The organism is Colwellia sp. KS18-150 (genome assembly GCF_057551365.1).
Map to the genome: position 1 here is coordinate 634,386 of NZ_BAAJMC010000001.1, position 57,671 is coordinate 692,056.

A 57,671-nucleotide genomic window follows, 5' to 3' on the forward strand; every position below is an offset into this window, starting at 1 on the left:
TAATGCTAAACATTGTTCTTCGGTATCAACCAATAAATGACGCGCTGCAGCTTGAGACATACTTACTTCCTATTAAATAATTGTGTTTTAAAATCTTGCTAACCATAGCTTATCTATTGAATTATTGAAAGTCAGATAGGCAAGATTATTGTCTATTTTGTTCGGGTTAATTGCCTTTTATAATCAATTTTAATAATCTTAAATTTAACTTTTAATTGAATAAAGCGATTGTTGAATATGGAAACTGTATTTAGTCATAAGCTCCCTAATCTTAAACATTTAAGTTATTTATTGGCCTTAGATAAATATCAACATTTTAACAAAGCTGCCCAAGCTTGTTTTGTTAGCCAGTCAACGATGAGTAGTGCAATTTTAAAATTGGAACAACAGCTTTCTTGCCAGTTATTGGAACGTGAGCATAAGAGTTTTATTTTTACTCAGCACGGCAAACAAATCGTGGCTTTAGCTCGCCAATTATTACTCAATGCAAATGAGTTGGTTGCGTATGCTCAGCAACAAAGTGGTAATAATGCTGGTAGTGTTCGTCTTGGTTGTATTCCAACGATTGCCCCTTTTCTACTAACTGATTTAGTCAGGGTAAGTCAAAACAGACTTCCTGAGCTTGAATTGTATTTGCGAGAGGACACGACAGAAAGGCTAATGCAGCAGCTTGCGCAAGGGGATATAGATTGTGCTATTTTGGCTTTACCTGTACCTAATCACGATTTTGCTAGTCGCTCATTAGGTAAGGATGCTTTTTATATTGCAGGTAATGAGCAGCTTGTAGATCAATACATGCTAAAAGATAGCTTTCAATCGCTGGCTGATAAAAGTGTCTTTTTACTCAATCATGAGCACTGCTTAACTGAGCATGCTATCTCAGCTTGTCAGTTAACTGATGGTAATAAAATCAACGATTTTTCAGCTTCAAGTATCGCCACTTTAGTGCAGATGACCGCATTTCATCAAGGGGTTACTTTTTTACCTGAAATGGCCGTTAATAAAGGCTTAGGAAAGTTAGAAGGTTTAAAGGTAATCGCTATTAAGGACAATGTCTATCGAGAAATAGGCATACTTTGGCGTAAAAACAGTATGCGAGCACCAACCTTCAATAGTATCGCTGGTATTGTCAGTGATTTACTTAAGAATGGATAACGTATTAGTAGAAATAAAATTATTAAAATAATTTCAAACTTTTTTATAACTCGCGACTACCTTATAAATAACATGTTAAAAAAATAGTAACAGAACATAGGAATATGTGTGTTTAAACGAAGTGATGATGCATTAATTGCACAGGCATTAGCAGGTAAAAAGTCTGCATGGATAGCGTTAGTTAAGCGTTATGAAAAAAGCATTTTTAATTATGCTTTACGTATGGTGAACAACCATGCTGACGCGATGGACTTGATGCAAGATATATTTATGGCGCTATTTAAGAGTTTGCATACTTTTAGAGCAGAAAGCCCATTTAAGGGATGGTTATTTAAAATAGCCCATTATCGTTGTATTGAGTTTTACCGTAAAAAAAGGCCGATGCAATCTTTAGATGATACTCCAGAGCAATTTGATGAACAGAGCAATGATTGCCCTGAACGAACATTGGTAGAAGAGCAGCAAAGCAGTACCCTTTTGCAGGCAATTCAGCGTTTACCTATCAAGCAAAAACTCGTTGTTGAATTGAAGTTTTTTCAGCAATGCACGTTTGAAGATATTGCTCAGCAATTGGAAATTTCGACTAATACAGCAAAATCGCAGCTTTATAGCGCACTAGATAAATTGAAATTGTATTTACCTGCGAGCTTTCTTGCAACACAAGATATACGAGCAGACGTTGAACAAAGTAGTGAGGTTAATCATGTCTAAAGATGAAATGACACAACAAAGAAAAGCAATGGCAGATATTATTGCTCAACAAGCAAGTACAGAGCAGGAAGTTGAGGTACCAAACTGGCACAGGGCAGAGGCATTTGAGCAAACCTTTGATAATAACTCATCACAGTCAACAGGCTTTTCTTGGTGGCAGCGCCTTGGTTTTGTTTCTGGGCAAGGGCTTGCTGTAACGTCTTTTGCTTGTTCACTAAGTATTATTGCCGTGGTAGGCATGTTTATAAACAGCAATGATAATGTCGACCAGCAAGCGATTGCTGCGTTAGTTAAAGCGCAAGTGGCAGAGCAATTAGATGCTGAAGTAAACAGAAAACTTCGAGAATTTGCTAGTGAACAACAGGTCATTCTTGCTAATTACAAGGCAGAGCTAAGTGCGAGACAAGAGAATGCCAATTTACAACTAGCAGGCTATGTGATTTCGTCGGCGCGTAATGAACGTAAAGAAGATTTTAGTGATTTTGTAAGTTATATCAATGAACAACGTAAAGATGAAAAATTAGCACAGAAACTTAAGTTCCAAGAATTAGAGCAGGCAATAAGTTATCGAAAAGCTAGTTTTGAGACACCAGTTCAAAAACCTTAAATTTGTAGACAGTTAGGAGTAACGAATGAAAAAGTTTATTAAGTGCCAAGGTGCAATACCGTTTAAGGCGACTAAGATATTATCAGCATTGGCAATATCAACAAGTTTGATAACACTCTCTGCAGGAGCTGCAACGAGTGAAAATAGCTATGAAGACTTGTCTAAGCAATTAGATATTATGAATAATATTTTTAAGTCGTCATTAAAGTCACAAGAAAATAAAAAATTGCGTGCTAGCAAAGTTGATAGTCTTTATTTATCTGGTCAAGGGGTTGTTTTCACGGTTACTTCATCCAACTCTTTTTCTTGGGGGCAGGGCTTTGAATTCGTGATGCACGAGCCTGTGGCGCCTGTTGCACCTGTGCCTCCTGCTGGCTCGGATATTGAATTTGAATACTTTAGTGATAATGAAGAAATAATTATTCATATGGAGCAAGCACAAGAACATCAAAGAGAGCAATACCGTGATCTTCGCGAAGAGCAAAGAGATCTAGCTTATGAGTTACGTGATTTAGCGCGCGAAAGTAAAGATTTAGCTTATCAATTGCGCAATGTTGATAAAGCAGAGCAAGCTAAGTTAGCAGTTAAACAAAAGTCACTTAAAGCGCAAAAAGCCGAGTTAGAAAAAGTTCAAGCTAAACTTGCGAAGAAAACTAAGCAAATAAAAGTACAGCAACAACAGCAGACTCAACAAAGACAAAAACAAAGGGCTGATTATAATGCGCTATTATCTACTACATTGATTGAAACATTATGCTCATACGGAAACAGTCTTAAAGCGTTACCTAAAAATGAACATGTAAGTTTAATTATAAAGTCTGCAGGAGATAAAACTGAGTTTAGCGGCTATAAAGATCAAATCTATGTATTTAATAAGAAAGATATTGCTGCTTGTGCAAGTGATGACATAACAACGGCGAAGTTATCTTCTATCGCTAGTAGTTATCAGTTTTAATGGTAGTTATATTAGTGGCTAATATCGAGAGTTAGCCACTTAGTCAATGAGATGTTTATGCGTTTAGTTAGCTTGAGAGCATTTTTTATTTGCAGCTTGAGTAGAAAAATCGTGGTTTCCTATTTCATCATCAGTGTTATCACTGTCATCACTTCGCGTAAAGAACGCAATAAATTGTTGAAGTTTATCATTGAAGATAATTGAAAATTCGAAGAAATAATTTCGCTCACTTACGACTTGTACATCAACAAAAGCAAAGGTATCCATATTGCTATCTAAGTTTAAGCTTATCGGTGCCAACGTTGGTAAAGCACTGCTATAAATTAGGCCAGCGCTGTCTTTGTTATAATCGTACATAACATTATTGTGACTAGTGAGTAACAATGCAGGTTTAATTAAAATAGCATCCGCACGGGCAAAGCTCATGCATAGAGTGAAGGTAAGCACTATGGTGCATACTAGCGCTGTGAACTGTTTCAAAATAACTCTCCTTTGTTTATGCTACTTAAAAAATTAGCTTACCAGATAAATTCTATCATCTTTGGTTACATTTTCACTATAGATGTTTACAAATGTAACTACTAGGTTATTGAGGCAAGTTGTTTGATATTTGCGATAAGGAGTTACTGTTCACTATATGAACGATAATTTAATCGGTTTGGTATAAAAAAGTATTTCAAGTATTCTAACATTTATGTTGAGCAAAGAAAATTTTGCAAAAAAAAACGTCATTTTCATAAAACTATGAAAATGACGTAATAGCAATTGGTCTAACTTAATGGCGGCTGTTATTTTGAAAGTTGCGCTTTTTTATCTAATCTAAATTGATGCAATAATGGCTCAGTATAACCACTTGGCTGTTCTACACCTTTAAACACTAATGCAGAAGCTGCTTTAAAAGCGATACTATCAGTAAAGTTATCACTCATTGCTTGATAGCTTGTATCGTTAGCATTTTGCTCATCAACAATTTTAGCCATTTTCTCTAGGCTTGCTTGTACTTGCTCTTGAGTACAAATGCCATGATGTAACCAATTAGCAATATGCTGACTAGAAATACGTAACGTAGCTCTATCTTCCATCAGGCCAACATCATTAATATCAGGAACTTTCGAACAGCCAATACCTTGATCAATCCATCGCACCACGTAACCTAAAATACCTTGAGCGTTGTTATCTAACTCTGCCGTTATTTCATCAGTAGACCAGTTAGTATTGCTAGCTAAAGGAATGGTTAAAATATCATCTAAACTAGCACTTTCACGTTGCGATAAGGTTTGTTGCAATGCAAACACATCAACACGGTGATAATGCAAGGCATGTAAAGTCGCGGCAGTTGGCGAAGGAACCCAAGCGGTATTTGCTCCAGCCTCTACATGATTAATTTTAGTCGCTATCATATTGGCCATTTGATCAGGAATAGGCCACATACCTTTACCAATTTGCGCTTTTTGACTAAAACCACACGCCAAACCAATATCGACATTATTATTTTCATATGCACCTATCCATGGTGTTAGCTTGATGTCAGCCTTTCGGGCCATTGGGCCAGCTGCCATCGAGGTATGAATTTCATCACCTGTTCTATCTAAAAAGCCTGTATTGATAAATACTACTCGCGCTTTTGCTGCATGAATACAGTTTTTAAGGTTAACACTAGTACGTCTTTCTTCATCCATAATTCCCATCTTGATGGTATTACGAGGTAATGACAATGCATCTTCTACGCGAGCAAATAAGTTATCGGCAAATTTTACTTCTTCAGGGCCATGCATCTTAGGTTTAACAATATAAATAGATGCTTCACTGCTATTACTTAACGCACTGTTGCCTTTAATATCATGTAAAGCAATTAGCGAGGTGATCATTGCATCCATGATCCCTTCTGGAACTTCTCTACCTTGTGAATCGATGATAGCGTTGTTCGTCATTAGGTGGCCGACATTACGAACAAACATCAGGCTTCGACCTTTCAATGTAGCTGTCTCGCCTGACAAAGTTTGGTAATCACGATCATCATTCATCTTACGAGTAAAACTTTGGCCATTTTTATTGATGCTTTGTGTTAGGTTACCTTTCATCAAGCCTAGCCAATTACTATAGGCTAATACTTTATCTTCACCATCAACGGCTGCCACTGAATCTTCGCAATCCATGATGGTGGTTAATGCAGACTCAAGCAACACATCACTGATACCGGCTGCATCTGATTGACCAATGTCACTATTTCTGTCGAATACTATCTCAAGGTGTAAACCATTATGCTTGAAAGCCAAACTACTAGGAGATGTTATGCTGCCATTAAAACCAATAAATGCTTCATTATCTTGTAAGCTAGTTTGCTCACCGTTAGCTAAGCTCACGATTAATTGTTGATCATTAAGGTGGTAAGCAACGACTTGCTGGTGACTAGCATTAGTTAGTGGAATAGCTTGGTCTAAAAAGTCTTTAGCAAAGGCGATAACTTTATTGCCACGAACCGGATTATAACTAGGGCTCTTTTCTGCTCCATCTTCAGTACTAATAACATCGGTACCGTATAAAGCGTCATATAAACTACCCCACCGAGCGTTTACGGCATTTAATGCAAAACGTGCATTCATTATAGGCACAACAAGTTGCGGCCCAGCTATCGTCGCTAATTCAGCATCAACATTTTCTGTACTAATCGTAAAATCATCAACCACGGGGGCTAAATAACCAATATCGGTTAAGAATTGTTTATAGTGATCAAAGTTAAATTTATCGCCAAAATTTTCTTGATGCCATGCATCTATTTGAGATTGTAAATCTTCACGCTTAGCAACTAATTGCGCATTATCACTAGCTAAATCATTAATGAGCTGAGCAAAGCTTTTCCAAAAGTCACTTGAGCTTATACCTGTATCAGGTAGTGCTTGCTGCTCAATGAAATCATATAGATTTTGGTTTATTTGTAAGCCTTCTAATTCAATAACGTTACTCATAATTGCCTCTTTAGCTTTATTTGGTTTATGTACTGGGCTTGTAACTATTCTGAAGGGGAGAATGAAAGTTTACTAAGCTTGTGAGATTTTTCTGTTGTTCATCCTAATAAGATAAACAAAATGTGGCAATATTTCCTTATATATAAGTATTATTCATGTTGTGAATGCTTGTGTTTTTTTTTTTTGTTTTATTTATGATTATTAGGTAAGTAAAGGGATTAGTAATGGGATCAACAAAGGTATTATAAATGCGGTTAATACAGCAGACAGAATTAATGCAACAGAGCTATATGCACCCATGCTTGGATCTTGCCTTGTTAACACTATACTCCCAATAACATGGCTTGCTGCGCCAATCGATAGGCCTGTAGCAATTTTAGAATGGACATTGATTAACTTTAACCAAGCTGGGCCCAGTAGCGCACCAGAAAAACCTGCAATCATAATGGCAAATGGAGTAATTGAGCTATCACCTGATAATTGCTCGGTCAGTGCTATACCAATGGGAGTAGTTACTGACTTTAATGATAAGGCAATCGCTATATCCGTTTGATTAATTAGCATCATAGTTAAAGAAAAGCTAATTATAATGCCAATAATTATGCCTAGGGTTAACAGTAAAATAAGTGGCTGCCAATGTCGCTTTATGCTTTGTAATTGTTGGTATAAAGGGAAACCCAAAGCAACAGTTGCCGGCTCTAATAGCGCATGAAATATGTGTGTTGATTTTCGAAATTCTTGGTAGTCTATCTGTTGATAAATAAGAAAAGGAACTAAAAATAAAAGAGAAATTAGTAATGGGTTAAGCCAAATAAATTGCCATTTTTGTTGTAACCAAGCGACACTTTGATAAATAAGCAATGTCAGTAATGATAAGCTTAATGTACTGATAATATTAGTATAGGTAAGTAATGGCAGATCAATCCCGTCGATAAACATAGCTAATTATTATCTTGTGTGGGTGAATTTAAATATCGATCTGCAAACACACCAACAAACGATAGTAATATAAAAGTTGCTAAGATGATTGAAAGTACGATGGCAAAGCCATGTTGCTTTATTAAATCAAAATGATTAATGACACCAACAGCGGATGGCACAAAACAAATACCCATGTGCTTAATTATCCAGTAATTGGCTTTACTAATTTTTTGGGCATTTAACCAACCTAATTGCAGTAATAAGCAATATAAGATCATACCGTATAAACTAGCTGGCAAACCTGATAAGTAAAAATTAACAAGTTTGCCTATCCCTAAACACAAGCCTATTGATATGAGGGTGTAAAGAAAGTTTTTCATAAGTTGGCAATTAGCACCTACTCATTGGACTTTACTTGTCTTGCCGCTTCTATAACTAGCTGTCTAAACCAAACATGACTGGCATCATGATGTAATAGAGGACTCCATATCATTTTCAATTCCATATCTGGGATCTCAAAAGGCGGTTTAACAATAATATAGTTAGGATCATTCTTGTGAAGTAGCGCAGCTTTTGTGGGTAAAGTGGCGATTAAATTATCTTCAAACGCTAATTGCATAGCCACATGATAGTTACGTGTAAAAACTTTAATGTCACGCTTTTTACCTAACCGGGCTAGAGACTCATCGACCCAACCAAGCTTTTGTATGTCACCTGGGTTCATTCCAATACCGACACCAAAACCTGTTTTTGACACCCATACATGCTTCGCAGCTAAATAAGAATTCAAGTTAAATTTACTAACCACTGGGTTCTCTGCACTTAGCAGGCAGGAAAAAGAGTCTCGCCAAATTGATTTTTGATGAAAAGATTGTGGTAACTCTTCGAAACGGTTGATGGCCATATCAATCTTGCCTGCTTCCACATCATGAAAGGTGACATCACTTGGCGTCATGATATCAATAGTGATGTTAGGTGCTACTCTATTTAATAGTTTTAGTAACTTTGGAAGTAGAGTGGAAGCCGCATAGTCACTGGCCATAATGCGAAAAACACGTGTGCTACTTTTCTCGTTAAATTCTTCTTCCCCTTGTAAAGCTTCTTCTAACTCAAGCAATATTTTTCTGATGCTTGGAGCTAATGTTCTTGCTCTTTCTGTAGGAACCATACCGTCAGAGGTGCGTACTAAAATAGGGTCGTTAAATAATGTTCTTAAACGTTTTAGACCATTACTCATTGCAGGCTGGGTAATGTTTAATTGACTAGCAGCTCTAGTAACATTCTTCTCTCTAAGTAGAACATCTAAATAAATAAGTAGGTTTAAGTCGATCTTTGAAATATTCATAATTTTAATGGCTCTTCAATAAAACATAATTTAAATATATATAAGCTAAATTTGTAGGATGTTCAATGGTTTTCCAATTAGCTTTTAGTATTAATTTATTTATTATTAGTCGTTAAATATCCTAACTCCTTGTTATAGATAGGGAAGTGTATTTCTGTATTAGAGTTTTAACTCAGGTATTTTCTATGTGAATACTGATAATGTTAATTATATATTTCATAAATGTTTATCTATTGGTTTATTCTTTTTGTTGTTCGGTGTGACAACTTACTAAGTTACTTACACCTATATTTAAAATACAGCAGCGAGATTAATGCTAAATAAGACCCATTGGAGAATGACATGTCTAATTATCAAAGTGCAATTGAAGCAGTAAAAGCAATTAAAGCAAAAGCAGGTAGTTCTTGGGATGCAATAAACCCTGAGTCAATCGCCCGTATGCGTGCTCAGAATAAATTTAAAACTGGTTTAGAAATTGCCCAGTACACTGCAGATATTATGAATGCAGATATGGCAGCATTCGATGCAGATAAAACTAAATACACACAGTCTCTAGGTTGTTGGCATGGTTTTGTTGGTCAACAAAAAATGATTTCAATTAAGAAACATTTTGATGGGCAAACCGATCGTCGTTACTTATATCTTTCGGGTTGGATGGTTGCCGCATTGCGCAGTGAATTCGGTCCTCTTCCAGATCAATCTATGCATGAAAAAACGTCTGTAGCTTCTTTGGTTGAAGAGCTTTATACATTCTTACGTCAAGCTGATGCACGTGAGTTAGGTGGTCTTTTTCGTGAACTAGATGCTGCCGATGAAGCCGATAAAGCTGCAATCCAAGATAAAATTGATAACCATGTAACACACGTTGTGCCAATTATTGCCGATATTGATGCAGGTTTCGGTAATGCTGAAGCGACATACCTAATGGCTAAGCAAATGATTGAAGCGGGTGCTTGTGCCCTTCAAATTGAAAACCAAGTTGCTGATGAAAAACAGTGTGGACATCAAGACGGTAAAGTAACTGTTCCTCATGCTGATTTCCATTCTAAGATCCGTGCATTACGTCATGCCTTCCTTGAACTAGGCATTGACAACGGACTTATTGTTGCACGTACTGATTCAGAAGGTGCAGGCCTTACTAAAGAAATAGCCGTTGTTAAAGAGCCAGGCGATTCTGGCGATATCTATAACTCATACTTAGACGTTGAAGAGATTGACGTAACTGACATGCAAGAAGGTGATGTTTGCTTTAACCGTGACGGAAAGCTAGTTCGTCCTAAGCGTTTACCATCAGGTTTATATCAATTCCGTGCAGGAACTGGTCATGAGCGTTGTGTATTTGACTGTATCGGCGCACTTAATGCTGGTGCTGATTTACTGTGGATAGAAACGGCAGTGCCAACCGTACACGAAATCAAAGGGATGATGGATGATGTTCGTAAAGTTCACCCAGATGCGAAGCTTGTATATAACAATTCACCTTCGTTCAACTGGACATTAAACTTCCGTCAGCAAACCTATGATGCAATGGTTGAAGCAGGCGAAGATGTATCTGCATATGTTCGTGCTGATTTAATGAATGCCGAGTATGATGAAACTGAATTGTCTGCTATTGCTGATGAGCGTACTCGTACTTTCCAAGCTGACACTGCCCGTGAAGCGAATGTTTTCCATCACTTGATTACGCTACCGACTTATCATACAACGGCCTTGTCTGTAGATAATCTTGCTAAAGAATACTTTGGTGATGCAGCTATGCTTGGTTATGTTAAAGGTGTACAACGTAAGGAAATCCGTCAAGGTATTGCCTGTGTTAAACATCAAAACATGTCAGGATCAGACATGGGTGATGATCATAAAGAATACTTTGCTGGCGAAAATGCCTTAAAAGCTGGTGGCGCTAAAAACACTTCTAACCAATTCAGTTAAGAGTGGCGTTAAAAGTAAACTCTACCTCTATAGTAGAGTTAGAGTTTGCTAACTAAATACAAAAAAGGCTGATACTTAAAATAGTATCAGCCTTTTTTTATCGAATCAGCGTTAATTAAAAAGTATAAATTAACGTCATTGAAGTTTCGGTATTGGTATTTTCATATTCTGGTTCAACTTCAGTATCGTAATCAACACGGATAGCAAACTTAAGTTGCAATGAATCGATTAAAGAAGCTGTTACTGACGTTTCTGATTTATATACACTGTTTTCGCCAGACTGTGTCGCTTGTTTAGCAACAAGGTATTGCTTAAATTCAACATGTTCATTTAACTGATGTTGATAAAGCATTTGCGCTTGTATAATAAAGTTAGTGCTACTTGATGAATCTTCTGTTTCAGAAGCACGCGTAACGTCATATTTTACACCAGGACCCACATCAGCAAATAATGAAGATGTTTCAGTTTCATACCAGTGACGACCCCAACCCGCAGAAAATGAACTTTGTGACTCAAAGCCACTGAATTTATCTTGCTCATAAGCTAGGTTACCGTAAAGATAGTTTTTACCCGCACCGCCAATACTGTAGTTAGTTTGTCCGATGATATCCCATTTGTTATCTTTGGTTACAAACTCGTCTTCGCCAGTCTCTGCATTTTCTTCTTCGAGTTTTTTAGCGAGAATGTTAAAGGCAACAACAGAACGCCATTTATCTTTTTCATGCTTAATATTGAAGCCAGCTTTTAAATCACCACTCTTGGTGTTACCAGTTTTAAATAAAAATCCAAGTTCGGCTGATGCAGTAAATGCTGATTTTTCAGCTTCTTCGCTCGGTGCTTCTTCAGCAACTGTGGCGAATGAAGCTAGCGGTAGCAAGCATAAAGATGCTAACGTTAGTTTACGGTCCATGATTTTCCCTTGTTATGATAGAGGTATAATATTATTAAAAACTAAGGGATTATAACAAGTGTAAAATTAATGTTAAATATGAAAAGCATCTAATGTGAGATTAGAAGCTATATACTAACGTTACAGCTGTTTGTGTATCCATGTTTTTTTGTTCTTCTTCTACTTCGGTATTGTAATCCACCGTGAAGGTGAACTTAAGTTGTAAAGTCGAAATTAATTTAGTGGTAATACTAGTTTCGGCTTTATAAATACTATTATCAGCGCTTTTAACTGAGTGCTTAGCGCTTACAAATTGTTTGAATTCTACATGCTCACCAAGCTTTCTAATATAAAGTGCTTGTGCTTGCACAATCCATGAGTCTTCAGTTTTTCCAATTTCAGTGTCTGTTGATTTAAATAAATCACGTTTATAACCTGGGCCAATATCGGCCCAAAGTGAAGCTTCTTCACTCTTAAACCAATTTCTACCCCAGCCAGTAGAGATTGAGCTTTGATTGACAAAACTATTAAATTCGCTGTCTTCATACCAGATATTACCGTAAACATAGTTCTTTTCACCGGTACCTAGGCTGTAGTTAGTTTGCGAAGTCACTGTCCATTTTTGATCGGTAGTTTCAAAATGGCTGTCGCCATTTTCATCTTCAACATCCGCCCTTTTAATTAATAAATCAAGGTTCAGTAAACTTGTCCATAAGCCATGTTGAAAGCGTAAATCAATGCCACCTTTTAAATCGCCACTGTTGGTATTACCTGTTTTATAAAGTAAGCCAAGTTCGGCAGAGCCTGCTAGCATTGGCGCTAAAATATCATCTTCAGATTCTTCTGCTTGTTTTAAGCTTGATAGCACGTCAGCGGCAGATGCTTCACTGCTATAATGTTTTTCATTTGTCTGAGTATGATTTTTCTCGTCTTGAGAGTTACTTCCCTGTGCATAAGCGTTAACAGACAAAAGAAAAAATGAAGTAAAAGTTAAATGGCGGATCATTTTTTTCTCTTATTATGGCACAAAATAATTTATATAAGGCTGAATTCCTTAAGGAATTCCTTATGTTGTCAGATTATTATTTGGATTTAAAAGCAAGTGTACAAGCGAGGTGTAACAGGGCTATTGGTAAATCACAATATTATAAAAGGGACATTATAATGAAGTTGTGCATATTTAAAAGAGCTAGAAGGGAGGATCGGCAAAAATATTTGCCGTTTATACACTGTCATTTTATCTCCATTAATTCTGTGATGAAGTAATGTCAGTGTATAAACTTAGCAGTTTTAGTTATTTGATTAATGCGGTTAATTTACCGGCTTGATAATGATCAAACATGGTATCTAGACTTATAGGTTTGATTTTACTCGCATTACCGACTGTATTAAAAGCTTCGTAACGGGCTTTACAAATGTCATACATGGCCGTGGTAGAAACTTTCAAAAACTTACGAGGATCAAATTCGCTAGGGTTTTGAGCTAAAAATCGGCGTATTGCGCCAGTCGCTGCAAGTCGCAAGTCAGTATCTATATTGACTTTTCTAACACCGTTTTTAATACCTTCTTGAATTTGCTCAACAGGAACTCCGTAGGTTTCAGGAATGTTTCCACCAAACTCATTAATCACTTTAAGCCACTCTTGAGGTACAGATGAAGAGCCGTGCATGACTAAATGTGTATTGGGGATTCGACTATGAATCGCTTTAATTCGATCAATCGCTAAGATATCCCCCGTAGGAGGACGAGTAAATTTATAAGCACCATGAGAAGTTCCACAAGCTATGGCTAATGCATCTACTTGAGTTTTGTTAACAAAATCAGCTGCCTCCTCAGGATCCGTTAGCATTTGCTCTTTAGTTAATATACCTTCAGCACCAATGCCATCCTCTTCGCCGGCCATCCCTGTTTCTAATGAGCCTAAACAACCTAATTCCCCTTCAACAGATACGCCACATGCATGAGCCATTTCAACTGTGCGCTTACTTACGTCAACGTTATATTCATAACTGCTAGGCGTTTTACCATCTTCTCCCAATGAACCATCCATCATGACCGATGAAAAGCCTAATTGAATTGAGCGTTGGCATACGCTAGGTGAAGTACCATGATCTTGATGCATTACCACGGGGATATGAGGAAATTCTTCAATAGCGGCTAAAATTAGATGACGTAAAAAAGGAGCGCCAGCATAACTTCTTGCACCTGCTGAAGCTTGCATTATTACAGGGCTGTCAGTGTCATTTGCTGCGAGCATGATAGCGCGCACTTGCTCTAAGTTATTTACATTAAATGCAGGTATGCCGTATTCAAACTCAGCTGCATGATCAAGCATTTGACGCATTGATATTAAAGCCATTGATTACTCCTAAAATTAGCCGATTAATATTTGTGGGTAAGTATGTAAACTTACGAGGTGTATAACGGGTATTGTAGCAGTTATTTATCCGTTCAGGCACTTAAAGTTGTTCTTTTAACAGTCTTAGGAAGAAAATATGTTTTTTGTACGAAACTTACAAAAAAACCTCGATAAAACGGGCTGTTTTATCGAGGTTTTTGTAATTATGACTGAAAGTTAACCACACGAATTAACATGGTGTTACTTCTATAAAAAGCATTAACCGGTATTAGGTTTTTGAAGCGTTATATATGCTCTCAATAGCTGTGTCTAATGTGGTGGTAAAGTCATTGTCAGATTGTTTATCACTAAGACCTTCTGTTAATGCTCTTGAGAAACTGGCTATCATGCCATGGTTGGCTTCAATCTTTTTATTTGCTAGTTCTCTATTGTAACCACCTGAAAGAGCAACAACTTTTAGAATGTTTTTATGATTAATACATTCAGAATAAAAATTATCTGTTTCAGGTAAAGTTAATTTTAGCATGACTTGTTGATCGCTTGGCAGTTGCGATAAAGCATTGAGTAATGCTGTTTTAAGTAACGCTTCTGCTGCTGACTTTTCCACACTATTTATATCAATTTCAGGCTCAATAATAGGGACTAAACCTTTGGCTAAGATTTGCTTAGCGACTTCAAATTGCTGACTAACAATATCATTTATACCTTGTTGGTTAGCTAATTTGATTACAGAGCGCATTTTGGTACCAAACACACCTTGAGAAACAGCTTTATCTAAAAGGGAATCTAAATTAGGAATGTCCTTCATTAACTGTACACCGTTGACTTCATCATTAAGGCCTTTATCGACTTTAAGAAATGGTACAACTTGCTTTTCTTGCCATAAATATTGTGCAGCAGATTTACCGACAAACTCTCTGTCTAAGGTATTCTCAAATAAGATAGCACCTAATATGCGTTCACCTGTAAATGCGGAATTGGTGACGATACGGGTTCTCATTTGATGAACTAAATCATACATTTGCTCATCAGTTTTAAATTCGTTTTGGCTAATTCCATATAATCCAAGGGCTTTTGGTGTACTACCACCACTTTGATCAAGGGCTGCAATAAATCCGTTTTGTGTAGCTACTTTGTTTAACATGGAGGCTATAGCTGCAGAGTTTGTAGACATGTTCATCTCCTTTAGGTTGAACCTTTGAAAGTTCATGAGTTTGGGTACGTTAAGTTACTCATAATTATGAGTATAATATTATTTTTATGTATTATTATAAGCCTAGCAAAATATAACTATATTGTTATTTTATTTACTAGGCCGTGTTCTGTAGCTACTGTGGTTAGCTATTTGCTCTTTGTTCTAAAATTTCAACAGCAGGTAACTTTTTACCTTCTAAAAACTCAAGGAAAGCACCACCACCAGTTGAGATATAAGATACTTTATCTTTTATGTCGTATTTATCAACAGCAGCCAATGTGTCACCACCACCAGCAATCGAAAATGCATTACTTTCGGCAATGGCATGAGAGATTACCTCGGTACCTTTTGCAAAAGCATCTATCTCAAAAACGCCAACCGGTCCATTCCATAAAATAGTACCGGCAGTTTTGATTATTTCAGCAACTTTAGCAGCTGTTTGAGGGCCGTAATCAATGATATCGTCTTGTGCATCTACATCTGAAGCTGCTTTGATATTTGTCGCAGAATCATGCTTCCAATCACTGAACCCATCACGAGTAACCGTTACATCGTCAGCAAAAATGACTTGTGTTTCTTTGCGAAGTCGTTGAGCTTCAGGAATTAAATCTTTTTCGTATAAAGAGTTACCTACTTCATTGCCTGCTGAAGCAACAAAAGTATTTGAAATACCACCACCAACAACAAGTGTGTCAGCAATTTTAGATAATGAATCTAACACGGTTAATTTTGTTGAGACTTTTGAACCACCGACAATAGCGACTAAAGGTCTAGCTGGGTTGTCTAGTGCTTTTGCTAACGCGTTAAGCTCACTAATTAATAATGGTCCTGCACAAGCGGTAGGTGCATATTTCGCAACGCCATGGGTGCTTGCTTGAGCGCGATGAGCAGTGCCAAAAGCATCCATAACAAAAACATCACAAAGATTGGCAAGTTGTTTCGCTAGTCCGTCATCATTGCTCTTTTCACCATTATTAAATCGTACATTTTCAAGAACGATTAGTTCGCCAGAAGCGACTTCAACACCCGAAAGATAATCTGAAACCAAACGAACAGGGTAATTTATAGCTGCGGCTAAGTAATCTGCAACAGGCTGAAGAGAGTACTTCTCGTTGTATTCACCTTCTGTTGGGCGACCAAGGTGAGACATTACCATTACTTTTGCACCAGCTTCTAGTGCTTGTTTAATGGTAGGTAAAGCTGCTTGTAATCGAGCATCTGAGGTTATTTTTCCATCTTGAACAGGTACGTTTAAATCTTCACGTATTAAAACGCGTTTATTAGCTAAATCGACATTAGCCATATTGATAATTGTCATGTTTGACTCCACATAAATTTACGATTTGATATTGATTAATCTTTTTCTAAACAGTCGGTGGTTTTTAATGAAAACTCTGCCAGTAAGTCATGAATAAAGCGGTTCAATTCCCCTGCCATTAACGCGAAATCAGCATCTAGTTTAGCTACAACATCATCGCTATCAATATCTTCATTTTGATCTTGTATGACATCGAAGAATTTGATGCGTTTAACCGATAGGTCATCACATAACATGAAAGAAAGTGACTCGTCCCATTCGAGGGCAACTTTCACCATATATTTATCAGCATCCAAATGTGATTTGATCTCTTCGCTTTCTAAATCTTGATTTTTAACTCTGATAACTGCGCCATCATCACCTAAAGCATTAAATTCTGCTTCCATACCAAGCTGAAATTTACCACCTAAATCTTTCTTAACTAACCAGTCAGTCATAGTTTCATCAGCTTGTACATCTGGCTCTAAACTTGTTACCGGTAAGGTGCCTAATACTTTACGAAGCAAGGCTAATAAATCTTCTGCTTTACCGCGAGCACTGGCGTTAATAACAATAATATTATCTTTTGGGCTAATGTAAGCGTGGGTATCTGAAATACGTGAAAAAGCACGAGGTAATAATTCAAAAATAATGTCTTCTTTGAACTGTTCTTTTTCTTTTTTAGTGGCGCCACGGCCTTGCTCTTGCTCAAGTAAATTAACTTTTTCTTCAACCATGTCTTTAATAACAGGAGCAGGTAAAATTTTCTCTTCTTTTCGTGCACAGATTAAAAAACTACCGTTAGCACTATGAATACATGATTGACCATGCTTACCTAAAGCGTTTACCCAACCAAAGTGAGCAAGCTCTGTAGAGCCACAAGGAGTGAATAGATGCTCTGATAAGTGTTTTTCTAAATCTTGCTCTGTGTGTTCAAATGGGCGAGTAAAAGCGAAAAAATACAGGTTCTTAAACCACATAAATTGGATCCTAGGCTAGAGGTATTATGAAGGTTGGCATAATACTCATTTTTAAAAGCAGCCATATTACCTGAAAACAATTGTTGAAAATAGTACTGAAAAAAAACAAACCAACAAAGAAATTTAACTACGCATATCTGGAATGATAATATGGTAGCTTAATCCTTGCTCTTCAATGCTTTTTGCCTCAATGGTGCCATTGAGAGTATCGACAACTAAATTACTAACAATGTGAGTGCCTAGCCCAGTACCACCAATATCTGCCTTAGTGGTGTAAAAGGGGTCAAATAACTTTTCTAAGCCTTCCTTTGAAAGTCCATGGCCATTATCTTGAAATTCTAAGTGAAGTTTATGTTGAGAAAAACTGACTCTGATATCAATTTCACCGCGGTTGATATGTTCAAAACCATGAATGATTGAATTAATCACTAAGTTGATAATAATTTGCGCGATGGCTCCTGGATGAGAATATATTTCAATGTTTTCGTCACAATGTACTTTAATACAATGATTGGTTTGTTTTAATTTAGGGTGCAATGACTGGATTATCTCATCGATATATTTAGCAATGTTAATCAATCGTATTTTATCACTGGTTTGATCTACAGCTACATGCTTAAAACTGGTGATTAATTCAGAGGCTCTTTGCAAATTGGTCGTTAATAGCTCAGTACTTTGGTAGGCGTTATTAATAAACTTTTCTATTGTTTGTCTGGAGATTTTTTTCTGATTAATACTTTGCTGTATTTGCTCAATGGTATCTAAAAGATAGCTAGCAGAGGTTATGCTAATGCCGATGGGCGTATTAATTTCATGAGAAACCTCTGCCGATAACATACCCAAAGAAGCCATTTTCTCTGCTTCTAGTAGACGCTCTTTCGCTTTATTTAATTCAGTTATAGAACTTTTTAATTCTTTATTCGTGGTTAATAGTGTTTGTTCAGTTTTACTACGGCGAATATTTTCATCTTTGAGGGTTTGCTGTTGACTCAATAATTTTTGTTGCTGTACTTCCATTTTCAACATGGTATTACTGAGTGAAGAGGTCTTTTTGGCAACCTCCTGTTCTAACTGGATATTTTGTTCATCTAACTGTTCATTAGCAAGATTTGTTTCCTGTTGAGAAAGAGCAAGCTTATCTTTAAAGTCAATCAATTCATCGATGAGGTTGTTATAAGCATCTTCTAGGATATTGAGTTCATTTTTCTCGTAATTCATCGAATGAAGCTTTGAAGCTTCAGGATCGTCTAAATCTACCTGATTAATTTGTTCTGTTAATTCTTGTAGAGGTGAAGTAAGTAATGTATTGAAAGCTATAGTGAATAAGAAAACTAAAAAGGCTGTTTTAACAATTGCATTGCCAATAAGAAAATAAATACCAACTTTAATACGACTAAAAATAACAGCGTTGCTAGATAGTAAGGTTACTCTACCGACGGATGTGGTTCTCCCTGAGAATTCGAATATTAATGGAAATGAATGCCCGAATAAACCTTCGGTTATTGAGCTTATGCCTTGTGCGCCATCATCTATATGATCTTCATTGTCAATTTTCAACTTCTCTGGAGAGATCACCTCGCCGAGTTGGGTAATGATATTGTTTGCTTCATCGGTAACTGTAATGCCTTTGATCATGGGAATAGCAACTAAACCCTCTGAAATATCAATGGCCTGTTGAGTATTTAATTCCCATACTGCGCGAGTTAAGCTACCACTAATAGTTTTTTCTAAGGTCAATAATTCGCTATTAATATGGTTTTTTGTATTAAAATACTCGGCAACAATTTGAATACCAGTAACACTCACCGTCAATATAAAATAAAAGGAGAGTACTCTAGTTAACAGTTTTCGAGAAATGCTAGTAATTTTCATAGAACAACTTTAATAGGCTTAAGTTCTGTTTATCAAGCTTGGTATCGTTAATATAGATTTTAGCTACTTTTCCAGAAGGTATAAACTATTTTGCTCAATTAATTATTTTTAACAAACTCAGCCGAGTTTATTACTTATAATCATGAGGTAAGTAATTACACTTAGTCACAATTATGTAATGCTTTTGTCATATAAGTGTAATTTTTTGTATAGTGTCATATTTATGTAATATACCGGTAATATTATAGCCGCCATCAATTAGCTTGCTTGATTTTAATCTAGTGAGTTATACAAATTTTTAAAATATAACTTAACGAGAATTAAGGTACAGATATGAAACTAGTAAAGTCTTCAATAGCATTAGCGACTTGTTCAGCGTTATCTTTGTCAGCAATGGCTGCTGATAAAAACAGTAGCGTTTTAGATGATGCAGTAAATTTTTATGGTAAATTAAACCTCAATATCCAATCAACGAAAGAAGATGGCGAGACATCAAACGAGCTAAAAAGTAATGCATCACGCGTAGGTGTTAAAGGTAAATACGAGCTAGATACTAGCTATGATTTGACTGCCATTTATCAACTTGAGTGGCAAGTTAATGTGAATGACTCAGATAAAGAAAATTTAACAGCACGTAACCAGTGGGTTGGTCTACAAGGTGGTTTTGGTGAAGTGACCATTGGTCGAGCTGATACCACATTGAAAGTATCGCAAGGAAAATTCGATTTATTCAACGATTATGAAGGCGATATTAAGCATTTATTTATTGGTGAAAATCGTGTTACTGATTCATTAACTTATAAATCACCAAGCTTTAACAACTTTAAATTTTTAGCCAGTTATATTCTTTCTGGAGATGATGATTATAGTGACCCGTTTTCAGTTGGCGTACAATTTGGTGATGGTAGCTTAAAGAAAACTGATTTTTTTGTATCACTATCTCATGATCAAAATATGCAAGGGGATAATGACAATGGAACTTATGAAACAACTCGCTTAGTCGGTATGTATCAGTTTGGTGATTTACGTTTAGGCGCAATTTTAACTGAAAGTGAAATTAATGAAGTTTCTGACCCTTCAAACAGTGATTTAGTGGGTAAAAGTGAAAATGGTTATGCGGTAAATGCTTCTTATAAAATAGGTAAAGCATTAGCTAAAGTACAATATCAAGAGTTTGCTGGTGCTGGCGCTATCAACGTAGGTGTTGACTATAAGTTAGGTAAAAATACTAAAGTATTTGCTTGGTATACTGACCGAGAAGGCTTGGACTTTGAAGGACAAACAATAAAAGAAGCAGATGAAGGACGTTACTTTGCTATCGGTATGGAACAAAAATTCTAACCTTATGTAATAGCATATAAAGTTATTATTAAAACCGATATTAGCTTTGCTTTTATCGGTTTTTTTTTAAACATTTTTTTAGTCTTGTCACAAAAATGTCATGATTGTTGTGCACAATACACTACTATTAATTACATGACGTAATTTTATAAATTTTACAGGTGTTTGGATGAGTGGATACATTTTAGTTGTTGAAGATGAAACCCCAATCAGGGAAATGATCACTTTTGTGTTAGAGCAAAATGGCTTTAACTCGGTTGAGGCTTGCGATATTAAACAAGCAAAAGATAACATTGTTGAGCCATACCCTGACTTGATCTTACTTGATTGGATGTTACCCGGCGGAACAGGTGTAAAGCTTGCTCAGTCCTTAAAACAAAATGAATTTACCCGTAATATCCCAATCATTATGTTAACTGCTCGCGCAGATGAAGATGACAAGGTAAAAGGTTTGGATGCAGGCGTTGATGATTATGTGACTAAACCTTTTTCTCCCAAAGAGTTGATAGCTCGAATTAAAGCGGTAATACGTCGAGTATCACCGACATTATTGGCAGAGAAGGTGGAATTTCATGGCTTGAAATTAGATCCGGTTTCTCATCATGTCACCATTAACAATCAAGCACTAGATCTTGGCCCAACTGAATTCAGGTTATTGCACTTTTTTATGACTCATACAGAGCGCGTATATTCAAGAGAGCAGCTACTTGATAATGTTTGGGGCACAAATGTTTATGTTGAAGATAGAACGGTAGATGTTCACATCAGACGCTTACGTAAAGCGATATCAGGTGAGGGGCACGAAGAGTTTATTCAAACTGTACGTGGTGCAGGTTATCGCTTCTCAGGTAAAGTTAAAGCACATAACTAACTACTCCTTTTAGTTTTAATCCTTAAACATTGAAATCAATAATGTGAATACCGATATGCTAATTCATGAAAACTCAGACCAAGGCATAACTTTGGCTCAAACACCAGTCAGCAGCAATCAGGATAAGCAGGACTTTCGCTTTCATTCAGGCATTGAATCTTTGCCTGATGCGGCGTTGGTTTTATCACCAGAGCTAACAATTTTAGCAGGTAATAAAAAAGCGCAGCGTTTACTTGGTGTCAGGTTTCCTGAAAATGTCGGTCAGCACATTACTGAGGTATTAACAGCATCAGAGTTTTCTGATTACCTTCAACAAGATAATTTTGATACGCCTCTATCAGTGGTTTCACCATTAAATGATGAGTTGCAATTAGAAATCTCAGTGATGGCATTTGGCAGTGAGCGCGTAATATTAATGGCTCGGGCTATTGCGAAATATCACAGATTAAAGCGTATGCGTAGAGAATTTGTAGCGAATGTTTCCCATGAATTGAAAACGCCACTCACCGTAGTACGTGGCTATGTGGAAATGATTCAAGAGACTGAACATGCATTAGATCCCCATTGGCAAAAAGTATTTGGCACGATTGAAGGTCAAGTCAGTAGAATGGAGCGCTTAATTGAGCAATTGTTAAGTTTATCTAAAGTTGAAAATAATCGTGATGATATCGACATGGATCAAGTTGATATGCCATTCTTGGTTAAAAATTTAGTTGAAGATGCAAAGTGGCTTAATCAAGAAAAAAATCATGAAATTCGAGCGAATATTTCCTCTGATTTTGGTGTTTACGGTATTGAAACCGAGCTTAAAAGTGCCTGTGCTAATTTAATTTCAAATGCTATTGCTTACACTCCGGCCAATGGTCTTATTGAAGTTAGCTGGCAACGGAATGGCGATAAAATGGTCTTCAGTGTTAAAGACAATGGCGGTGGTATTAAAGCTGAACATGTTAATCGTTTAACTGAGCGTTTTTACCGCATAGACAAGTCACGCTCTCGTGATACTGGTGGCTCAGGTTTAGGCTTAGCTATCGTAAAACATGTGTTACTACATCATAAAGCTGAGTTGGTAATTACCAGTGAGTGGGGTAGTGGCTGTGAATTCTCAATCTATTTTGATGAGGAAATTGCTTTATAATTTCCTCCATCAGAAAACTTGTGTTATCGAGTAATATCAACCATTAAATCATCTGCGATATGTTCAAGTGCAGAAACCAGCTCATCTAAGTCAGATTCATTCATGGCAATCTGTACTTTGGCATTAAACATTAATTGTCCGGTATGTGGAGCACTTGCTTGAGAGCTAACGAGTTTAATTAAATTACCTCCCTGTTGGTGGATCACCGATGAAATTTCTTGGATGATTCCTGATCTATCGTTTGCGGTTAATTCTAAGACTAAGCTAGTATTTATACTTGAGGTATCTTGCTCTGCTACTTCAACTTGGCAATTAAGACCTGAGATTGTTTTTAAATCGCTAATTAACGCTTGGCAATGACTTTCATCAACAGCAACTTCAATAACACCGGCAAAAAAACCAGATAAATGGTGCAAGCTACTGACTTGCCAGTTTCCGTGATGGCTACTGATTATTTTAGATAATGAGTCAACAAGGCCTGTTTTATCTGGGCCAATACAAGAGATAACAAGGTGGTTCATAATACTTCCTATACGTGTGTGGAGAGGGGGCGAAAATCAAGCAAGTCTGGAAAGTTGACTAAGCTCTTTATTTAGTTGATCGCTATCACCTAGGTTTAATTCAACTAAGCGGCGAAGGTGGGTAACACTATCAATATCAATGGCGTTACATTGTAGGCCTGTTTCATCTTCATGCTCATGTACTACAGCAATATGCATGCTTACTTCTGATTCACCATCAGATAAGAAAAAACTTAACGTGCCAAACTTACCTTTTAAAGCATGTTCACTTTCTACGGCAGTAATTAATGCTCCATTGAGCGATATGTCATGGATAGATACCGGATAAGTATCTTCTTCAACAGTTAGCTCTGCCTTTATTGAAAATAAAATACGGGTAAATTGTCGTCTGTTTTCTATCAAAATATGCCCATCGAAGTTAATCATTGATAAAACATATTCTTAGCATAGACGGGTTTTTAACTAATTGGTACCCAAAAGGCTGTTAAAAATAGTAATAATTAACAGCCTGTAATGCTTGGTTAGTTAGCCTATTTTTTTGTATTTTATGCGGTGTGGCTCAATAGCGGCCGCACCTAAGGTTTTCTTCATCCACGCTTCATATTCAGTGAAGTTACCTTCGAAGAAATTAACTTTCCCTTCATCACGATAATCTATTATGTGAGTAGCGATGCGATCTAAAAACCAACGGTCATGAGAAATAACCATGGCACAGCCTGGGAACTCAAGAATAGCTTCTTCAAGAGCACGTAATGTTTCAATATCTAAATCATTGGTAGGCTCATCGAGTAAAAGTACATTGCCACCGGTTTTCACTAACTTAGCTAAGTGTACGCGGTTGCGCTCACCACCAGATAATTGACCAATAACTTTTTGCTGGTCATTACCCTTAAAGTTAAAACGGCTTACGTATGCACGCGCCGGAATTTCATAAGTACCAATTTGAATGATCTCACTACCTTCTGAAATTTCTTGATAAACCGTTTTTGAATCATCCATGTCGTCACGGAACTGATCAACACTAGCAAGTTGTACTGTATCGCCAACTGATACTGAGCCTGAATCTGCGGTTTCTGCGCCGGTAAGCATTTTAAACAAGGTTGATTTACCAGCACCGTTAGCGCCAATAATACCAACAATCGCTCCTTTAGGTATGCTGAAGCTCAAATCATCGATCAATACACGATCGCCATAAGATTTAGTTAAATTCTCAACATCAATAACTTTGTCACCTAAGCGTGGCCCTGGCGGAATGTATAATTCGTTAGTTTCATTACGCTTTTGATTTTCATTACTTGATAACTCTTCAAAACGAGCCATACGTGCTTTACTTTTCGCTTGACGGCCTTTCGGGTTTGAACGTACCCAATCAAGCTCATGCTTAATCGTTTTTGCGAGTGCATTTTCGGTACGTTTTTCTTGCTCAAGTCGTGCATCTTTTTGCTCAAGCCAGTTAGTATAGTTTCCTTCATAAGGAATACCATGGCCACGGTCTAACTCTAATATCCAGCCAGCAACATTATCTAAGAAGTATCTATCATGGGTAATGGCCACAACAGTACCTGAATAGTCATGTAAGAAGCGCTCTAACCAAGCAACAGACTCTGCGTCTAAATGGTTAGTCGGTTCATCAAGTAATAACATGTCAGGTTTTTCAAGTAATAAACGACATAATGCGACTCGGCGACGTTCACCACCAGATAGTACGGCAATTTTTTGATCCCACTCAGGTAAACGTAAAGCATCTGCGGCGCGATTTAGCACGTTATCAATGTTATGGCCGTCTTGTGAGTTGATAATGTCTTCAAGTTGACCTTGCTCTTTAGCCAGCGCGTCAAAATCAGCACCTTCTTCTGCGTATTCGTTATACACTTGGTCAAGACGTGCCATAGCGTTTTTAACTTCAGCGACACCTTCTTCTACTGCTTCACGAACAGTTTGGTTTTCATCTAGCTGCGGCTCTTGTGGCAAATAGCCAATTTTAGTACCAGCTAATGCGGTAGCTTCACCTTCAAATTCTGTATCAACACCCGCCATAATGCGAAGTAGCGTCGATTTACCTGAGCCATTTAAACCTAAAACACCGATTTTGGCGCCAGGGAAGAATGAAAGGGAAATGTCTTTTAAAATGGTGCGTTTCGGAGGAACTATCTTCGAAACTCGGTTCATCGACATGATGAATTTATCTGGTAACGGCTGAGCCATGTAGATACCTTTTATTTGAGAGGAAATTATAATTGTGGTTATTTTAGGTTAAAGGAGGAGGGCAAGCAAATGTACCGTTAATAACTGGTAATTGTTTTAATCTATTCAAGTCTATCTTGCAATATTAGGGTTTATACAACTTACCAAGTTAGGCCTGATAATTTCGCCAACTAACATGTTTGATGTTCATATTACTAACGACTGCATGGTAAGAAAATAGACGTTTTTGGCTGTTTATGTTAAGTTGATTTTACATTTTAAGTGAAATATCAGCGGTATTATTATTTTGCTAAGTACATTCAAAAAGTTATGCGTTTTTTTTGTTTTTGTGTTCTCGCCTTTTGGTATTGCCACACACAAAACCAATGTTGATGTTTATGTTTATCACCTTAAACCACCATTTATTGTTAGCAATACTAATAAACTAGGTTTGTATTTTGACTTCTCTGACTACCTAAATACTAAAAGTGAAAAATATCATTTCAATACCGTTTTCGTTCCCAAAAAGCGGATTGATAATATGCTAACTTCTGGAAAGCTTGATGGTCTTTTACTGGGGGTTAACCCTACCTGGTTTAAAGATAAAGCTGAGACAAAGTATCTATGGACCGGAAATGTATATCAAGACCAAGACGAGGTAGTCTCCTTGTCTCAAACTGCCTTTGAGTATCATGAACCATCGTCTCTTGCTGGCAAGGTTTTAGGTGGTGTGCGTGGTTTTTACTATTTTGGGATTAATGACTTAGTTAGCTCAGGCGAAATAAATCGTTATGACACTATAGGTGAGCATGAGCTGCTACAAATGCTATTACTTAAACGAGTAGACGTAGGTATTGTTAGCCGCTCAACTTTTAATTATTTATCGTCAGCTAAAAACTGGCAAGATGAATTTTATCTATCAAAGAAGCCCCATGACACTTATCAGCGGCGAGTGCTGATTCCACATCATAACCAAGCTATTTATGATGAAGTATCTCCTATTGTTGCCAACCTTGAAAATGATACTGATTGGCAAAAAATATTGGAAAAGTATTAATCCGATTGGGTATTATTTCCAAGTAACGCCTTTAATGAATAACATGCTGTTACAGACTTGTTTTTACTTCACTCATAGAATACGCACCAAATAATTCGAGAATAACTTCGACAAGATATGGTGATAACTAAATGAAAATAAGTACAAAATTAATTCTAGCAACCAGTGTTATAGCGATTGTAACGCTACAGTGGCCAATCGGGTTTGCTGTTGGACAAACCGTTAAAGAGCGAGAATTATGCGAGCAAGTGGCAGGTAATACCACTAAATTTAAGTATGCCGCCGGTGGAATAATGCGTGGTGAAAAGTCTGATGGCACGCTAAGAAGTGATTACTATGTCGATGGTTTTAAAAAAGGCATGCTGTGGTCTTTGAAAAATTGTTTTGAAATGAAAGAGGGGTAAGCTCTTTCACTTCACTTACTTTACGTTGGGTGTTATTGCTTTTGATAAACGCTTAACCCAATCATCGATGACGAGTTTTACACTATCTATGTTTGACTCGTCATCACTAACATTCATTTCATCCGTTTTGTTATTAACAATAACAGCAACTAGGCCTCGATTAGAGTTGGTATCGACGAATTCTACTTCTAAACTTGCGGCACCTATCACTGCTTTTTGAGCCGTTGCCAGCAAATACACTTTCTCTCCGGCTTTCATAACCGCTCGAAAGGGGATGACATCTAAAGGAGAAAGCTCAGGCTCAAGCTCTTCTATATTGGTTAACGCCATTCTGATTAATAATGAATCTTTGGTACCAGGCTCAACAAACTCATAGCGATCTCCAACGGTTTCTTTAATTCTTTGCTCAAAATAGTCGGTTAGCTTGGCTTGTTTTTCTTTATCAACAATATTCGCTGCTTCATTGGGATCTAGCCAAATTTCTATCGGGTTTAAAGCTATTTTTTTATATTGCTTTAACTTAGTTATTCGAAAGCCTGGTTTGGTGCGGATCCAAGAGTTATCAGTGTTAGGGTTAGCTTTGAAAAAGCGGTAATCGCTGAGGAAACCTGATTTAAATTCAGGTTGATTTAGTCGGCTGCTACAAGCCGATAGTAATAAGACGACTGATAGGATAAAAAGAATTTTTTTCACGTTTTATACATAGCTATATAAGGATAATTATAAAGCTAAGTATAAAACGTTTAATACCATTGGATTGTAATTTTTTGTTTTACAATTTTAGGTTTTATTATTATCAGTTACTTTTGAGTAATCTCATGAGCGAGGGCAGTTAAAAGGTTAACGACTTCGACACTAGCACTTTCCATCACGGATAAATCTTTAACAGCTTGTTCCATGTTATCATTTTTCATCGCTTTTAAGGCTTTTAGGCCATAATTATGCACTTGTGAGTGAGGCTCATCTAATCGTTTATAAGCATTATAGTGTGAGTATTTTTCTGCCCCTTCACCTTGAAAGTACCATTGACCAAAACGGCAGTTTTTATGATCTGCAAACTCATCAATGTTCTTATTAGAGACACCTAACATGACTTGATAAACCGCCATTTTCCATGCGATATGGTCCATTTTAGCGGTTTGTAAAATAGAGTCAGCGGTTGAATTGGTAATCACTGAATACATATTTTGTGATACAGAAACTATGTTATTGGCTGTGGCTTCAATGGTAGCGGTGCTTTCATTAATTTCGCCACTTTTTTCACCTACATGACCAATACCAGCGATCACTTGCTCCATTTGTTGATTAACTTGTTCAATCAAATTAGATATCTCATTAGAGGCTTCTGCAGAGCGTTGTGCTAAGGTTCGAACTTCATCAGCTACAACGGCAAAACCACGTCCTTGCTCTCCAGCACGAGCGGCTTCAATAGCGGCATTTAGCGCTAATAAATTGGTTTGATCTGAAATTCCTTTGATAATGTTTACAAAGTCATTAATGCCTGCGGTCGCCGATTTTAAGTTATCTACCGAAGTTGAGGCGCTTTGACTGTCAGTACTTATTTTAGACGTCGCGGTAATTGTTGAAGCAAGCATTGACAAAATATCATCAAAAAGTGCTTGAGAAGATTGAAACTCATCTCTATGGCTAACTAAGCTGTTAGAAGAAGCAGCTAACTCCTCACCGATGTTATTAACTAGCTCTGAAGAGCCAAGCCATAGGTTTTTGATATCTTCTAGATGACGATAACGGTGGGTGTTATTTGACATGTCTTGAGCTAACTGTTGACTTTCATCGTTAGCAGTAGTGACTTCATTTTCAAGTGCCAAAAGTTGTTGTTTAAGTTGCTGGTTTTCTTTTTCTAATGTGGAGAGCTGTTCTTTTTTGACAAAACCAAACATAAATAGAATCCCTTAAATGATTACCGTTTGAATAAATAATTTATTTTATTATAACTAAAGGTACTACTTTATCAACCAGTTAGCTTAACTATCAATATTTATAATGTGATGACTTCATCACCTGCATTGAGTCCAGATATAACGACTACCATATTATTAGCTGATTTTTTGCCTAGCCTTATCAGTCGTCGCTGTTTTTCACCATTCACATTTAGCCAAACAAACGAAAGCTGGCCTACATGAGATATTTTATTTTCAGGGAGCATTAAAGTGGTATTCTCGCCTGCCGGAATTAACATCCGAGCGTACATACCCGGCAATAAGCCTTCGTTAAGTTCAATTCTTACCTTGACTAAAAAACTGCGTGCTCCAGTATTCGCAGCCGGTACTATTTCTTCAATTTCACCGCGAATCTGGCTATTTATTGTAGGTAACTCTATATTGATATATTGACCATGAATCAGTGTTAAGGCGAGTTTTTCTCTTACCTGTCCTTCTACGCGTAAAGATGAAGGATTATACAAGGAAAGTAGTTTACTACCTGGTTGTGCTGTATCTCCTGGCTCAGCAAAGCGGTCTACAATTCGGCCATCAATCGGTGCAATTAGAGTGGCATAACTTAGCGTGGATTTTGCTTGTGATAAAGCTTGTTTGGCGGCAGTTAGCTCGGCAGTAATACTTTGAAAGTCAGCTTTATTTTTATCTAATTCAAATTCAGAAATAAGATTAGTTTTGATCAGCTCGACTGCTCGCTGGTAGTTTTGTTCTGCTTCTTTATGGCGTGCTTTTATGGCGCTGATGTTTTGCTTAGCTTGTAACATTTGCGCGTTTAGTGCATTTTGTTCAAGCGTTATTAATACATCACCTTTATTTACTCTATCACCTGATCTGACGCGAATATCCTCAATGCGCGCAAGTATACGTGAAGATAATATTGTCGCTTGTTTTGCTTCAATACTGGCAGCAACTGGCTCATAAATAGTGTTGCTTTTAGCCATGACAGTGTAAGTATTATTAAATACAGTTTGCTCTTGCTGTCTGTTTTCATTCGAGTTTGGAGCTACTTTGTTATCAAAAATACCTGCTAGCCATGCCACCATCAACAGCAATATGGCTATCGCTAGCATAGGAGTAAGTATTTGTTTTTGTGTATTCTTGTTATCAACAATGGGTTGTGGGTCATTATGGGTCATGATTTCGCCTTAGCTGATGTGAGATGGGGATTTTTTACTTCAGTTTGATGTTTATCAAACACTAGAGAGTAAACAATGGGAACCACCAATAACGTAAATATTGTCGATGAAATGATACCGAAAATAATCGCGATGGCGAGGCCACTAAAAACGGGATCCAAGGTGATAATTAAATTACCAAGTAAAGTCGTACCTGCGGTTAATAGTACCGGACGCATACGTACAGTACCTGCAGTAATTAACGCTTCTTGAATACTGGCTCCTTGATTACGGGCTTGGCTGATAAATTCAATCAAAATAAGAGAATTTCTTACCACAATTCCCGCTAATGCAATCATGCCTATCATGGCTGTAGCGGTAAATAAAACAGGCTCTGGAGCGCCCGCTATTTCTCTTTCACCAAATTGATTCAGTATTAAAAAACCCGGCATGATGCCAATTACGGTAAGTGGAATCGCTGACATAATGATGCCAGATAAAGCTGCTGACCCCGTCTGAATTCGAAGAACAAAGTAGATAGCGGTAAGAGCAAAAGCAAAGGCTAAGCCCATATCTCGAAAGACTCTAATGGTAATCCGCCACTCTCCTTCACCGCTCCAAGAAAGTGAAATGTTCTCGGGTAGATACCAAGGCTGACCGCCACCACTATTTAAGAAAGTGCGGTTTTGCCAATTATTGCTATTCAATGTTTCTTCATTATCAAGCATAGTTTCTTGACTCAATACCCTGAGGTCACTTGCAACATCCGCAATAACTTCTGCTGGCGTTCTGCCAGAAATATCGGCGGTTACATATACCACAGGCTTTAAGTCTTTGTGTAATATAGCCTTATCACTTAGTTGTGGTTCAAATTCGCCAAGCTCACCTAAAGCGACCAAAGGTTGGGGCGCAATATCAATACCTTGCGCTGTGGTTGTTTGAACGACACCTGCTTGTCCTCTTACGCTTAAACGATAAAAGTCAGCTAAGGTTTCACGCTCTTCAATGGGCAGTTTGATATTAATAGCCAGCGGTGTTGCTTCATCTTGAATATGTAAGAAACCTGCCACTTCTCCGCTATTAGCGACTTGCAATACTTGATTGATGTTGGTGGTTGAAACACCTGACAGTGCGGCTTTAGTTTTATCTGTGATAAAACGTAGTTTAGCTTGCTCTTCGCCGACAGAAGAATCAACTTCTACGACAAATGGCTCTTGTTGCAACCGTTTTTCAACTAGCTTTGCAGCCTGTTGTAAATCACTATATTTGGTAAATTCATCCCCATAAAGTTCAGCGACAAGCGTACTGAGTACAGGCGGGCCAGGCGGAACTTCCACGACTTTAATATTCACGCCGTTTTCATTTAAGTCTTTTAATAGCTCTCTAAGCCTTAACACAATGGCATGAGATTGGTGCTCTCGTTGATTTTTATCTAATAAGATCACTCGTAAGTCTGCCATATGTGGCGATTGGCGCTGGTAGTATTGTCGTACCATACCATTGAAATCGATGGGTGAAGGGACCCCTACATAACTGGCAATAGCTGTAATTTCAGGAAGTTGTTGTACCTTGCTAGAGACTCTTTTAGCCATCGCAGCCGTTTGCTCCAAGGTTGCACTTTCAGGCATATCAATAATGATTTGCACTTCGTTTTTATTATCAAAAGGTAAGAGTTTTAAAGGAACTAAACGAAGTACCGGTAGCAGTGCTGAAGCGATGAATAATAGCAATACCAGCCACAGCGCGAGTTTCCCTTTTGCTTTATTTTCTAATAATGGCGTTAATACGCGTCGATATATTTTACTAAAACTTTGATCTTCTATTTTCTTTTCTGTTAACTCTACATTCGGTTTAGCTTTAATAAATTTTGATGCTAGCCAAGGGGTGACTAAAAAAGCGACCGCGGTCGAGGTAATGACACTTAACGGAACATTAAATGCCATCGGCGCCATGTAAGGTCCCATCATGCCGGTAATATAAGCTAGTGGTAAAAAGGCGAGTACAATCGTTAATGTGGACATTAACAAGGGCACACGAATTTCACTAATTGCCGCGACAATTTTTTCGTTGATTGAGCCTTTTTTCTTTTGCAAGTAACGCTCAATATTGTCAACTCCGGTGATCGGATCATCAACTAATAACCCTAAAGAAAGGATGAGAGCAAAGAGGGTCACGCGATTAATGGTGTAACCAAAGAGTAAATCAAGCGACAAGGTGATGCCGTAACAAATAGGGACTGCTAACCCCACAACTAGGGCAGAGCGCCACCCTAAGAAAACGACAATAAATACCACAACAGTAAAGATAGCAAAGGCTAAACTAGTGGTAAGGTTATTAACCTTTTCATTGGCTGTTTCACCGTAATCTCGTAGTACTTCTACGTGGACATTTTCTGGAAAAATGGTGCTTTGTAGTTCAGTTATTTTTTCATGTACCGCTTGCGCGACGGTAACCGCATTACTACCTTTTTGTTTTGCGACACTAATTGTTACTAACGGGTAATCTTGGTTTTGTGTTTGATTGGCATAATCTTGCTTGCGATGATCATTCGCAAAATCTATCCAAGTATAATGACTTTGCTCAGCAGGACCATCAACAATACTGGCAATATCTTTTAATAACACAACACTACCATCAACTACGATAACAGGAGCTTGTGATAAAGCGGTAATATCCCTAAATACATCGCCGCTTTCTAAGCGAAAAGACTGGTTTTCAATGGCAATATTACCATGGGCTTGTAAGGTGTTTGAGGCTTGAATAGCGTGAAATACATCGTTAACAGTCACTTGCCTAGCCGTCATTTGTTCAGGATTTAAATTGACTTGAATTTCTCTTAAACGCCCACCAACGATGTTGACTTCACTTGTGTGTTCGATAGCTTGTATAAAAGTGGATAGCTCCTGGGCCAGACGAAGTAAATTAAAATCATCAACTACTTTTTCATCATTACTCCATAAACCAAGCATGATGATCGGAACATCGTCCACTTCAACCGGTTGTACTCGCCAATTACTGACAATACTAGGTACTTTGTCAGTATTAGAGTGCAGTTTATTATAGGTGTTCAGTAAAGCGTCTTCTCTATTTTCACCGACATGAAAACGTAAAGTAACCACGAGCTGAGAGCTGTTTGTGACTGAATAAACATGCTCTACACCACTGACTTGTGCTAGTAATTTCTCTAATGGCGTGGTGACTTGTCGTTCAATTTGCCTAGCACTTGTGCCGGGAACATCAACCACAATATCAATCATGGGCACGACAATTTGAGGCTCTTCTTCTCGAGGAGTAAAGTTAAGTGCCAATAACCCCGCTAAAATTGATAACATCAAAATAGCTATTGGCAATTTGCTGGTTAAAACACGCTGTAAAAGCGTGGCAGTAAAACTGGTTGATCTTGACATGGAGATTCGGATCCTCGACGAATTTCAGCAATTGAACTTGCTATTAGTTTAGCTGCGCTGACAAAACTCTTGCTGTAATACACCAAGCAGGCGCTTAATTTTTTCATCTGCTATACGGTAGTATATGGTTTGTGATTCGCGTCTAGTGTTAACTATTTTACTTTCTCTAAGTTTAGCTAAATGCTGAGAAAGGGCAGATTGTGATAAATCTACTTGTTCATTTAAATCACTTACTGTCATCTCTGCGTCGGTAATACAACACAAAATCATTAACCGGTATGGATTAGCAAGTTGTTTTAATATAGTGGCAACTTGTTGGGCGTTTTCTGCCAATTGTTGTTGTTCGGTAATCATGAGACTAACCTGAAATTAACATTAATGATTTAAAGTTTACTATTGAATTGTATATTAGTAAAGGCTAATATAGTTAAGGTTAAATTAGGTTTTTCTAATGTAGGTTTGAGGAGTGAAAATGTTAAAGACTATCCCCGAAATAATTGCTCAGGCGAAAGAGTCATTAAATCTTATTACAGCAGCAGATGCCGCTGCGAAGTGTAAAATTGATAATGGTTTGATCATTGATGTGCGTGAGCCTGCAGAATTCGCAGAACAATCAGCAAGTGGTGCAATTAATATTCCTCGTGGTTTGTTGGAAATGAAAATGCTGCAATTACATCCAGATGAAAACTTATCGATTTTTATTCATTGCGCAACAGGTGCAAGGGCGGCTTTTTCAGCTGAGCAGCTAAAGCGTGTCGGATATAAAAATGTCTGGGTGATCACTAGCTCGTTAGAGGATATTTGTTGTACTTTATCGGTAAGCTAGGTGAGGTTATAAAGGCGAGTACCGAAAATATTTCGAGACTCGCTTGATTACATTAATAGCTATTATTTACACCCAATTTGGAATTGAATCAGCATTAATGACCTCTTCGTAAGTTGGTCGCTGTCGAATAACCGCAAAATCATTATCTTTTACCATGACTTCTGGTGCTAGCATACGGGTATTATATGTAGAAGACATCACGGCACCATATGCACCACAGCTCATAATGGCAACTAAATCTCCTGATTCAGCTTCACTCACTTGTCTTGCTTTGGCAAAGGTGTCACCCGTTTCACATACTGGGCCAACGACATCATAGGTTTTTAAAGCTTTATTATTTTTATTCACCGCTAAAATATCATGGTGTGCGTCGTACATGCTTGGGCGAATGAGATCATTCATACCCGCATCGAGTATTAAAAATTGTCGCTCTTCACCTGTTTTTACAAAAACAACGCTTGAAACAAGCACGCCAGCATTGCCAAGCAAAGATCTACCAGGCTCTATCACTATTTTACAGTTTAAATGTCCTAATTGATTTTGTGCTACTTGGGCGTATTCTTGTTTACTTGGTAAAGACTCATCACTGTAGGTAATACCTAGACCGCCACCAATATCTATGACATCAATTGTATGGCCATCGGCTCTTAATTCTTCAACTAGTAAGGCTATTCGCTTATAAGCTTCTTCAAAGGGAGCTAGCTGAGTTAATTGTGAGCCAATATGAACATCGACCCCTTGCACTTTTATACCGGGTAAACTGGCTGCTTGTTTATAGGCGAGTCTGGCTTTACTGATGGGTACGCCAAATTTATTCTCAGCTTTACCGGTGGAGATTTTTGCGTGGGTATTGGCACATACATCAGGGTTAATTCGAAACGCGATAGCTGCAACTTTATTTAACTTACTGGCTACTTTGCTGATCAGCTCAAGCTCTGGCTCAGATTCAACATTGAATTGGAAGATACCTTCAGTGAGTGCATAGTGAATTTCAGATTCAATTTTAGCAACGCCAGAATAAACTATTTTATTAGCAGGGATACCGGCAGCAAGTGCGCGACGAATCTCTCCCATGGAAACTACATCAGCCCCTGAGCCAAGTTTCGCTAAAGTAGCGAGAACTGCTTGATTGCCGTTTGCTTTAACAGCGTAACAAATCAAAGCATCTTGACTAGCAAATGCTTGCTGATAATCTTGATAACTCTCTTTAATCGCAGTATTTGAATAACAATAAAACGGTGTTGCAACTTGTTTTGCAATGTCACTAATGGCAACATTTTCAGCAAACAATTGCGCTTTGATATAGGGAAAATATTTTTGCGTAGTCATCTTTTTTCGCTTTTAAATAATCTATTGAGCTTCACTCAATAAGCAGCTTAGCAGGAGGATTAATCTATGCTAAGCCGCTTTTATCTTCAAGCAAAATTATCACTTAAATTATATCTTTCGAGTATAGTGCTAAGCGAATATGTCTTAACTAGCACTGCCTTTAATTCAATAACATTTAACCTAACTTGTTAATAAAGCTAAAGCGCTTTGTAACTTATCTTTTAACTCAGGGTTGGTTAATTGCTGCTTTTCTACATCAAAATTATCATAAAAGCTTGGGATAGATAAACTGGCTTTAACATCGCCAGCAAAATATGGCGCTGAGCCAGTGGCAGCGGTTAGCACCGTAGCAGCACCACCAGGGCCTGGTGAGGTGGCTAGTAATAACATTGGCTTTTGCTGAAATAGCTTTTGGTCAATGCGAGAAGTCCAATCAAATAAATTTTTATATGCGGCGGTATAAGAGCCGTTGTGCTCTGCAAATGAAATGATAATGGCATCAGCTGAGCTTAATTTAGCAAAAAAGTCTTTTGCTAGTTGAGGTTGTCCTAAGACGGCTTCTTTATCTTCAGAGAATAATGGCATTTCATAGTCATTGATATCAAGAATCTCTACTTCGATAGCTTCGCTGTGTTTAACTTGTAAAGCGGCATAGCTGGCAAGCTGTTTGTTAATTGATTTTGAGCTGCTAGTTGCAGCAAAGGCTAATATTTTCATAATGAACTTCCTTTGACAAGTTGATGATGAGTACTATACATTCAATGTTAAATGTAATTAATCCCTTGAAAGTAATAATACTGTTTCCATATGACTCCTAATGATGCAAAAACCAATCTATTTGATGGGGTAGTAACTTTTACCCAAGTTGTTAATTGTGGCAGTTTCTCTGCGGCAGCTGAGCTAACCGGTCATTCAACTTCTTATATTAGCAAGGTAGTGAATAAACTAGAAACACGGCTTTCGGTACGTTTATTAAACCGTACTACCCGCTCGTTGAGTTTAACACCTGAAGGTAAAATATATTTTGAGCAATGCCAGCAAATGGTTTTTGATGCTCAAGATGCCACGAGTTTGTTAAGCCAAGGAATTATTGAGCCTAAAGGAGTATTCAAAATTAGTTGTCCTGTGGACTTTGCTCATGGATATTTACAAGGTGTGCTTTCAGAATATATGCAGTTATACCCAGATATTCAGTTGGAGCTCGATTTAAATGATCGACATGTTGATCTTGTTCAGGGTGGATATGACATGGTGATTAGAGCGACAGCGCAACTTGAAGAGTCGAGCTTAATTTGTCGTAAAATATATGCAAGTAAAATAATCACTATAGCTTCAAAAGCGTATTTAAAACGTTATGGTACACCAACAACACCACAACAACTGACAGAACATCAATGTATATGCTATAGCAACGCCAAACAACCAAGTCGTTGGCAGTATCAAGAAAAAGACGGCAAAAACATTGTGGTTGATGTCCATAGCAAGTTGCTATGTAACAGCTCGCAAATGGAGCTGGCTATGGTGCTAGCGGATCAAGGTGTTTGTCGCTTGCCTGTTTTTACTATGCGACAAGCCTTAACAAATAAAAACTTAGCCATTCTATTTGAAGACTTCCCTGAGCAAGAAGTCAATGTTTACGCTGTGTACCCCAGTAGAAAACACCTGTCAGCTAAAGTGCGCTGCTTTATTGATTTGCTCGTGGCAAAAATGCCCGTGGAGTAAACTAACCTGAAATTGGTCTAGCGATATTGTCGTAAGAAATTATTGATAACTTTGTTCAAAAAAGCTTTCAATGATGAGCCTCGCTGACTCTGAATCTATATTATCTTTCTTTAGGTTTTTGTAGCCGCCTCGAGCAAAAAGCTGCTCTTTGGCATCGGCGGTGGTTAATCGCTCGTCTTGAAACTCAACTTTTACGCCAAATCGCCCTGCAACTCGATTGCCAAACTTTTTAGCATCTTTGGTGAGCTGTTGTTCACTACCGTCCATATTCAATGGTAACCCCACAACGATAAGGTCAGGCTGCCATTCTTTTAAATAGCCCTCGAGTGAATCCCAATGCGGTATGCCATCTGCTGCCTTTATAGAGCCAAGGGGAGAGGCGCTGCCCGTTATCTCTTGACCAACAGCAACACCAATATATTTTTTGCCAAAGTCGAAACCAATGATAGTTCGCTTTCCGACAGCCGTAGCGCTTTTTGCCATTTCTATTTCCTTAACTGTAGCTTAAGCGTGGCCGATATCAGATGATAAATGGGCTAAATCGATACCAAGCATCTCAGTGGCTTTTTGCCATCGTTGTTCGATAGGCGTTTTGAAAATAATATCACTATTGGCTTCTATGGTGAGCCAAGAATTTTCTTGTAATTCTTTTTCAAGTTGCCCAGGGCCCCAGCCAGCATAACCTAGTGTTACCATGTACTTTTCGGGTGCTTTTTCGGTACCTAATGCTAATAAAATGTCTTTTGAGGTGGTGATCATAACTTCATTACTTAGCGCTAAAGAGCTTTTCCAGCCGGCTTGTGTGCTATGTAAAACAAAGCCTCTGTTTTGAGAAATAGGGCCGCCTGAAAGTACTGGCTGCTCAAGAGCATCTAATAAGCTTGAGTCAGCGAGGGGAGCCGCTGTCGTGATATTTTCGCTTTCGCTTTCACTTATTTCGCTAGTGTCGGTGTCAGCTTCATCATCAATTTGCTTTAGTAAATCGTTTAAGCTCAGACTTACCGGCAAATTAATAATGAGCCCCATGGCTCCTTCATCATTATGCTCACAAATATAAGTCACCGTTTTATTGAAGTATGGGTCGCCCATGGCAGGCATAGCAATTAAAAATTGATTCTCTAAACTTTGCATTTTTTAACCTTATAAATAGTCGGTGAGGCAACAACTTTACTTTTTGTAAGTATAATCACTCACCTACTTATTAATAGTTTTAATCTGTTTGGTTTAACTAGGTATTGAGGTTCTCTTCAATCGCATCCATTAATTTACCACTGATATTAATTGGGTAAGCGGCTTCAATTTCACGAATGCAGGTAGGGCTAGTCACATTTATCTCAGTGACTTTATCACCAATAATGTCTAAACCTACAAAGTATAAACCACGCTTTTTCAATTCTGGTGCTATCGTTTCAGCAATCAGTTTATCACTTGGGCTTAATGGTTGAGCAACACCTCGACCACCAGCAGCTAAGTTTCCTCGGGTTTCCCCTTGTGCAGGGATCCGCGCTAAGCAATATGGCATTGGCTCACCATTGACTATGAGTATGCGTTTATCACCATCAACAATTTCCGGCATATACTCTTGCACCATGGCATATTGCTGGCCGTGATTTGTTAAGGTTTCAATGATCACACCTACGTTGGCATCATTTTCTTTGATGCGAAAAATAGATGAGCCGCCCATACCATCAAGTGGTTTGATAATGATATCTTTCAACTCATTATGAAGGGCACGAATTTGCTTATCGTTTCTGGTCACTAAAGTACGAGGAGTCAAATCTGCGAACCAAGCGGTGAATAACTTCTCGTTACAATCACGCAAACTTTGTGGCTTATTAACGATTAATGTCCCTTCCACTTCTGCTCGCTCTAACATGTATGTAGCGTAAATGTATTCAGTATCAAAAGGCGGATCTTTACGCATTAAAATAGCATCTAGCTCGCTGAGCGGAATATCTTGAGGATCTGATAATTCATACCAGTGCTCAGCATCGTCGAATACTTTGACTTTTTGGGTGGTCGCTCGAGCCTGACCACGGTCAAGATACAAGTCTTGCATTTCCATGTAGTAGATTTCGTAACCACGTTTTTGAGCTTCAAACATCATAGCCATGGAAGAGTCTTTAGCAACTTTTACTTCGCTAATAGGGTCCATTACTACGCCTAGTTTGATGGGGGCTGATGTTGTCATTTGTTGTCCTATTAATAAATTTTTTTAACGTAAATCACCAAAACGACACTGTAATGCCGTAATGGCAGTTAATGCTGCTGTTTCTGTTCTTAATACTCTTGGGCCAAGCAGTATATCGTGAAAATTCTCTTGGCTTACCTGAGTAATTTCTTCGTCAGTTAAACCACCTTCTGGGCCTATTAACAACCGTACTTTACTCTTGTTTTGAGTTAACTTCATGGGTAAGGTCATTATTGAATGTTGTGCTTTTGGGTGTAAATTTAATTTTATTGCCTGTGTTTCTTGTGCCATCCATGCTTGTAATGAAATTGGCTCGGCTACTTCTGGCACAAAACATCGGCCACTTTGCTCGCAAGCACTAATCACAATTTTTTGCCATTGCTCTTGTTTTTTCGCTAAACGCTCTTTTGATAACTTGACTCCGCAACGTTCAGTAAACAGTGGCGTAATTTTACTAACACCGAGCTCTACGGATTTCTGTAGAGTAAAATCCATTCGATCACCTCTGGAGATCCCTTGACCTAAATGAATGTGAAGTTGTGATTCATTTATGACCGTCTCTTGGTTGATAATTTTTACACTAGCGGTTTTCTTTTTTACTTCAACTAATTCTGCCGTATATTGGCTTGCTTCTTTGCCATTAAACAACGTGATGACATCACCAAGAGTTAATCGTAAAACTCTGACAATATGACCAAAGGCATCATCAGATAATTTCACTGTTTCATTTAAATTAAAATCGCTATCTTGAAAAATTCTTGGATTTCGCATAGTTGCCATAGTCCATAATATTACTTAGTTAGTAAAGTATGGGCGAAATGAGTAAATTACAATCGAAAACTGTATAAAGTTGTGATCAAATAGCAAATCTATTTGACTACCTACGACTTTACTTGTAGTTTTTGTTTATCAAAAATAATTAAGGATAGATAATGAATTCAAGTGTTTTGAAAAAACTCGCAGCTAGTGCTCTTTTTTTAGGTTTAATAGGGCAAACGGCTCTTGCTGATAATAATGTTATTTCGGTTGATAAAAACTTTGCTAGTCCAATAGTGTCACTAAGTGGATATAACAAAGTTCATATCCAAGATCTTGATTTATCAGAAGCTAAAATTATCTCACCTTCATGGATCGAGAAAGATAGTTTTCATTGGAAAGCAAAACCAAGCAATGTTGCTTTTTTAAAGAAAAGCTTTCTTGAAGGCGTGTCTCAAGGATTAACTGAGAACGGTGGTCGTTATTCAATTGTAGAGCAAGCAGGAAAAGGTGTTTTAGAAGTTGATGTTGAAATTATTAGCTTTATGCCTTACACAGAAAAAGAAAATACTGAAGCGATGACTAAAGGGGCGGGTGAGTTTCACTTGTCAGTACAATTAAGAGATGGTGAATCACATGCATTAATCCATATCTTTGAAGGTACAGTTGCCATTGGTACAGATTATCAACCAAATACTGAAATGGCACGTTTAGACAGTGCTGATAAATTATTTCATGATTGGGGTAAGAGATTACGTAAAAAGCTTGATGAAGCAAACTAATCTCGTTTAACCAATGTTAAAAGACAATAAAAAACCAGCTACTAAGCTGGTTTTTTATTTATGACAAATAGTTTAATACGAATGGTTTAATTCGCGAAGCTATTAATTACAATCCTGCTGATTTACGTAGGTCATCTGCTTTGTCAGTTTTTTCCCAACTAAAAGCAGTAAAAGTATCATCGCCTACTGTCATTTCAAAAGGCTCACGTCCAAAGTGTCCATAAGCTGCTGTTTGCTGATACATAGGATGCAATAAGTCGAGCATTTTAGTAATGCCGTATGGGCGTAAATCAAAATGTTCACGAACTAATTCAACTAAACGCTCTTCACTGACTTTACCAGTACCAAAAGTATCAACAGAAATTGACGTTGGCTCAGCAACACCTATGGCATAAGATACCTGAATTTCACATCTATCTGCTAGGCCAGCAGCCACTATGTTTTTAGCCACATAACGACCTGCATAGGCTGCACTTCTGTCTACTTTTGATGGATCTTTACCTGAGAATGCACCACCGCCATGGCGAGCCATACCGCCGTAAGTATCAACAATAATTTTACGACCAGTTAAACCACAATCACCTACTGGACCGCCAATAACAAAGCGACCCGTTGGGTTAATGTGGTATTTAGTGTCTTTCGTTAATAGCTCTTGTGGAAGTACATGTTTAATAATGTTTTCCATTACCGCATCAATTAAATCTGCTTGTTTAATTTCTGGGTTATGCTGAGTCGATAATACTACCGTATCAATAGCAACAGGTTTGTTATCTTCATAAACAAAGGTCACTTGTGATTTAGCATCAGGACGTAACCAAGGTAGAACACCTGAGCGGCGTGCTTCAGCTTGACGCTCAACTAAACGATGAGAATAATATAACGGGGCAGGCATTAAAGTTTCAGTTTCATTAGTGGCATAACCAAACATTAAGCCTTGATCACCGGCACCTTGATCTTCTGGTTTAGAACGATCAACACCTTGGGCAATTTCAGGAGATTGTTGGCCAATTAAATTCATAATGCCACATGTTTCGCCATCAAAGCCTACATCTGATGAGGTGTAACCAATGTTACTGATCACGTTACGGGTGATAGTTTCTAAATCAACCCAAGCATCTGTACTTACTTCACCTGAAATAATAGCAACACCGGTTTTAACCATAGTTTCACACGCTACGCGGGCATACTTATCTTTAGCAATAATCGCGTCTAAAACAGCATCTGAAATTTGATCGGCAATTTTGTCTGGGTGTCCTTCAGAAACAGACTCTGAAGTAAAGAAATGTCTAGACATAAATCCTCAGCATTTAAAGTTTACAATAAAATAATGGGGCGATATTACATGCTTTAATGACATTTTTCTAGCTTTTTTACGCCTAGACGTCTAAATGGCTTGAAGTCTTTGAGGATTTTTTATTCTACAGGAGTGCTGTGGTGATCATACCAAGGCTGTAATTGCACAGGTTTACTCCATAATTGAGCAAAATTATGAGATTGTTGATGATCAATTGCAGAGCTTAAAAACGTTAGCTGACCTGCTTCGGTGTTAGGGTTTTGTAAACCACTTTCAGCTAACTTTCTACTGAGTTGCAAGGCAACAGGTTTAGCGGTTTCTAATAATTGTATTTTGATGGGAGATTGTGTTGTTATCGATAATATTTGTGTTTGTAAAAAAGGGTAGTGAGTACAACCTAGCACTAATGTGTCTACGCTATTATCAATCAATGGTTTTATATACATCTCTAGTAATTCTTGGCATTGAGGGCTGTCTTGTAATCCTTGCTCAATCAATTCTACTAAGCCGGGGCAGGGTTGAACAATAACTTGTGACTCTCCTTGATATTGGCGTACTAATTGATGAAAGTGATAATTTTCACTGGTCGCTTTTGTCACCAATATGGCTATTGTTTTATTTTTACTGACCCTTACCGCGGGTTTTATTGCTGGCTCAACTCCAATAATAGGGATAGTGATTTTTTCACGTAAAAGTTTGATAGCATTTACAGTGGCAGTATTACAGGCAATCACCAAAGCTTTACATTTTTTTTCTACTAACTGTTGAGCAATTGTATCAACTCGTTTAACAATAAATGTTGTTGATTTATCGCCGTAAGGAGCATGTAAACTGTCCGCCAGATATATCAGGTTTTCTTGAGGCAGAAGAACATTTATCGCTTTGGCAATAGAAAGGCCACCCAAACCAGAGTCGAAAACGCCGATGGCTTGAGTATTTAATGGGTTGAGTGTTTCCATATCGAGAGAGTAACATGAATCACAAATACGTCTAACTTTAAATCGACTACAGAGTATGTGAATTATTAGCCTACACAACTGTTAGCGCTAACATTTTGTGTGGTATAATCAATTTAACTTTTACTTGGTTATATCTCCATGATCTTTGAACAACTCCGCTTAAATATTTATCGAGCTTTTAAACAGAATTTAGCACCCGCGCTTATATTACAGGGCTTTGCCATTAGTATCGTTGCTATATACTATTACTGGCAGGACTCTCATCAAGTTTTTAATGTTATTTCTCAGATGAAATCATCACTGGGCTGGAAGTTTTCTTTAGTATCCACTGCTTTATTTGGTGGTGTTATTCCATATCTTTATTTAACTTGGTCGAAATTGCTTGCTCGTAACTCGTGGAAAATTTTTGCTTTTTACCTGATCTTTTGGGCGTATAAAGGTGTAGAAGTTGATTTATTCTATACATTCCAAGCTGAGCTGTTTGGTATTCAAAATGATTTTATAACTATTGTTTTAAAGACATCTGTAGATCAATTTATTTACAGTGCATTTTGGGCTGTTCCAAGCTTAATGGTTATTTTCCTTTGGATGGAGTCAAATTTCAATTTAGCGGACACTAAAGCAAAGCTAAATAAGAGCTTTTTTGTGATCAAAATACCAACCGTGATTATTTCTAATTGGCTAGTTTGGATCCCCGCTGTATCAATTATTTATTCCATGCCATCAGCCCTACAACTCCCCTTGTTCAACTTGGTGTTATGTTTTTTTGTTATTCTGTTAGCGGCATTAACCACCACTGAAAAACGATCATAAGTCCAAAGCGCATTATCGCCGTAGCTCGCCATAGTCCTGAACACCTTGTGTATCTCTAGGGTGCGCGCGCGAAAAAATCGTGATTTTATCGAATTGAAAAGAAGAGGTGACTTCCAAAGTGCCGTAGCTCGCCATAGTCCTGAACACCGTGTGTTCAGGGCGGAAAAATCATGCTAACCGTAGGCTTCCCGATACGTGCCGGGCTTGCACAATAGCTAATAGTCAAATTCCAAAGGTAAAACTTATCGGCTCAGGGACGTAGTTCGCAAACAAACACTCCAGAAGACAGTCTGTATTATAGCTAAAAAAACCGTTCAATTAAGTGTTTTTTTACTACTAAGAGCTAAGTGTTTTGTATTTAAACGTTTTTTGTTGTTAAGTTAAGCAGTTATCAATATCTGACTTATTATTGGCAAGGTTGGTAATCAGGGTTTTCAAGTTTTAAGCTAATTTCTTTAGATAAAATTGGCTTAATTTCTTGCTCTCCAGCATTTAAACCTGTGTGCAACCACAGCTGCGCTAATTCATCATCAAATTGCATTAAGTTAAGGCTTTCATTATAAGCTTGCTCACTGACCATTTTACTAAAAGCATCTTTTCTTTTATTGAGCTCATCAACTCCCTTTTGATTATTTAGCTGTTTAAAATAATCAAGCTGAATTGCTTGCCCAATTGCTTGGGAAAAAAATGTTTTGCTATTCTCGTCCATTAAGCTGCCTATTTCCCAGCATGAATTCGACAATATCGCATTGTTGCTACTGTGTTCTCTGCAAAGGTCAATAGCACTCGAAATGCCAGAGTTTAACGCGACAGCGTGCCCGATAGAATAAGTTAAAGTACTAGCAAAACTTTGTGAAGAATAGTTAGAATAAACTTGCTGGTGGTGCGCTATGTGTTCATAAAAGTAGTCATTATAAAATTGCTTTTTTGAAGCTTGCTCTAATGAATGTTGTGCGCCTATCAAATCATTCTGTTTGACTTTTATCGCAGTAATATCAAGCCATAGTGCCGCGTTATCTTTATCTGCGAACTCAGCCTTTGAAAAGAGAGATTCATCACAGCTCTCTAGCTGATAATGCTCATAACACTGCCCTAGAATAACTTTGTACACTAAATTATTCGTGGGATGACGTTTGTTGTATTCAAATAATACCGCTCTTTGCTCAGCATTAATTTTTTGTGGAGCTAACAATATTGCATCAACCTGCTCGTTAAGATCAGGACTGTTTTGAAGTTGGGCGATCATTTTTTCTATCTGTGAATCAATATCCGCAGGGTGTTGTAATGTTGATGAAGTGCAAGAATCTATGATGTTATTAATTTTTTCACGATTAGCATACGAGCTTATCTGCTTTGTGCTTGATGTGTTGATAATGGAAGAATCGTTATTATCTTGCGTCGTTGTCTGCTTATTAAGTATTGAAGTATCAAGGAGTTGAACGCTACTCATGCTTGAATAAAGCAGGTATGAAATGAAAAGCAAGACGATTGTAATAAGGACTAAAACGACTGTTTTAGAAAGACGCAAGTGTTAAGCCTGTTTATTCTTCTTAGGCGCTAAGGCTTGCTCTATTGTCGTTTGCAATAAGGCAATTTTTTGTTTGTTTTCTTCTTGTTCTGTTTGCAACTTCTTATTAGCGGTTAAGAGTTCATTCGCTAAGTTAAGTGCTGTCATTAATAACGCTTGCTCAGGGGTTGCAATAGATTTGCTAGCGTTTGCCTTATCTAACCGAGCGCTCAGCTCAGCCGCCGCACTAAGCAGTGCAGTTTCTTGCCCTATAGGACAAGCAACTTTTAGTTTGCGGTCGGTGACGTTAATTTCAACAGTACGTTGAGGCATTTGCAGAAAATTCCAAGCGTAATTAATAATATACAGTATTATCCTGCACTATAACTGTGCTGCTATTTTGTTGCAAGTAAATAGCATGTAAATGACCATTTTCTATGTTTTTTCATGCCTTTTAACGAGGTCAGTGTTACGATAGTGGTATAGATTATTTATTTCCATAGAGTAACAATATGCCCATTAACTCGCCCGCTAACAATAAAGTTGATTTTTCCAGCGCACAAGCCGTTATTACCACCGAAAACATAAAAGCTCATGCGAGTGAAGTTCAAGGAGTATTAGCAGGGTTAGTTTGCGCAGGATTTGAATTTGAAGATCAAGGCTATGTAGCCATGTTAAGTGATTTATTAGATTTATCCCCTCAAGGTAGTGATGATTTTCCAAAAGCAGTGAAAGCACTCGTTAAACAAATGTTTAGTGAACTTTGGACTGATATTCTCGATGATAGCTATACTTTTCAGTTGATGTTACCTGATGACGATGACTCTCTTGTTGAGCGTGGCCATGCCCTTGGTGTTTGGGTACAAGGATTTAATTTAGGTTTTGGCCTACAACAAAAAGATAGTCCTGTAACTTCTGAAGAAATAAAAGAAGTGATCACAGATTTTGCTGAGATCGCTAACCTTTCAGATGAGATGGAAGAAGATGAAGAATCTGAACAGGCCTATTTTGAAATCAGTGAATATGTACGAATTTCAGCGCTGTTATGTTTTAGTGAGTTAGGTACATTGCCAAATAAACCAGGTGATAAAGATACTAACACGACTATTCACTAGAGGCCGTTAATGACAACTCAACAATTACCGGGTATTGCAGCATTACCTATTACGGAATTTGTCCAGCATAGAAAGAATTTCTTCGCACAAATGGCTGATAACAGTATCGCCATTTTTACTGCCGCTAATGAAGTTACGCGCAGTAATGATACCGAGTATGCCTTTTGCCAAAACAAGAATTTTTACTACCTAACAGGCTTTAATGAGCCTGAAGCAATTCTGGTGTTAATCAAAAAAGGCCAAACACAGCAAAGTGTTTTGTTTTCGCTACCAAAAGAGCCACTGCACGAAATTTGGCATGGTAGACGGGTAGGGCAAGATAAAGCTTGCCAGCATTATCAAGTAGATAATTGCTTTACCTTGAGTGAACAAAACGAGTTAATTCCCCAATATTTAAATGGCATCGATACTGTTTATTTTGCTTTTAACGATGACAAACTCTCTCAGCAAGTGTTTAGTTATTTAACGAAAGCGCGCGCTAGTACTCGTCAAGGAGTTAAAGTGCCTGCGCAGTTAAACGACGCTAGTCCAATTATTGATGAGCTACGTTTAATCAAAAGTAAGCAAGAAATTGAACTAATGCGCCAAGTGAATCATATCTCTATCTTGGCGCACAAAAGAGCCATGAAAAAAACACAAGTTGGCATGTTTGAATATCAGGTAGAAAATGAAATATTGCACGAGTTCACAAGGCACGGAGCTCGTTATGCAGCGTATGCCACCATAGTGGCAGGAGGCGATAACGCCAATATTTTACATTACACAGATAACAGCGAAGCACTTAATGATAATGAATTATTGCTCATTGATGCTGGCGGTGAATTATCTGGCTATGCTGCGGATATCACACGAACCTTTCCTATCAATGGTAAATTTACCGCACCACAAAAGTCGCTTTATCAGTTGGTACTTGATGCTAAAACGCAGGTTATCGCCTCGATTGAGCCAGGAATTACCTTTGCCAAACTCAATGCTATTGCTAATGAATGTTTAACTCAAGGGTTACTCGATTTAGGTATTTTACATGGTGAGCTTACTGAGTTAATTAAAGAAAAAGCCAGTAAAAAATACTTTATTCACGGTTTGGGCCACTGGCTTGGATTAGATGTGCATGATGTTGGTGATTATCAAGTCAACGAAAATAAAGAGCAAAGCCGCCCATTTATGCCTGGCATGGCGTTAACCATAGAGCCAGGTTTGTATATGCCTCTGGATGATTTATCCATTGATGCTAAGTGGCGAGGCATTGGTATTCGTATTGAAGATAACATTGTAGTGACTGAACGAGGGTGTGAAAATTTAACCGCGAGTTGTCCGGAAACAGTTGCCGATATTGAGCTGTTGATGGCTAAATAAATATGATGAAAAGTCAAAATCAATCTTTTGATGTCCTTATTTCTGGTGGTGGATTGTCTGGCTGCTTAATGGCACTAAGCCTTGCTGGTTTAACAAAAGCAGATGGTAGTTTACTATCAATTGCCATGGTTGAATCCAATCAAAGTGCTACAGATAATAGCCCTGCTAAAGCCAAATTATTTGATGATCGCGTATTAGCGCTTTCTCATGGCAGCGCTGCCTATTTGAAAAACTTAGGCGTATGGCAACATATCAACACAGATGCTTGCGCTATTGAAAAAATAGATATTTCAGATCGAGGTAACTATGGTAAAGCCCGACTTGAAGCGCAAGAACATGGCGTTAAAGCCTTAGGTTATGTTATTGAAATGGCACTTATTGGTAAGGGCTTATTAACAGAGCTTACAGATAAAAAAAATGTCCATTGGCTTTGCCCTGATAGTATTGAAAGTATCAACTGGCAAATAGAAAATGAACCTGAAAAAGTGCCTGTTACCCTTAAATCACAGCAGGTTATCAACGCAAGTTTGCTGCTAGGGTGTGACGGTGTTAATTCTCCTTGTCGTCAGTTAGCCAATATCTCAGTCAATAAAAGTGATTATCAGCAAACAGCAATTATCGCTAATGTTGCTACTGAAAAACCACACTTGAACAAAGCTTTTGAACGCTTTACTGAGTTTGGTCCAATCGCCATGCTACCACTGACTGAGGTCAATAATGAGTCAAACACTAAGAATCGTTGCTCATTGGTTTGGACGGTAACGGCTCAGCAAGGTGAGGATTTACTTACCTTAAGTGACGCGGAATTCAAAGCGCAGTTGGATATTGCTTTTGGTGGCTGGCTAGGAGCAATTACCCATGCAGGTAAACGTGACGCATACCCATTAAGCTTATTGCAAGCTAATCAGCAAACTTATCATCGAATGGCGATAATTGGTAATGCTTCGCACACCATTCACCCAATAGCAGGGCAAGGGTTTAATTTAGGCTTAAGAGATGTGCAATTAATGGCTGATTTAGTTCAAAGTCAGTTAAGCACTAATAAAGATATTGGCGATTTTTCTATGCTAAATAATTACGCTAATCAGCGCTTGAAAGATCAAAAGCAGGTTATTGGCCTAACCGACTCATTAGTCACCTTATTTGCTAATGATTTACCGCCCTTGGTTGCCGGTAGAAATATAGGCTTGAAAGTCATGAATTACTTTTCGCCACTAAAAAATACCTTAGTGAACAAATTGATGGGATATTAACGAGACATGCAAAAGTTTGATTTATTAATTGTTGGTGCCGGCATGGTGGGGCTGACATTAGCCTTAGCACTGAGAAAAAACACTCAGTTAACCATCGCCATCGCCGATACTTTACCTGTTACAAAGTTAACTGACGAGCCTGGCGTACGAGTCAGCGCCATTAATGTCGCTAGTAAAACCATGTTTGAGCATATCGACGTTTGGCAAGATATAGAAAACTCACGCTTACAGCCTTACCAACATATGCATATTTGGGATAAAGCAGGACTAGGTAAGCTTGATTTTTCACTTGATGATTTAGCTAGCTTCCCAAAAAACGAGCAACTAGGTTGGATCATTGAAAATACCGTTATTCGTAATGCGTTATGGGCAAAGGCCAAACAAGACAGTGGCATTAGCTTTTTCACCGACAGTAAATTAGCCAATATTGCTATGGGTGAAAGTGAAGTGTTCGCCAGTTTTGAGTCACCTAGTGAGCAAAGCGCCCAAGCTCAGCAAATGCCGTTAATCGCTAAATTAGTGGTTGGCGCTGATGGCGCTAACTCTTGGGTAAGAAAGCAAATTTCCAGCCCGATGATTAATCGAGATTATGATCACCACGCCATTGTCGCAACGGTAAAATGTTTGCAAGGCCATAAAAATACTGCTTGGCAAGTGTTCTTACCTACTGGTCCGCTAGCCTTTTTGCCTTTATATCCAGATGATAATAACGTTTGCTCAATTGTTTACTCTACTTCCCCAGAAGAAGCACAGCGTTTAGTTGCGCTTAACGCCAGTGAATTTGCTAAAGAATTAACCGCCGCCAGTGACGGGAAGTTAGGCGCTATTGAATTAATCAGTGAGCGTTTTACCCACCCATTAACCATGCGTTTAGCACAAGATTTTGTTAAAGATCGTGTGGTATTAATAGGCGATGCTGCCCACACCATTCATCCGCTAGCAGGACAAGGAGTAAACTTAGGTTTGCTTGACGCGGCAGCATTAGCACAAAGCTTAACTGACTTGAGCGATGATAAAGACATTGCCGATGTAAAAACCTTAAAAGCATTTGCACGTGCTAGAAAATCTGATGCTGTAGAAATGATTGGCGCGATGGAAGCTATTAAACAAACCTTTTCGATAGAGCAAAGTGGTTTTAAATTGTTAAGAGGCATAGGCATGAGCCTACTTGATAATATTAAGCCGGCTAAAAAGTTAATGGTTGAACAAGCGTTAGGGCTAAAAAGTGATTTACCCGAGCTAGCAAAACGAGTTAGTCATTAAAAGTCAGTAAAAATAGCTGTTAGAGAAACAGCTATTAATCCGAGCTCAGGTTTGATTGTAAAAATAGTGATAAAAAAACTTTTAAAATTTATGTCGGCTACTTCCAACCTTGAGGTCATTGATTAGCGTTAAATTTTCAAAAACGCACCTTTTGAAAATTAAATTCTGATTATTCTGTTAAGTCGGTTTATTGTTTGGGTTATGGTCTTTCTGTTTGTTGAATCAGCAGGAGCCAACGGTTATAATTAGCGCAAATTTGATGAGCCTCTTTACTTTTCATAGGAAGGATTATGACTAATAAAACCGTATTACATGCAAAACACTTAGCCTCTGGCGCTAAAATGGTTGATTTTCACGGCTGGGAAATGCCAATAAATTATGGCTCTCAAATAGAAGAACACAATGCAGTACGTCAAAACGCAGGTATGTTTGATGTATCTCACATGACCATTGTTGATGTTCAAGGCACAGATGCCAAAGCATTTTTACGCCGTTTAGTGATCAATGACGTGGCTAAATTAACGGTTGCAGGCAAAGCTTTATATACAGGAATGTTAAATGAAGCCGGTGGTGTGATTGATGACTTGATCATTTACTTCTTCTCAGACACTAATTACCGTTTAGTAGTTAATTCAGCTACCCGTGAAAAAGACCTAGCTTGGATGACTAAACAAGCAGCCGGTTATGATCTTAGTATTACTGAGCGTCCAGAGTTTGGCATGATTGCCGTACAAGGCCCAGAAGCCAAAGCAAAAGTAGCCAGTTTATTAACACCAGAGCAAACAACCGCTGTTGACGGTATGAAGCCTTTCTTTGGTGTACAAGTAGGTGATTTATTTATAGCCACTACCGGTTATACCGGTGAAGACGGTTATGAAATAATTGTACCTGATAGCGCCGCTGAAGATTTTTGGCAAAAGCTAATTGACGCAGGAGTAGCACCATGTGGTTTGGGTGCACGTGACACCTTACGTTTAGAAGCCGGTATGAACCTTTACGGTTTAGATATGGATGAAAGCGTATCACCATTAGCAGCCAATATGGCTTGGACTATTAGTTGGGAGCCAGAAGAGCGTGCTTTCATTGGTCGTGATGTATTAACGGCACAAAAAGCCGCCGGCGATCAACCTAAGCTTGTTGGTTTAGTGCTAGAAGCCAAAGGCGTTTTACGCTCTCATCAAGTGGTGGTTACTGAATTTGGTAATGGCGAAATTACCTCAGGTACCTTTTCACCAACTCTTGGTCATAGTGTTGCTTTAGCACGCGTACCACGTAGCGTTAAAGTAGGCGATACGGTTGAAGTTGAAATGCGTAAAAAATTAGTTAAAGTGCAAGTAACCAAACCTAGCTTTGTACGTAATGGCAAGAAAGTATTCTAATTGAAAATAACTCTAGATGTTCTATATTAATTTGAGCAGCTAACTTAATCATTAATGTTAAAGAATTTACTATAGGAAAAATAAAAATGAGCAACATTCCTTCTGAATTAAAATATGCAACTTCTCACGAGTGGGTACGCAATGAAGGTGACGGTACTGTTACAGTTGGTATCACTGAACACGCACAAGATCTTTTAGGTGACATGGTATTTGTTGAATTACCCGATGTGGGTGATGAAATTAGTACTGGTGACGACGTTGCTGTGGCTGAATCAGTAAAAGCCGCTTCAGACATTTACGCTCCGATCACAGGTGAAGTGGTAGCAGTAAACGAAGATTTAGAAGACTCACCTGAGTTAGTCAACTCAGATGCTTTTGGTGACGGTTGGTTATTTAAAGTGAAGCTTGAAGATGCTGGTGAGTTAGACGACTTACTTGATGCTGAAGGCTATGCTAACTCTATCGACGAAGACTAGTTTTCGGTCACATTCTTCTTTTATGCTGCATTGCTTTTGTTATTTGTTTACATCACTTAGTACACTAAGCTCAATAAACGAATAACTTTAGCAGCCTTGCTTAAAAATCGACTGTTTACGAAAAACACGTTATAGCGTTATCAATCAAGTTTAGCCGGCATTGTCCGCGTTGCCTAAACGTCGATTGTCTTAGCTAAAGCACATTTAAGCCTCCTTTTTCTTAATAAGAATAAGGGGCTTTCTTTTATTTTAAAATTCGCAAAATTATTTAAGTGAACCTGTTATGACTTCTCAACTATCTGTTAGCCCAAAAGCTGTTAGCTCATTAAGTCCTTTGTCGTTGGCACAACTCGAGCAAACACAAGATTTTATTCGTCGCCATATCGGCCCAAGTGTAGAGCAAACGCAAGCCATGCTCAATGATATTGGCAGCGAATCAGTTGATGCGTTAATTGACGAAATCGTTCCTAACGATATTCGTTTATCGCAATTACCAGCGATTGGCGACAGTAAAACAGAAGTGAAAGCATTGGCCGATTTAAAAGCCGTGGCTAACTTAAATAAAGTAAACACTACCTACATTGGTTTAGGTTATTACGGCACATTAACACCGAATGTAATTGCCCGTAACGTGTTAGAAAACCCAGGTTGGTATACCGCTTATACGCCTTACCAGCCAGAAATTGCCCAAGGCCGCTTAGAATCATTACTTAACTATCAGCAAATGTGTATCGACTTAACGGGACTACCGTTAGCGAGCGCTTCCTTACTTGATGAAGGGACCGCAGCGGCAGAAGCCATGGCTTTAGCTAAGCGTGTTTCTAAAAATAAAAAATCAAACTTGTTCTTTATTTCAAATGACGTCTTCCCACAAACCATTGACGTTGTTAAACAACGTGCAGATATGTTTGGTTTTGATGTGGTTATTGCACCGGCTGCTGAAGCGGCAGAGCATGATATTTTTGGTGCCTTAATTCAATACCCAAGTGCCACAGGTGAAGTTAGCGATGTTAGTGAATTGATTGCAAAAATTCACGCTAAAAAAGGTATAGTTGCCGTTGCGGCTGACATTATGAGTTTAGTGCTATTAAAAGCACCGGGCGAATTAGGCGCAGATGCGGTTATTGGCTCTAGCCAACGTTTTGGTGTTCCTATGGGCTACGGTGGTCCACATGCCGCTTTTTTCACCACAAGTGATAAATATAAACGTTCACTACCGGGTAGAATTATCGGGGTATCAAAAGATACACGCGGTAACAATGCATTACGTATGGCAATGCAAACGCGCGAACAACATATTCGCCGCGAAAAAGCCAACTCAAACATATGTACAGCGCAAGTATTATTAGCCAACATGGCGGCGTTTTATGCGGTTTATCATGGTCCTAAAGGCTTGAAAACTATTGCTTCACGTATTCACCGTTTTGCTGATATTTTAGCAACAGGTACACGCGTTAAAGGTTTAGCACCAGTACATGATAGCTATTTTGATACCTTAACGTATAACGTTGACAACAAAAATGAAATCGTTGAGCGCGCGTTAATTTCAGGGGTAAATTTACGTACTGATGTTGACGGTCAAATCAGTATTTCATTAGATGAAACCACCACCCGCGCTGATGTTGCACAATTATTCACTATTTTATTAGGCGCTGATCACGGTTTAGATGTCGCAGGGCTTGATGCGCAAATCGTTACTCAAGGCTCAAATTCAATTCCTGAGTCACTTGTGCGTGACACTGAAATCCTTACCCATCCAGTGTTTAATTCCTACCACAGTGAAACAGAAATGCTTCGCTATATTAAGCGCCTTGAAAACAAAGATTTAGCCTTAAATCACTCAATGATTTCTTTAGGCTCTTGTACCATGAAGCTTAACGCTACTGCACAAATGGTACCGGTTAGCTGGCCTGAATTTGCTAACATGCACCCATTTGCACCAGTTGACCAAGCACTTGGTTACAAGCAAATGATTGACGAGTTAGCCGAGTGGTTAGTGGAATTAACAGGCTACGATAAAATGTCTATGCAACCTAATTCAGGTGCACAAGGTGAGTATGCTGGCCTGATCGCAATTCATAAATATCATGAAAGCCGTGGTGACTCACACCGTAATATTTGTTTAATTCCTGCTTCAGCCCACGGTACTAACCCAGCGTCTGCACAAATGGTAGGTATGAAGGTGGTTGTTGTTGCTTGTGATAAGCAAGGTAACGTTGATATGGAAGACTTAACCGCGAAAGCAGAAGAGCTACGCGATAACCTTTCTTGTATCATGATCACTTACCCGTCAACACACGGCGTATATGAAACAACTATTGCAGAAATTTGTAAAATTATTCATGACAATGGCGGTCAAGTTTACCTTGATGGCGCGAACATGAACGCACAAGTAGGCATTACGTCACCGGGCTTTATTGGCGCTGATGTATCGCACTTAAACTTGCATAAAACTTTCGCTATTCCACACGGCGGCGGTGGCCCAGGTATGGGACCTATCGGCGTTAAATCGCACCTTGCCCCGTTTTTACCTGATCATGCATTGATTAATGTTGATGAAACAACCTCAGGCAATGGCGCCGTATCAGCAGCACCTTATGGTAGTGCCGGTATTCTTTGTATTTCATACCTTTATGTCGCTTTATTAGGTAAAGAAGGCGTAACAGCAGCCACGAAATACGCTATTACTAATGCCAACTACTTAGCGACTAAATTAAGCCAGCATTACCCGATTTTATACACTGACCCTAATGGTCGTGTAGCGCATGAGTGTATTGTTGATTTACGTCCAATCAAAGAAAGCTGTGGCGTGACCGAAATGGATATTGCCAAGCGTTTAATGGATTACGGTTTCCATTCACCAACCATGTCTTTCCCTGTGGCAGGCACCTTGATGATTGAGCCTACGGAATCTGAGTCTAAAGTTGAGCTAGACCGCTTTATTGAAGCCATGGTCTGTATTCGTGATGAAATACGTAAAGTAGAGCAGGGTGAGTGGACATTAGAAAACAACCCACTTCATAACGCGCCACATACTTTAGCGGATATCACAGATGCTAATTGGGATCGTGCTTACAGTATCGCTGAAGCTGTTTTTCCAGTGCCAGCGGCTGCGGCAGATAAGTTTTGGCCAACGGTTAATCGTATTGATGATGTTTATGGGGATCGAAATTTGGTGTGTTCTTGCCCACCGGTTTCGACGTATGCAGATTAGTTAACTAACTGATATAGAATAATAAAAAGCGAGCTAAGGCTCGTTTTTTTTGTTATTGTAAATGGGGCTGTTACTAAAAGGGATGGTGGTATGCGTAAAAAAATGACTTTGGTAGAAAGTAATCCTGAATTATTAGAAGAGTGGGATTATGACAAAAATAAGGAATTAGATCCTAATGATTTTTATCGCTCTTCTATAAAAGAAGTATGGTGGATTTGTAGAAAAGATAACAGACATCGCTGGCTGATGAAAATAAATTGCCGAGTTCATAATAATAGTGGCTGTTTATACTGTTCAGGGAAACTAGCTTTAAAAAGTGAGTCATTTGCAACTTTACACCCGGAATTGATGGAAGAATGGAATGAGATTAAAAATAGTGCAATCGATCCTTATAGCTTAAGCACTACAAGTAACAGGAAGGTAGATTGGATTTGTAAAAAGGATAAAAAACATGTGTGGGCTGCTACTGTATATAGTCGAGCACATAACGGAACAGGTTGTAAAAAATGTTCTTTCATGAATAAACCTAAACGTGGGAAAAAGAAGTTACTAAAAGATTCTCACCCGAAAATTGCAAAAGAATGGGACTTTGATAAAAATTCAAAATACGATTTGAATAAAATTACACATGCTAGCTCTTATAGTGTTGGTTGGATATGTTCGATAAACTCTTCACATAAATGGAATTCAACAGTAACGAATAGAACTTCAAATAATACTGGGTGCCCGATTTGTAATCAGAAGGTACCAAGCAAAAGGAATTCCTTAAAAAGTATTTATCCTGAAGTTGCAAAAGAATGGCATTATGAGAAAAACTCTCCCCTTTTACCTGAGAATATTACTAAAGCAAGCGGCAAAAAAGTCTGGTGGCTTTGTAAAATAGATCCTTAACACGAGTGGCAAGCGGTTGTAAGAAATAGGACTACATTAGGTAGTAAATGTCCTATTTGCGATAAAGAAATAAAGGTAATGCGGTTACGTGGTTACATGTTAGAAGATTCAGGTTCTTTAACTGAGCATTACAAGTTGTTTATGAAAGCCCTTTTTACTATCGAGACTTTAATTAAAGAGGCTAACTTTAGTCAGGAAAATTATAATAAATCATTTTTGCGTTTAGCCTTTTCTTCATCATAGCTTCTTTAGAAGCATATTTAGCTGATTATTTTTATGATGCGGTGATGGAAACGGAGCATACGATGGATAAGTTATTTACTAGCTCAGAGGAATTTCATAAAAAGAAATTTACTATAAAGGAGGTTTTGGATTTCCAAGCAACAAAAAGAGCAAAAGCGAAAAGGTATATTCAAAATATAATTTGGCATCGTTTGAATGTTGTTGAAGGATTATATTCAAAGGTTTTATCTATTAGTTTAGATAACGAATTAATTGAAAAAATAAGGCAATATATATCAATTAGGCACGATATTGTTCATAGGAATGGGCGTGATAAGGATGGGCGACTTCAAGAAATAACTGAAGACAAAATAATTTCCTGCATAAGTAATGTTCAGAGGCTAGTTGAAAATATAGAAAGAAAGCCAACTTAACTTTATGTTGCTTGATTAAAAAAGTAGTTTAAAATAATTGTCGCGGTGGCGGTGGCACCCAAAGGGGGCTTAACGCCGAGACCCCTTTGGAATCCCCCGACGCTGCTACATCAAACGTTTTCCTGCATTCAACACAATATTTTCGACGTAACAGCAATGAAGGCACATCCATGTGCCCCATTGCTTTTGCCATCATCCATGATGGCAATACGTGAATATTGTGCCTCACTCCGGCGTTTGAAGAAGCAGACTTAGCGCTTGCTGAACCTGTGTTTGTTGATTAAGAATAAAGAACTCTTTGCTATCTTTAGCCCTAAACGCTTACCAAACACTCCAACTCCCATCTCAGCAATTCAATCACCAACGAGCAAAGGTGGGCCTCGACCCGAGACAGGACGTCGAGGGCTGCCGTTGTTCAGGGAAGATAAATCGGCAGGTATCGTGGTCTACGCTCGTTGGTTTTTGAATTCTCTGCTGAGTGGGCGCCACGGGGATTCCAAAGGGGCTTTTGGCGTGTAACGCCCCTTTGGGTGCAGTCGCCACCGCGACGCCAAGCAGGGCAGCAAACTCCAAACTTGTCAATTTATAATCAGAAATTTTAGACTTTTAGCGGAGGAACCACGGTGCGTTGCCCCCTAGGGTGTTGTCGCCACCGCGACGCCAAGCAGGGAGGTAAACTCCAAACCTATTACAGATAAAAAGTTTGTAAAGT

54 protein-coding genes and 1 other RNA gene (1 of these 55 only partly in view) are annotated in these 57,671 nt (G+C 38.2%); 23 read left to right on the forward strand and 32 right to left on the reverse strand.

Features of this window, described 5'->3' with window-relative positions:
• Positions 1–60, reverse strand: partial view of a peptidylprolyl isomerase gene (locus AC27IF_RS02945; protein ID WP_487052021.1) — the 5' portion only. The gene continues 219 nt to the left of window position 1, outside the view; 60 of the gene's 279 nt are visible here — the first part of the coding sequence; it begins with the start codon at positions 58–60; the stop codon falls past the left edge of the window.
• Positions 61–237: 177 nt separating this feature from the next.
• On the opposite strand from AC27IF_RS02945, the gene AC27IF_RS02950 reads away from it, so the two are divergent.
• The 4 genes from AC27IF_RS02950 to AC27IF_RS02965 all read left to right on the forward strand — a co-directional run bounded on the left by AC27IF_RS02950 (position 238) and on the right by AC27IF_RS02965 (position 3,428).
• A complete protein-coding gene (locus AC27IF_RS02950) occupies positions 238–1,155 on the forward strand; it encodes a hydrogen peroxide-inducible genes activator (RefSeq protein WP_487052023.1) in 918 nt (305 codons plus the stop codon).
• A gap of 108 nt (positions 1,156–1,263) precedes the next feature.
• On the forward strand, positions 1,264–1,866 hold the full coding sequence (locus AC27IF_RS02955; protein WP_487052025.1) for an RNA polymerase sigma factor: 603 nt from the start codon (positions 1,264–1,266) through the stop codon (positions 1,864–1,866).
• Entirely contained in the window at positions 1,859–2,473 is a 615-nt protein-coding gene (locus AC27IF_RS02960; protein ID WP_487052027.1) for a hypothetical protein, read from the forward strand. Before AC27IF_RS02955 ends, AC27IF_RS02960 begins: the two co-directional genes overlap by 8 nt.
• A gap of 25 nt (positions 2,474–2,498) precedes the next feature.
• Complete coding sequence (locus AC27IF_RS02965; protein WP_487052029.1) at positions 2,499–3,428, forward strand: hypothetical protein; 930 nt, start codon at positions 2,499–2,501, stop codon at positions 3,426–3,428.
• Between the two features lie 63 nt (positions 3,429–3,491).
• Here the strand turns inward: AC27IF_RS02965 and AC27IF_RS02970 are convergent, their stop codons facing one another.
• The 5 genes from AC27IF_RS02970 to AC27IF_RS02990 form a co-directional block, all read right to left on the reverse strand.
• Positions 3,492–3,908 (reverse strand): hypothetical protein, encoded by a 417-nt coding sequence (locus AC27IF_RS02970; protein WP_487052031.1) that lies wholly within the window; start codon positions 3,906–3,908, stop codon positions 3,492–3,494.
• A gap of 308 nt (positions 3,909–4,216) precedes the next feature.
• The gene (locus AC27IF_RS02975; RefSeq protein WP_487052033.1) at positions 4,217–6,394 is read right to left on the reverse strand and encodes a malate synthase G; all 2,178 of its coding nucleotides are present in this window, start codon (positions 6,392–6,394) and stop codon (positions 4,217–4,219) included.
• Between the two features lie 201 nt (positions 6,395–6,595).
• Entirely contained in the window at positions 6,596–7,333 is a 738-nt protein-coding gene (locus AC27IF_RS02980; protein WP_487052035.1) for an LrgB family protein, read from the reverse strand.
• Positions 7,334–7,335: 2 nt separating this feature from the next.
• Positions 7,336–7,695, reverse strand: coding sequence for a CidA/LrgA family protein (locus tag AC27IF_RS02985; RefSeq protein WP_487052037.1), 360 nt, complete (start codon positions 7,693–7,695; stop codon positions 7,336–7,338).
• Positions 7,696–7,712: 17 nt separating this feature from the next.
• Positions 7,713–8,660, reverse strand: coding sequence for a LysR family transcriptional regulator (locus AC27IF_RS02990; protein ID WP_487052039.1), 948 nt, complete (start codon positions 8,658–8,660; stop codon positions 7,713–7,715).
• 342 nt (positions 8,661–9,002) lie between these two features.
• Here AC27IF_RS02990 and AC27IF_RS02995 point away from each other — a divergent pair, with 342 nt between their 5' ends.
• Positions 9,003–10,589, forward strand: a complete 1,587-nt coding sequence (locus AC27IF_RS02995; RefSeq protein ID WP_487052041.1) for an isocitrate lyase — start codon at positions 9,003–9,005, stop codon at positions 10,587–10,589.
• 115 nt (positions 10,590–10,704) lie between these two features.
• Here the strand turns inward: AC27IF_RS02995 and AC27IF_RS03000 are convergent, their stop codons facing one another.
• The 7 genes from AC27IF_RS03000 to AC27IF_RS03030 all read right to left on the reverse strand — a co-directional run bounded on the left by AC27IF_RS03000 (position 10,705) and on the right by AC27IF_RS03030 (position 19,181).
• Positions 10,705–11,499, reverse strand: a complete 795-nt coding sequence (locus AC27IF_RS03000; protein ID WP_487052043.1) for a DUF481 domain-containing protein — start codon at positions 11,497–11,499, stop codon at positions 10,705–10,707.
• A 100-nt stretch (positions 11,500–11,599) separates the two neighbouring features.
• A complete protein-coding gene (locus AC27IF_RS03005; protein ID WP_487052045.1) occupies positions 11,600–12,484 on the reverse strand; it encodes a DUF481 domain-containing protein in 885 nt (294 codons plus the stop codon).
• 288 nt (positions 12,485–12,772) lie between these two features.
• Positions 12,773–13,837, reverse strand: coding sequence for a class II fructose-bisphosphate aldolase (gene fba / locus AC27IF_RS03010; RefSeq protein ID WP_487052047.1), 1,065 nt, complete (start codon positions 13,835–13,837; stop codon positions 12,773–12,775).
• Between the two features lie 268 nt (positions 13,838–14,105).
• A complete protein-coding gene (locus AC27IF_RS03015; RefSeq protein ID WP_487052049.1) occupies positions 14,106–15,011 on the reverse strand; it encodes a fructose bisphosphate aldolase in 906 nt (301 codons plus the stop codon).
• Positions 15,012–15,174: 163 nt separating this feature from the next.
• A complete protein-coding gene (locus tag AC27IF_RS03020) occupies positions 15,175–16,350 on the reverse strand; it encodes a phosphoglycerate kinase (protein WP_487052051.1) in 1,176 nt (391 codons plus the stop codon).
• 35 nt (positions 16,351–16,385) lie between these two features.
• On the reverse strand, positions 16,386–17,309 hold the full coding sequence (gene rdgC, locus AC27IF_RS03025; protein WP_487052053.1) for a recombination-associated protein RdgC: 924 nt from the start codon (positions 17,307–17,309) through the stop codon (positions 16,386–16,388).
• Between the two features lie 123 nt (positions 17,310–17,432).
• Entirely contained in the window at positions 17,433–19,181 is a 1,749-nt protein-coding gene (locus AC27IF_RS03030) for a sensor histidine kinase (RefSeq protein WP_487052055.1), read from the reverse strand.
• Between the two features lie 333 nt (positions 19,182–19,514).
• On the opposite strand from AC27IF_RS03030, the gene AC27IF_RS03035 reads away from it, so the two are divergent.
• The 3 genes from AC27IF_RS03035 to phoR all read left to right on the forward strand — a co-directional run bounded on the left by AC27IF_RS03035 (position 19,515) and on the right by phoR (position 22,531).
• Positions 19,515–20,522: a porin gene (locus AC27IF_RS03035; protein ID WP_487052057.1), complete on the forward strand. Its 1,008-nt coding sequence runs from the start codon at positions 19,515–19,517 to the stop codon at positions 20,520–20,522.
• A gap of 169 nt (positions 20,523–20,691) precedes the next feature.
• Entirely contained in the window at positions 20,692–21,393 is a 702-nt protein-coding gene (gene phoB / locus AC27IF_RS03040; RefSeq protein WP_487052059.1) for a phosphate regulon transcriptional regulator PhoB, read from the forward strand.
• A gap of 91 nt (positions 21,394–21,484) precedes the next feature.
• Positions 21,485–22,531 carry a phosphate regulon sensor histidine kinase PhoR gene (gene phoR / locus AC27IF_RS03045; protein WP_487052061.1) on the forward strand — a complete coding sequence of 349 codons (1,047 nt, stop codon included), beginning with the start codon at positions 21,485–21,487 and terminating at the stop codon, positions 22,529–22,531.
• A gap of 23 nt (positions 22,532–22,554) precedes the next feature.
• On the opposite strand, the gene AC27IF_RS03050 is transcribed toward phoR, so the two are convergent.
• The 3 genes from AC27IF_RS03050 to ettA form a co-directional block, all read right to left on the reverse strand.
• A complete protein-coding gene (locus AC27IF_RS03050; RefSeq protein ID WP_487052063.1) occupies positions 22,555–23,052 on the reverse strand; it encodes a glycine cleavage system transcriptional repressor in 498 nt (165 codons plus the stop codon).
• 36 nt (positions 23,053–23,088) lie between these two features.
• Complete coding sequence (locus tag AC27IF_RS03055) at positions 23,089–23,478, reverse strand: PilZ domain-containing protein (RefSeq protein ID WP_487052065.1); 390 nt, start codon at positions 23,476–23,478, stop codon at positions 23,089–23,091.
• Between the two features lie 99 nt (positions 23,479–23,577).
• Positions 23,578–25,257 carry an energy-dependent translational throttle protein EttA gene (ettA, locus tag AC27IF_RS03060; RefSeq protein WP_487052067.1) on the reverse strand — a complete coding sequence of 560 codons (1,680 nt, stop codon included), beginning with the start codon at positions 25,255–25,257 and terminating at the stop codon, positions 23,578–23,580.
• A 328-nt stretch (positions 25,258–25,585) separates the two neighbouring features.
• On the opposite strand from ettA, the gene AC27IF_RS03065 reads away from it, so the two are divergent.
• Together AC27IF_RS03065 and AC27IF_RS03070 are read left to right on the forward strand one after the other, a co-directional pair.
• Positions 25,586–26,293 carry a substrate-binding periplasmic protein gene (locus tag AC27IF_RS03065; protein WP_487052069.1) on the forward strand — a complete coding sequence of 236 codons (708 nt, stop codon included), beginning with the start codon at positions 25,586–25,588 and terminating at the stop codon, positions 26,291–26,293.
• 131 nt (positions 26,294–26,424) lie between these two features.
• Positions 26,425–26,697 (forward strand): hypothetical protein, encoded by a 273-nt coding sequence (locus AC27IF_RS03070; RefSeq protein ID WP_487052071.1) that lies wholly within the window; start codon positions 26,425–26,427, stop codon positions 26,695–26,697.
• 15 nt (positions 26,698–26,712) lie between these two features.
• Here the strand turns inward: AC27IF_RS03070 and AC27IF_RS03075 are convergent, their stop codons facing one another.
• The 5 genes from AC27IF_RS03075 to AC27IF_RS03095 form a co-directional block, all read right to left on the reverse strand.
• Positions 26,713–27,390 (reverse strand): DUF3313 family protein, encoded by a 678-nt coding sequence (locus AC27IF_RS03075; RefSeq protein WP_487052073.1) that lies wholly within the window; start codon positions 27,388–27,390, stop codon positions 26,713–26,715.
• A 107-nt stretch (positions 27,391–27,497) separates the two neighbouring features.
• Positions 27,498–28,598: a methyl-accepting chemotaxis protein gene (locus AC27IF_RS03080; protein WP_487052075.1), complete on the reverse strand. Its 1,101-nt coding sequence runs from the start codon at positions 28,596–28,598 to the stop codon at positions 27,498–27,500.
• A 98-nt stretch (positions 28,599–28,696) separates the two neighbouring features.
• Positions 28,697–29,791, reverse strand: coding sequence for an efflux RND transporter periplasmic adaptor subunit (locus tag AC27IF_RS03085; RefSeq protein ID WP_487052077.1), 1,095 nt, complete (start codon positions 29,789–29,791; stop codon positions 28,697–28,699).
• Complete coding sequence (locus tag AC27IF_RS03090) at positions 29,788–33,177, reverse strand: efflux RND transporter permease subunit (RefSeq protein WP_487052079.1); 3,390 nt, start codon at positions 33,175–33,177, stop codon at positions 29,788–29,790. Before AC27IF_RS03090 ends, AC27IF_RS03085 begins: the two co-directional genes overlap by 4 nt.
• A 48-nt stretch (positions 33,178–33,225) precedes the next feature.
• Positions 33,226–33,531 (reverse strand): ArsR/SmtB family transcription factor, encoded by a 306-nt coding sequence (locus AC27IF_RS03095; protein WP_487052081.1) that lies wholly within the window; start codon positions 33,529–33,531, stop codon positions 33,226–33,228.
• A gap of 118 nt (positions 33,532–33,649) precedes the next feature.
• Between AC27IF_RS03095 and AC27IF_RS03100 the strand changes: the two genes are divergently transcribed.
• Positions 33,650–34,003, forward strand: coding sequence for a rhodanese-like domain-containing protein (locus AC27IF_RS03100; protein ID WP_487052083.1), 354 nt, complete (start codon positions 33,650–33,652; stop codon positions 34,001–34,003).
• Positions 34,004–34,069: 66 nt separating this feature from the next.
• Here AC27IF_RS03100 and lysA read toward each other — a convergent pair whose 3' ends face one another.
• Both lysA and AC27IF_RS03110 read right to left on the reverse strand, forming a co-directional pair.
• Entirely contained in the window at positions 34,070–35,332 is a 1,263-nt protein-coding gene (lysA, locus tag AC27IF_RS03105; protein WP_487052085.1) for a diaminopimelate decarboxylase, read from the reverse strand.
• Between the two features lie 180 nt (positions 35,333–35,512).
• Positions 35,513–36,049, reverse strand: coding sequence for an NADPH-dependent FMN reductase (locus AC27IF_RS03110; protein ID WP_487052087.1), 537 nt, complete (start codon positions 36,047–36,049; stop codon positions 35,513–35,515).
• A gap of 90 nt (positions 36,050–36,139) precedes the next feature.
• On the opposite strand from AC27IF_RS03110, the gene AC27IF_RS03115 reads away from it, so the two are divergent.
• A complete protein-coding gene (locus AC27IF_RS03115) occupies positions 36,140–37,054 on the forward strand; it encodes a LysR family transcriptional regulator (protein WP_487052089.1) in 915 nt (304 codons plus the stop codon).
• Between the two features lie 39 nt (positions 37,055–37,093).
• Here AC27IF_RS03115 and ruvX read toward each other — a convergent pair whose 3' ends face one another.
• From ruvX to rsmE, 4 genes are all read right to left on the reverse strand, one after another.
• On the reverse strand, positions 37,094–37,537 hold the full coding sequence (gene ruvX / locus AC27IF_RS03120; protein ID WP_487052091.1) for a Holliday junction resolvase RuvX: 444 nt from the start codon (positions 37,535–37,537) through the stop codon (positions 37,094–37,096).
• Between the two features lie 21 nt (positions 37,538–37,558).
• The gene (locus tag AC27IF_RS03125; protein WP_487052093.1) at positions 37,559–38,185 is read right to left on the reverse strand and encodes a YqgE/AlgH family protein; all 627 of its coding nucleotides are present in this window, start codon (positions 38,183–38,185) and stop codon (positions 37,559–37,561) included.
• A gap of 97 nt (positions 38,186–38,282) precedes the next feature.
• A complete protein-coding gene (gene gshB / locus AC27IF_RS03130) occupies positions 38,283–39,245 on the reverse strand; it encodes a glutathione synthase (protein ID WP_487052095.1) in 963 nt (320 codons plus the stop codon).
• Between the two features lie 24 nt (positions 39,246–39,269).
• Positions 39,270–40,016, reverse strand: a complete 747-nt coding sequence (gene rsmE / locus AC27IF_RS03135; RefSeq protein WP_487052097.1) for a 16S rRNA (uracil(1498)-N(3))-methyltransferase — start codon at positions 40,014–40,016, stop codon at positions 39,270–39,272.
• Positions 40,017–40,177: 161 nt separating this feature from the next.
• On the opposite strand from rsmE, the gene AC27IF_RS03140 reads away from it, so the two are divergent.
• Positions 40,178–40,783 carry a hypothetical protein gene (locus AC27IF_RS03140; RefSeq protein ID WP_487052099.1) on the forward strand — a complete coding sequence of 202 codons (606 nt, stop codon included), beginning with the start codon at positions 40,178–40,180 and terminating at the stop codon, positions 40,781–40,783.
• A 106-nt stretch (positions 40,784–40,889) separates the two neighbouring features.
• Here AC27IF_RS03140 and metK read toward each other — a convergent pair whose 3' ends face one another.
• Together metK and murI are read right to left on the reverse strand one after the other, a co-directional pair.
• Positions 40,890–42,077 (reverse strand): methionine adenosyltransferase, encoded by a 1,188-nt coding sequence (gene metK, locus AC27IF_RS03145; RefSeq protein WP_487052101.1) that lies wholly within the window; start codon positions 42,075–42,077, stop codon positions 40,890–40,892.
• A 119-nt stretch (positions 42,078–42,196) separates the two neighbouring features.
• The gene (gene murI / locus AC27IF_RS03150) at positions 42,197–43,036 is read right to left on the reverse strand and encodes a glutamate racemase (protein ID WP_487052103.1); all 840 of its coding nucleotides are present in this window, start codon (positions 43,034–43,036) and stop codon (positions 42,197–42,199) included.
• 138 nt (positions 43,037–43,174) lie between these two features.
• Between murI and AC27IF_RS03155 the strand changes: the two genes are divergently transcribed.
• Positions 43,175–43,849, forward strand: coding sequence for a hypothetical protein (locus tag AC27IF_RS03155; RefSeq protein ID WP_487052105.1), 675 nt, complete (start codon positions 43,175–43,177; stop codon positions 43,847–43,849).
• 106 nt (positions 43,850–43,955) lie between these two features.
• Here the strand turns inward: AC27IF_RS03155 and ssrS are convergent.
• The 3 genes from ssrS to AC27IF_RS03170 form a co-directional block, all read right to left on the reverse strand.
• A non-coding RNA gene (gene ssrS / locus AC27IF_RS03160) (6S RNA) lies at positions 43,956–44,137 on the reverse strand.
• 118 nt (positions 44,138–44,255) lie between these two features.
• A complete protein-coding gene (locus AC27IF_RS03165; RefSeq protein ID WP_487052107.1) occupies positions 44,256–45,299 on the reverse strand; it encodes a hypothetical protein in 1,044 nt (347 codons plus the stop codon).
• A gap of 81 nt (positions 45,300–45,380) precedes the next feature.
• Complete coding sequence (locus AC27IF_RS03170; protein ID WP_487052109.1) at positions 45,381–45,689, reverse strand: cell division protein ZapA; 309 nt, start codon at positions 45,687–45,689, stop codon at positions 45,381–45,383.
• A 179-nt stretch (positions 45,690–45,868) separates the two neighbouring features.
• On the opposite strand from AC27IF_RS03170, the gene AC27IF_RS03175 reads away from it, so the two are divergent.
• The 9 genes from AC27IF_RS03175 to AC27IF_RS03215 all read left to right on the forward strand — a co-directional run bounded on the left by AC27IF_RS03175 (position 45,869) and on the right by AC27IF_RS03215 (position 56,959).
• Positions 45,869–46,471: a UPF0149 family protein gene (locus tag AC27IF_RS03175; RefSeq protein WP_487052111.1), complete on the forward strand. Its 603-nt coding sequence runs from the start codon at positions 45,869–45,871 to the stop codon at positions 46,469–46,471.
• A 9-nt stretch (positions 46,472–46,480) separates the two neighbouring features.
• Positions 46,481–47,827: a Xaa-Pro aminopeptidase gene (gene pepP / locus AC27IF_RS03180; protein WP_487052113.1), complete on the forward strand. Its 1,347-nt coding sequence runs from the start codon at positions 46,481–46,483 to the stop codon at positions 47,825–47,827.
• Between the two features lie 2 nt (positions 47,828–47,829).
• Entirely contained in the window at positions 47,830–49,080 is a 1,251-nt protein-coding gene (gene ubiH, locus AC27IF_RS03185; protein WP_487052115.1) for a 2-octaprenyl-6-methoxyphenyl hydroxylase, read from the forward strand.
• Between the two features lie 6 nt (positions 49,081–49,086).
• The gene (locus AC27IF_RS03190) at positions 49,087–50,343 is read left to right on the forward strand and encodes an FAD-dependent monooxygenase (protein WP_487052117.1); all 1,257 of its coding nucleotides are present in this window, start codon (positions 49,087–49,089) and stop codon (positions 50,341–50,343) included.
• 290 nt (positions 50,344–50,633) lie between these two features.
• Positions 50,634–51,722: a glycine cleavage system aminomethyltransferase GcvT gene (gcvT, locus tag AC27IF_RS03195; RefSeq protein WP_487052119.1), complete on the forward strand. Its 1,089-nt coding sequence runs from the start codon at positions 50,634–50,636 to the stop codon at positions 51,720–51,722.
• Between the two features lie 86 nt (positions 51,723–51,808).
• The gene (gene gcvH / locus AC27IF_RS03200; RefSeq protein WP_487052121.1) at positions 51,809–52,198 is read left to right on the forward strand and encodes a glycine cleavage system protein GcvH; all 390 of its coding nucleotides are present in this window, start codon (positions 51,809–51,811) and stop codon (positions 52,196–52,198) included.
• A gap of 283 nt (positions 52,199–52,481) precedes the next feature.
• The gene (gcvP, locus tag AC27IF_RS03205) at positions 52,482–55,412 is read left to right on the forward strand and encodes an aminomethyl-transferring glycine dehydrogenase (protein ID WP_487052122.1); all 2,931 of its coding nucleotides are present in this window, start codon (positions 52,482–52,484) and stop codon (positions 55,410–55,412) included.
• A 90-nt stretch (positions 55,413–55,502) separates the two neighbouring features.
• Entirely contained in the window at positions 55,503–56,303 is an 801-nt protein-coding gene (locus AC27IF_RS03210) for a zinc-ribbon domain-containing protein (protein ID WP_487052123.1), read from the forward strand.
• Between the two features lie 239 nt (positions 56,304–56,542).
• Positions 56,543–56,959 (forward strand): HEPN domain-containing protein, encoded by a 417-nt coding sequence (locus AC27IF_RS03215; protein ID WP_487052221.1) that lies wholly within the window; start codon positions 56,543–56,545, stop codon positions 56,957–56,959.
• Positions 56,960–57,671: the final 712 nt, after the last annotated feature.

What these genes read in the sequence shown, in the direction of transcription:
- AC27IF_RS02950 (WP_487052023.1), top strand. Translation starts at nt 238, where the DNA reads ATGGAAACTGTATTTAGTCATAAGCTCCCTAATCTTAAACATTTAAGT.
- AC27IF_RS02960 (WP_487052027.1), top strand. Translation starts at nt 1,859, where the DNA reads ATGTCTAAAGATGAAATGACACAACAAAGAAAAGCAATGGCAGATATT.
- AC27IF_RS02965 (WP_487052029.1), top strand. Translation starts at nt 2,499, where the DNA reads ATGAAAAAGTTTATTAAGTGCCAAGGTGCAATACCGTTTAAGGCGACT.
- AC27IF_RS02975 (WP_487052033.1), bottom strand. Translation starts at nt 6,394, where the DNA reads ATGAGTAACGTTATTGAATTAGAAGGCTTACAAATAAACCAAAATCTA.
- AC27IF_RS02980 (WP_487052035.1), bottom strand. Translation starts at nt 7,333, where the DNA reads ATGTTTATCGACGGGATTGATCTGCCATTACTTACCTATACTAATATT.
- AC27IF_RS02985 (WP_487052037.1), bottom strand. Translation starts at nt 7,695, where the DNA reads ATGAAAAACTTTCTTTACACCCTCATATCAATAGGCTTGTGTTTAGGG.
- AC27IF_RS02990 (WP_487052039.1), bottom strand. Translation starts at nt 8,660, where the DNA reads ATGAATATTTCAAAGATCGACTTAAACCTACTTATTTATTTAGATGTT.
- AC27IF_RS02995 (WP_487052041.1), top strand. Translation starts at nt 9,003, where the DNA reads ATGTCTAATTATCAAAGTGCAATTGAAGCAGTAAAAGCAATTAAAGCA.
- AC27IF_RS03000 (WP_487052043.1), bottom strand. Translation starts at nt 11,499, where the DNA reads ATGGACCGTAAACTAACGTTAGCATCTTTATGCTTGCTACCGCTAGCT.
- AC27IF_RS03005 (WP_487052045.1), bottom strand. Translation starts at nt 12,484, where the DNA reads ATGATCCGCCATTTAACTTTTACTTCATTTTTTCTTTTGTCTGTTAAC.
- fba (WP_487052047.1), bottom strand. Translation starts at nt 13,837, where the DNA reads ATGGCTTTAATATCAATGCGTCAAATGCTTGATCATGCAGCTGAGTTT.
- AC27IF_RS03015 (WP_487052049.1), bottom strand. Translation starts at nt 15,011, where the DNA reads ATGTCTACAAACTCTGCAGCTATAGCCTCCATGTTAAACAAAGTAGCT.
- AC27IF_RS03020 (WP_487052051.1), bottom strand. Translation starts at nt 16,350, where the DNA reads ATGACAATTATCAATATGGCTAATGTCGATTTAGCTAATAAACGCGTT.
- rdgC (WP_487052053.1), bottom strand. Translation starts at nt 17,309, where the DNA reads ATGTGGTTTAAGAACCTGTATTTTTTCGCTTTTACTCGCCCATTTGAA.
- AC27IF_RS03030 (WP_487052055.1), bottom strand. Translation starts at nt 19,181, where the DNA reads ATGAAAATTACTAGCATTTCTCGAAAACTGTTAACTAGAGTACTCTCC.
- AC27IF_RS03035 (WP_487052057.1), top strand. Translation starts at nt 19,515, where the DNA reads ATGAAACTAGTAAAGTCTTCAATAGCATTAGCGACTTGTTCAGCGTTA.
- phoB (WP_487052059.1), top strand. Translation starts at nt 20,692, where the DNA reads ATGAGTGGATACATTTTAGTTGTTGAAGATGAAACCCCAATCAGGGAA.
- AC27IF_RS03050 (WP_487052063.1), bottom strand. Translation starts at nt 23,052, where the DNA reads ATGAACCACCTTGTTATCTCTTGTATTGGCCCAGATAAAACAGGCCTT.
- AC27IF_RS03055 (WP_487052065.1), bottom strand. Translation starts at nt 23,478, where the DNA reads ATGATTAACTTCGATGGGCATATTTTGATAGAAAACAGACGACAATTT.
- ettA (WP_487052067.1), bottom strand. Translation starts at nt 25,257, where the DNA reads ATGGCTCAGCCGTTACCAGATAAATTCATCATGTCGATGAACCGAGTT.
- AC27IF_RS03070 (WP_487052071.1), top strand. Translation starts at nt 26,425, where the DNA reads ATGAAAATAAGTACAAAATTAATTCTAGCAACCAGTGTTATAGCGATT.
- AC27IF_RS03080 (WP_487052075.1), bottom strand. Translation starts at nt 28,598, where the DNA reads ATGTTTGGTTTTGTCAAAAAAGAACAGCTCTCCACATTAGAAAAAGAA.
- AC27IF_RS03085 (WP_487052077.1), bottom strand. Translation starts at nt 29,791, where the DNA reads ATGACCCATAATGACCCACAACCCATTGTTGATAACAAGAATACACAA.
- AC27IF_RS03090 (WP_487052079.1), bottom strand. Translation starts at nt 33,177, where the DNA reads ATGTCAAGATCAACCAGTTTTACTGCCACGCTTTTACAGCGTGTTTTA.
- AC27IF_RS03095 (WP_487052081.1), bottom strand. Translation starts at nt 33,531, where the DNA reads ATGATTACCGAACAACAACAATTGGCAGAAAACGCCCAACAAGTTGCC.
- AC27IF_RS03100 (WP_487052083.1), top strand. Translation starts at nt 33,650, where the DNA reads ATGTTAAAGACTATCCCCGAAATAATTGCTCAGGCGAAAGAGTCATTA.
- lysA (WP_487052085.1), bottom strand. Translation starts at nt 35,332, where the DNA reads ATGACTACGCAAAAATATTTTCCCTATATCAAAGCGCAATTGTTTGCT.
- AC27IF_RS03110 (WP_487052087.1), bottom strand. Translation starts at nt 36,049, where the DNA reads ATGAAAATATTAGCCTTTGCTGCAACTAGCAGCTCAAAATCAATTAAC.
- AC27IF_RS03115 (WP_487052089.1), top strand. Translation starts at nt 36,140, where the DNA reads ATGACTCCTAATGATGCAAAAACCAATCTATTTGATGGGGTAGTAACT.
- ruvX (WP_487052091.1), bottom strand. Translation starts at nt 37,537, where the DNA reads ATGGCAAAAAGCGCTACGGCTGTCGGAAAGCGAACTATCATTGGTTTC.
- AC27IF_RS03125 (WP_487052093.1), bottom strand. Translation starts at nt 38,185, where the DNA reads ATGCAAAGTTTAGAGAATCAATTTTTAATTGCTATGCCTGCCATGGGC.
- gshB (WP_487052095.1), bottom strand. Translation starts at nt 39,245, where the DNA reads ATGACAACATCAGCCCCCATCAAACTAGGCGTAGTAATGGACCCTATT.
- rsmE (WP_487052097.1), bottom strand. Translation starts at nt 40,016, where the DNA reads ATGCGAAATCCAAGAATTTTTCAAGATAGCGATTTTAATTTAAATGAA.
- AC27IF_RS03140 (WP_487052099.1), top strand. Translation starts at nt 40,178, where the DNA reads ATGAATTCAAGTGTTTTGAAAAAACTCGCAGCTAGTGCTCTTTTTTTA.
- metK (WP_487052101.1), bottom strand. Translation starts at nt 42,077, where the DNA reads ATGTCTAGACATTTCTTTACTTCAGAGTCTGTTTCTGAAGGACACCCA.
- murI (WP_487052103.1), bottom strand. Translation starts at nt 43,036, where the DNA reads ATGGAAACACTCAACCCATTAAATACTCAAGCCATCGGCGTTTTCGAC.
- AC27IF_RS03155 (WP_487052105.1), top strand. Translation starts at nt 43,175, where the DNA reads ATGATCTTTGAACAACTCCGCTTAAATATTTATCGAGCTTTTAAACAG.
- AC27IF_RS03165 (WP_487052107.1), bottom strand. Translation starts at nt 45,299, where the DNA reads ATGAGTAGCGTTCAACTCCTTGATACTTCAATACTTAATAAGCAGACA.
- AC27IF_RS03170 (WP_487052109.1), bottom strand. Translation starts at nt 45,689, where the DNA reads ATGCCTCAACGTACTGTTGAAATTAACGTCACCGACCGCAAACTAAAA.
- AC27IF_RS03175 (WP_487052111.1), top strand. Translation starts at nt 45,869, where the DNA reads ATGCCCATTAACTCGCCCGCTAACAATAAAGTTGATTTTTCCAGCGCA.
- pepP (WP_487052113.1), top strand. Translation starts at nt 46,481, where the DNA reads ATGACAACTCAACAATTACCGGGTATTGCAGCATTACCTATTACGGAA.
- ubiH (WP_487052115.1), top strand. Translation starts at nt 47,830, where the DNA reads ATGATGAAAAGTCAAAATCAATCTTTTGATGTCCTTATTTCTGGTGGT.
- AC27IF_RS03190 (WP_487052117.1), top strand. Translation starts at nt 49,087, where the DNA reads ATGCAAAAGTTTGATTTATTAATTGTTGGTGCCGGCATGGTGGGGCTG.
- gcvT (WP_487052119.1), top strand. Translation starts at nt 50,634, where the DNA reads ATGACTAATAAAACCGTATTACATGCAAAACACTTAGCCTCTGGCGCT.
- gcvH (WP_487052121.1), top strand. Translation starts at nt 51,809, where the DNA reads ATGAGCAACATTCCTTCTGAATTAAAATATGCAACTTCTCACGAGTGG.
- gcvP (WP_487052122.1), top strand. Translation starts at nt 52,482, where the DNA reads ATGACTTCTCAACTATCTGTTAGCCCAAAAGCTGTTAGCTCATTAAGT.
- AC27IF_RS03210 (WP_487052123.1), top strand. Translation starts at nt 55,503, where the DNA reads ATGCGTAAAAAAATGACTTTGGTAGAAAGTAATCCTGAATTATTAGAA.